This is a genomic window from Faecalibacterium sp. Marseille-Q3530 (assembly GCF_017377625.1).
GTDB classification, from domain to species: domain Bacteria; phylum Bacillota; class Clostridia; order Oscillospirales; family Ruminococcaceae; genus Faecalibacterium; species Faecalibacterium prausnitzii_E.
Map to the genome: position 1 here is coordinate 57,672 of NZ_JAFREH010000005.1, position 49,831 is coordinate 107,502.

General features: G+C 59.4%; 40 protein-coding genes, 1 tRNA gene, 1 pseudogene and 1 other annotated feature. Of the genes and pseudogenes, 28 read left to right on the forward strand and 14 right to left on the reverse strand.

The window, feature by feature from the left end; translation table 11 throughout:
* Window positions 1-194 precede the first annotated feature (194 nt).
* Entirely contained in the window at window positions 195-1,781 is a 1,587-nt protein-coding gene (asnB, locus tag J3350_RS06130) for an asparagine synthase B (protein ID WP_207653471.1), read from the reverse strand.
* A 104-nt stretch (window positions 1,782-1,885) separates the two neighbouring features.
* Window positions 1,886-2,149, reverse strand: a binding site (T-box leader).
* A 13-nt stretch (window positions 2,150-2,162) separates the two neighbouring features.
* The gene (locus J3350_RS06135) at window positions 2,163-2,639 is read right to left on the reverse strand and encodes a Fur family transcriptional regulator (protein WP_097793557.1); all 477 of its coding nucleotides are present in this window, start codon (window positions 2,637-2,639) and stop codon (window positions 2,163-2,165) included.
* A gap of 310 nt (window positions 2,640-2,949) precedes the next feature.
* Here J3350_RS06135 and J3350_RS06140 point away from each other — a divergent pair, with 310 nt between their 5' ends.
* The 3 genes from J3350_RS06140 (at window position 2,950) to J3350_RS06150 (ending at window position 6,686) form a co-directional block, all read left to right on the forward strand.
* On the forward strand, window positions 2,950-3,609 hold the full coding sequence (locus tag J3350_RS06140) for a GntR family transcriptional regulator (RefSeq protein WP_118553820.1): 660 nt from the start codon (window positions 2,950-2,952) through the stop codon (window positions 3,607-3,609).
* Window positions 3,610-4,082: 473 nt separating this feature from the next.
* On the forward strand, window positions 4,083-5,231 hold the full coding sequence (fucO, locus tag J3350_RS06145; RefSeq protein ID WP_097793555.1) for a lactaldehyde reductase: 1,149 nt from the start codon (window positions 4,083-4,085) through the stop codon (window positions 5,229-5,231).
* A gap of 153 nt (window positions 5,232-5,384) precedes the next feature.
* On the forward strand, window positions 5,385-6,686 hold the full coding sequence (locus J3350_RS06150; RefSeq protein ID WP_207686050.1) for a putative ABC transporter permease: 1,302 nt from the start codon (window positions 5,385-5,387) through the stop codon (window positions 6,684-6,686).
* Window positions 6,687-6,836: 150 nt separating this feature from the next.
* On the opposite strand, the gene hisS is transcribed toward J3350_RS06150, so the two are convergent.
* Complete coding sequence (hisS, locus tag J3350_RS06155; protein ID WP_207686051.1) at window positions 6,837-8,078, reverse strand: histidine--tRNA ligase; 1,242 nt, start codon at window positions 8,076-8,078, stop codon at window positions 6,837-6,839.
* 354 nt (window positions 8,079-8,432) lie between these two features.
* Between hisS and J3350_RS06160 the strand changes: the two genes are divergently transcribed.
* The 9 genes from J3350_RS06160 to J3350_RS06200 all read left to right on the forward strand — a co-directional run bounded on the left by J3350_RS06160 (window position 8,433) and on the right by J3350_RS06200 (window position 18,579).
* A complete protein-coding gene (locus J3350_RS06160) occupies window positions 8,433-9,653 on the forward strand; it encodes an MFS transporter (RefSeq protein WP_207686052.1) in 1,221 nt (406 codons plus the stop codon).
* Between the two features lie 259 nt (window positions 9,654-9,912).
* A complete protein-coding gene (locus J3350_RS06165; protein WP_097793551.1) occupies window positions 9,913-10,614 on the forward strand; it encodes an iron-sulfur cluster assembly scaffold protein in 702 nt (233 codons plus the stop codon).
* Between the two features lie 17 nt (window positions 10,615-10,631).
* The gene (locus J3350_RS06170; RefSeq protein ID WP_097793550.1) at window positions 10,632-11,630 is read left to right on the forward strand and encodes a GGGtGRT protein; all 999 of its coding nucleotides are present in this window, start codon (window positions 10,632-10,634) and stop codon (window positions 11,628-11,630) included.
* Between the two features lie 225 nt (window positions 11,631-11,855).
* Window positions 11,856-13,487, forward strand: coding sequence for an efflux RND transporter periplasmic adaptor subunit (locus J3350_RS06175; protein ID WP_097793549.1), 1,632 nt, complete (start codon window positions 11,856-11,858; stop codon window positions 13,485-13,487).
* Between the two features lie 11 nt (window positions 13,488-13,498).
* Entirely contained in the window at window positions 13,499-14,260 is a 762-nt protein-coding gene (locus tag J3350_RS06180) for an ABC transporter ATP-binding protein (RefSeq protein WP_207686053.1), read from the forward strand.
* Window positions 14,257-15,462: an ABC transporter permease gene (locus tag J3350_RS06185; protein WP_207686054.1), complete on the forward strand. Its 1,206-nt coding sequence runs from the start codon at window positions 14,257-14,259 to the stop codon at window positions 15,460-15,462. The genes J3350_RS06180 and J3350_RS06185 overlap by 4 nt, the downstream gene beginning before the upstream one ends.
* A gap of 13 nt (window positions 15,463-15,475) precedes the next feature.
* On the forward strand, window positions 15,476-17,644 hold the full coding sequence (locus J3350_RS06190; RefSeq protein ID WP_207686055.1) for an S-layer homology domain-containing protein: 2,169 nt from the start codon (window positions 15,476-15,478) through the stop codon (window positions 17,642-17,644).
* Window positions 17,644-18,429, forward strand: a complete 786-nt coding sequence (locus J3350_RS06195; RefSeq protein WP_207686056.1) for a ComF family protein — start codon at window positions 17,644-17,646, stop codon at window positions 18,427-18,429. Before J3350_RS06190 ends, J3350_RS06195 begins: the two co-directional genes overlap by 1 nt.
* 72 nt (window positions 18,430-18,501) lie before the next feature.
* Window positions 18,502-18,579 (forward strand) — tRNA-Pro (locus J3350_RS06200).
* 159 nt (window positions 18,580-18,738) lie between these two features.
* Here J3350_RS06200 and J3350_RS06205 read toward each other — a convergent pair.
* Window positions 18,739-19,608: a patatin family protein gene (locus tag J3350_RS06205; RefSeq protein ID WP_207686057.1), complete on the reverse strand. Its 870-nt coding sequence runs from the start codon at window positions 19,606-19,608 to the stop codon at window positions 18,739-18,741.
* A gap of 223 nt (window positions 19,609-19,831) precedes the next feature.
* Between J3350_RS06205 and J3350_RS06210 the strand changes: the two genes are divergently transcribed.
* Window positions 19,832-20,425, forward strand: coding sequence for a xanthine phosphoribosyltransferase (locus J3350_RS06210; RefSeq protein WP_207686058.1), 594 nt, complete (start codon window positions 19,832-19,834; stop codon window positions 20,423-20,425).
* Between the two features lie 202 nt (window positions 20,426-20,627).
* Here the strand turns inward: J3350_RS06210 and J3350_RS06215 are convergent, their stop codons facing one another.
* A complete protein-coding gene (locus tag J3350_RS06215) occupies window positions 20,628-22,493 on the reverse strand; it encodes a penicillin-binding protein 2 (RefSeq protein WP_207686059.1) in 1,866 nt (621 codons plus the stop codon).
* A 98-nt stretch (window positions 22,494-22,591) separates the two neighbouring features.
* Between J3350_RS06215 and J3350_RS06220 the strand changes: the two genes are divergently transcribed.
* The 4 genes from J3350_RS06220 to J3350_RS06235 all read left to right on the forward strand — a co-directional run bounded on the left by J3350_RS06220 (window position 22,592) and on the right by J3350_RS06235 (window position 27,228).
* Window positions 22,592-23,740: an FtsW/RodA/SpoVE family cell cycle protein gene (locus J3350_RS06220; protein ID WP_207686060.1), complete on the forward strand. Its 1,149-nt coding sequence runs from the start codon at window positions 22,592-22,594 to the stop codon at window positions 23,738-23,740.
* A 188-nt stretch (window positions 23,741-23,928) separates the two neighbouring features.
* A complete protein-coding gene (locus J3350_RS06225; RefSeq protein ID WP_242700165.1) occupies window positions 23,929-25,275 on the forward strand; it encodes a UDP-N-acetylglucosamine 1-carboxyvinyltransferase in 1,347 nt (448 codons plus the stop codon).
* Between the two features lie 71 nt (window positions 25,276-25,346).
* Window positions 25,347-26,519, forward strand: coding sequence for a cell division protein FtsZ (gene ftsZ / locus J3350_RS06230; protein WP_207686061.1), 1,173 nt, complete (start codon window positions 25,347-25,349; stop codon window positions 26,517-26,519).
* Window positions 26,520-26,571: 52 nt separating this feature from the next.
* The gene (locus tag J3350_RS06235) at window positions 26,572-27,228 is read left to right on the forward strand and encodes a hypothetical protein (RefSeq protein WP_207686062.1); all 657 of its coding nucleotides are present in this window, start codon (window positions 26,572-26,574) and stop codon (window positions 27,226-27,228) included.
* Between the two features lie 60 nt (window positions 27,229-27,288).
* Here J3350_RS06235 and J3350_RS06240 read toward each other — a convergent pair whose 3' ends face one another.
* The 4 genes from J3350_RS06240 to malQ all read right to left on the reverse strand — a co-directional run bounded on the left by J3350_RS06240 (window position 27,289) and on the right by malQ (window position 30,298).
* Window positions 27,289-27,870, reverse strand: coding sequence for a hydrolase (locus J3350_RS06240; protein ID WP_097793527.1), 582 nt, complete (start codon window positions 27,868-27,870; stop codon window positions 27,289-27,291).
* Between the two features lies 1 nt (window position 27,871).
* On the reverse strand, window positions 27,872-28,093 hold the full coding sequence (locus tag J3350_RS06245) for a YdbC family protein (RefSeq protein WP_055189971.1): 222 nt from the start codon (window positions 28,091-28,093) through the stop codon (window positions 27,872-27,874).
* 100 nt (window positions 28,094-28,193) lie between these two features.
* Window positions 28,194-28,595, reverse strand: coding sequence for a hypothetical protein (locus J3350_RS06250; RefSeq protein WP_207686063.1), 402 nt, complete (start codon window positions 28,593-28,595; stop codon window positions 28,194-28,196).
* A gap of 200 nt (window positions 28,596-28,795) precedes the next feature.
* A complete protein-coding gene (gene malQ / locus J3350_RS06255) occupies window positions 28,796-30,298 on the reverse strand; it encodes a 4-alpha-glucanotransferase (RefSeq protein WP_207686064.1) in 1,503 nt (500 codons plus the stop codon).
* Window positions 30,299-30,373: 75 nt separating this feature from the next.
* Between malQ and J3350_RS06260 the strand changes: the two genes are divergently transcribed.
* Complete coding sequence (locus tag J3350_RS06260; RefSeq protein ID WP_242700172.1) at window positions 30,374-30,817, forward strand: substrate-binding domain-containing protein; 444 nt, start codon at window positions 30,374-30,376, stop codon at window positions 30,815-30,817.
* Between the two features lie 60 nt (window positions 30,818-30,877).
* On the opposite strand, the gene J3350_RS06265 is transcribed toward J3350_RS06260, so the two are convergent.
* Complete coding sequence (locus J3350_RS06265; protein WP_207686065.1) at window positions 30,878-31,735, reverse strand: AraC family transcriptional regulator; 858 nt, start codon at window positions 31,733-31,735, stop codon at window positions 30,878-30,880.
* A gap of 129 nt (window positions 31,736-31,864) precedes the next feature.
* Here J3350_RS06265 and glgP point away from each other — a divergent pair, with 129 nt between their 5' ends.
* From glgP to J3350_RS06305, 8 genes are all read left to right on the forward strand, one after another.
* Window positions 31,865-34,126: a glycogen/starch/alpha-glucan family phosphorylase gene (gene glgP / locus J3350_RS06270; protein WP_207686066.1), complete on the forward strand. Its 2,262-nt coding sequence runs from the start codon at window positions 31,865-31,867 to the stop codon at window positions 34,124-34,126.
* Window positions 34,127-34,420: 294 nt separating this feature from the next.
* Window positions 34,421-35,485: a LacI family DNA-binding transcriptional regulator gene (locus J3350_RS06275; protein WP_207686067.1), complete on the forward strand. Its 1,065-nt coding sequence runs from the start codon at window positions 34,421-34,423 to the stop codon at window positions 35,483-35,485.
* A gap of 273 nt (window positions 35,486-35,758) precedes the next feature.
* Window positions 35,759-37,438 carry a substrate-binding domain-containing protein gene (locus tag J3350_RS06280; RefSeq protein WP_207686068.1) on the forward strand — a complete coding sequence of 560 codons (1,680 nt, stop codon included), beginning with the start codon at window positions 35,759-35,761 and terminating at the stop codon, window positions 37,436-37,438.
* A gap of 18 nt (window positions 37,439-37,456) precedes the next feature.
* The gene (locus J3350_RS06285; protein ID WP_097793518.1) at window positions 37,457-38,359 is read left to right on the forward strand and encodes a sugar ABC transporter permease; all 903 of its coding nucleotides are present in this window, start codon (window positions 37,457-37,459) and stop codon (window positions 38,357-38,359) included.
* Between the two features lie 16 nt (window positions 38,360-38,375).
* On the forward strand, window positions 38,376-39,251 hold the full coding sequence (locus tag J3350_RS06290) for a carbohydrate ABC transporter permease (RefSeq protein ID WP_015564190.1): 876 nt from the start codon (window positions 38,376-38,378) through the stop codon (window positions 39,249-39,251).
* A gap of 96 nt (window positions 39,252-39,347) precedes the next feature.
* Entirely contained in the window at window positions 39,348-41,309 is a 1,962-nt protein-coding gene (locus J3350_RS06295) for a TIM-barrel domain-containing protein (protein WP_207686069.1), read from the forward strand.
* A gap of 12 nt (window positions 41,310-41,321) precedes the next feature.
* The gene (locus J3350_RS06300) at window positions 41,322-42,980 is read left to right on the forward strand and encodes an alpha-glucosidase (protein WP_207686070.1); all 1,659 of its coding nucleotides are present in this window, start codon (window positions 41,322-41,324) and stop codon (window positions 42,978-42,980) included.
* Window positions 42,981-42,995: 15 nt separating this feature from the next.
* Window positions 42,996-43,655 (forward strand): YesL family protein, encoded by a 660-nt coding sequence (locus J3350_RS06305; protein WP_117477021.1) that lies wholly within the window; start codon window positions 42,996-42,998, stop codon window positions 43,653-43,655.
* A gap of 436 nt (window positions 43,656-44,091) precedes the next feature.
* Here J3350_RS06305 and J3350_RS06310 read toward each other — a convergent pair whose 3' ends face one another.
* Entirely contained in the window at window positions 44,092-44,730 is a 639-nt protein-coding gene (locus J3350_RS06310; RefSeq protein WP_097771470.1) for a YitT family protein, read from the reverse strand.
* 199 nt (window positions 44,731-44,929) lie between these two features.
* Between J3350_RS06310 and J3350_RS06315 the strand changes: the two are divergent.
* Window positions 44,930-45,718 (forward strand): annotated as a pseudogene (locus tag J3350_RS06315) (PTS transporter subunit EIIC); the annotation flags it as partial.
* Between the two features lie 18 nt (window positions 45,719-45,736).
* Window positions 45,737-47,362: an alpha,alpha-phosphotrehalase gene (gene treC / locus J3350_RS06320; protein ID WP_207686071.1), complete on the forward strand. Its 1,626-nt coding sequence runs from the start codon at window positions 45,737-45,739 to the stop codon at window positions 47,360-47,362.
* Between the two features lie 583 nt (window positions 47,363-47,945).
* On the opposite strand, the gene J3350_RS06325 is transcribed toward treC, so the two are convergent.
* Genes J3350_RS06325 through J3350_RS06335 form a run of 3 tightly spaced genes read right to left on the reverse strand, consistent with a single transcriptional unit; the run spans window position 47,946 to window position 49,391 of the window.
* Entirely contained in the window at window positions 47,946-48,776 is an 831-nt protein-coding gene (locus J3350_RS06325; protein ID WP_207686072.1) for a hypothetical protein, read from the reverse strand.
* On the reverse strand, window positions 48,758-49,081 hold the full coding sequence (locus J3350_RS06330; RefSeq protein ID WP_207686073.1) for a hypothetical protein: 324 nt from the start codon (window positions 49,079-49,081) through the stop codon (window positions 48,758-48,760). Before J3350_RS06330 ends, J3350_RS06325 begins: the two co-directional genes overlap by 19 nt.
* A gap of 28 nt (window positions 49,082-49,109) precedes the next feature.
* The gene (locus J3350_RS06335) at window positions 49,110-49,391 is read right to left on the reverse strand and encodes a hypothetical protein (protein WP_207686074.1); all 282 of its coding nucleotides are present in this window, start codon (window positions 49,389-49,391) and stop codon (window positions 49,110-49,112) included.
* Between the last annotated feature and the right edge of the window lie 440 nt (window positions 49,392-49,831).

The following is a 49,831-nucleotide window of genomic DNA, read 5'->3' on the forward strand; positions in this document are numbered from 1 at the left end:
GCAGAAAAAGCAAAACAGCGGCAGTTTTCCAAATTGGAAAGCGGCCGCTTTTTTGTGCAGATTTAAAGGCCTGTACAGGCTGACTAGTTTTTTGAAATCAATCTTGTTAGAATTTGCTAAAATTCTTTGAACTTATTTGTTTGCACAAAAAAACTCTAGATGCAAAATTGTTGCATCTAGAGCAAAAATAAAAATCACACCCCCGATGCGCCGTAGTTTGCAAGCACACGGGCGGAGGGGTCGTTGACGTTGCAGCCGGGCCATGCCTTGTTGGGCATCCAGAAATCGACGATGGTGCGGCTCTGGTCGTGGTAGTATTTCTCGAAGATCTCGCGGTAGAACAGGCTCTCCTTGGTGAACGGCATGCAGTGGGCCGAATAGTTTGCCCGGCGGAGCTGGAACTCCTCGTCGGTGTAAAGGCTCTCGGTATACTCCTTGATGTCGTCTACCATGCTGTGGCCCACGGCGTCGGAGAAGGCGGCCTTTTCACGCCACAGGATCTCCGGCGGCAGCCAGTCGCCCTCGAAGGCTTTGCGCAGCAGATACTTGCCCTTGCCGTAGCTGTTCAGCTTCTTTTCGGGGTCAATGGCCATCACGTAGCGGACGAAGTCCAGATCGCCGAAGGGCACACGGGCCTCGATGCTGTTGGAGGAGATGCAGCGGTCGGCGCGGAGGACATCGTACATATAAAGCTCGCGGATGCGCTTCTGGCTCTCCTGCTGGAAGGCGTCGGCGGTGGGGGCATAGTCGGTGTACTTGTAGCCGAACAGCTCATCGGAGATCTCGCCCGTCAGAAGGACGCGGACATCGGTCTGCTCGTGGATGGCCTTGCACAGCAGATACATGCCCATGCTGGCGCGGATGGTGGTGATATCCCAGGTGCCCAGCAGGCGGATGACTTCTTCCAGGCTCTGGAGGACCATCTCCCGGTTGATGATGACCTCGTGATGCTCGCTGCCCAGATAGTCGGCGGTCTGGCGGGCATACTTCAGGTCGATGGCGTCGGTGTCCATGCCGATGGCAAAGGTGCGGATGGGCTTGCCCAGCTTTTTGGCTGCGATGGAGCAGACCAGCGAGGAGTCCAGACCGCCCGAAAGCAGGAAGCCGACCGGTGCGTCGGCGTCCAGACGCTTTTCCACACCGGCAATGAGCTTTTCGCGGATGTTGGTCAAGGTGGTCTCCATGTCGTCTTCCATGGGGGCGGGCACGTCGGCGATGTCCTCATAGCGGACGAAGCGGCCGTCGCAGTAGTAGCTGCCAATGGGGAAGGGCCGGATGTCGTCGCACCAGCCGATGAGGTTCTGCATCTCGGACGCGAAGGCGATCTGGTGGCTGGACTTGGAGTAGCCGTAGAACAGCGGGCGGATGCCGATGGGGTCGCGGGCCGCGATGAGGCGGTCCTTGCGGGAATCGTAGAGGATGAGGGCGAACTCGGCGTCCAGATGGCGGAACATGTCGAGGCCGTACTCATAATAAAGCGGCAGCAGGATCTCGCAGTCGCAGTCGGACTGGAACTTGTAGCCCCGGCGCTTCAAAATCTCTTTTTCAAAGCGGAAGCCGTACAGCTCGCCGTTGCAGACCACACAGTCGGCTCCGCGGTAGAACGGCTGCATCCCTTCGGGCGTCAGGCCCATGATGGCCAGCCGGCCAAAGCCCATCAGGCCGAACGGCCCTTCCACGACCCGCTGGTCGTCCGGGCCGCGCATCACGGTGCGCAGCAGATAATCCTTGAACTTGGCGGCACTCAGATCGTGCCCGGTGTAACCCATTACACAACACATATTTCTTACCCCTCTCAAGTGACCTCTCCGTCATTGCTTGGCAATGCCGCCTCTCCGGATCGGAGCGGTCTCAAATAAAAAATACGGCAGCTTTCATCCCATTTTGCTAGGACGAATGCTGCCGTATCCGTGGTGCCACCTAAATTACCGACACGCTGGGCATGTCAGTCACTTTTGTGCGCTCTCCCCGTTGAAAGCACTGCCGCGATAACGAGCGGCGCACGTCTGCCCTTACTTGCCGCCTTGCGCGGGTTCAGGGGGAAGCTCACGGGGGTTTGTTCGGGTCCGGCTCTCTGCGCGGCTCACACCTGCCCGCGCTCTCTGAAAAAGAGCGGTTGGACCTTACTTTTCCCGGTCAACGCTTTTCTTGCCTGAATTGTATCACGGCTTTTTGTCCGTGTCAACAGCCGAATTTGAATTTTCTGCGGTTTGTTCAGCCTGCTCATTTTGCTGCGCACAGCGGCGGCAAAGTCCGTACAAAACGCTTCCCTCGCACTGGAGCGTAAAGCCGTGTTCGGCCATCAGATGGGCGCGCACCTCGTCCATGAAGTGGCAGTCCAGGTGGTAGATTCGCCCGCACTGCACACATTTGAGGTGCAGATGCTCCCGGCAGTGCCGCCCTTCGTCCACATACTGGAACACAGCTTTTTCACCCTTGTCGGCGACGTATTTCATGATGCGCTGTTCGCCCGCCAGCTTGTCGAGATAGCGGTAGACGGTGGTGGGGTTGGGGCTGGCGCCCTCGGCCTCCAGATGTTCCAGAATATTCGACGCACTGACCGCATGCTGCCGGTTGTTGATGAGATAATCCAGGATGAGCTGCCGGGTTTTGGTGTTGTATCCGCCGCGACCTGCCATGATATCCGCCTTCCTTTCTGCATCAAGTGTATCACAATTTATCCTTCGATGCAAAACAAGATGGGAGAGTTGGCGACAAGCACAAAAAACTTTGTGAATAATGCAAGAAAATACGGCAGAATATCTGTGCAAAACGGAAAAGCTCCCAATCTTTTGGAAAAACTCTTGTAAAGATTGACAAGTTGTGTGATAATATTCGTATGAGATGAGTTGGATTATTTCAGGGATACAAGCTGCCTTTTGGGCGGCTTTGTGTTGTTTGAGACGAACATCGGAATGAAATGATCTGTTCGGTTAGGAGATTGGAAAGATGAAAGAGATGGAACAGCAGGCAAAGCAGAGCTTGAAGCTCCAGGCCTACCAGTACCTGAAAACAAAGATCCTGAACTGTGAGTACCGTCCCAATGAGTTTCTCAACGAGCAGAAGCTCTGTGCGGAGATGGGAAATATCAGCCGCACCCCCATGCGGGATGCGTTGGGCCGGTTGGAGCAGGAGGGCCTCATCACCATCCTGCCCAAAAAGGGCCTGATGGTCTCCGGCATCACGGAGGACGATGTGCACAGCATGTTCGAGATGCGCCTTCTGGTGGAGCCGTATGCGCTGCGCAATTACGGCAACCTGATCCCCCGGCAGGCACTGGAAGACTATAAGGAACTGATGCACCACCCGGACCGCATCGACGACTTCTGCAAGTCGGACGATGACTTCCACGAGCTGCTGATGAGCAGCCTGCCCAACAAGTACCTGCGCTCGGCCTATGACCGCATCACCGGCCTGAACACCCGGTTCCGCATCATGACCGGCAAAGTGAGCATGATCAATCAGGACCAGACCTGCGAGGAGCATCTGCACATCCTGGATGCGGCCCTGAACGACAACTGGGACACCGCCGCCGATGCGCTGCAGCACCATCTGGAGCTGGCCCGCGATAAGGCCGAAGGCGTCATCAAGGTCATCCGGTTGTGGTAAGACCTGCCCTCTCAGGCGCTCCGCGCCAGCTCTCCCAGAGGGCGAGCCACTGGCGAGCCGGTTCTGGTCGTGCTGGATGAGCAACGTTTCTTGGAATCATAGAATAGAGTGCTCCGCTGTTTCGATTTACAGCATCCGTACAAACGCTCTTTTGTCAGAGCCATTGTATCGATGCCGTTGGTCTTGACGACGGAGCACTTTTGTTTCCAATTCAAACTGCTTTCAGCATCCAGCAGAGCCTGTCCGGCCTGCCAAGGGCTCCCCCATCGGGGGAGCTGTCAAACCCACAGGGTTTGACTGAGAGGGTGCTTTTTTGCACAAAAACAGCACATTTATCCAGAAACAGTTGAATATGTATAAAAAAATCATAAAAATCATAGAATTTGACATTGCATAGTTTTTAACAATGTGGTAAAGTAAAAGGCAGAGAGACCCGGCTGAAAACGGGTACAAAGATTTGGAGGATCGTAATTATGGCTGATCGTATCGTACTGAATACCATTTCCTACCATGGCCACGGTGCCATCGAGAACATCGTTCCCGAACTGACCGCCCGCGGCTACAAGAAGGCGTTCGTCTGCTCCGACCCCGACCTCATCAAGTTCGGCGTGACCAAGAAAGTCACCGACCTGCTGGATGCGGCAAACTTTGCCTACGCTGTGTACAGCGAGATCAAGCCCAACCCCACCATCGCCAATGTGCAGGACGGCGTGGCGGCCTTCAAGGCTGCTGAGGCAGACTGCATCGTGACCATCGGCGGCGGCTCCTCCATGGATACCGCAAAGGCGATCGGCATCATCATCAACAACCCGGAGTTCGCGGATGTCCGCTCTCTGGAAGGTGTCGCGCCCACCAAGAAGCACGCCGTCTTCACCATCGCCGTGCCCACCACCGCCGGTACGGCGGCCGAAGTCACCATCAATTACGTCATCACCGATGTCGAGAAGAAGCGCAAGTTCGTCTGCGTCGATACCAACGACATCCCGGAGATCGCCGTCGTGGACCCCGATATGATGTCCTCCATGCCCAAGGGCCTGACCGCTGCCACCGGTATGGACGCTCTGACCCACGCCATTGAAGGCTACATCACCAAGGGCCACTGCACCATCTCCGATATGTTCCATCTGGAAGCCATCAAGCTCATCAGCGAGAACCTGCGCGGTGCCGTCCAGAACACCCCGGAAGGCCGTGAGGGCATGGCGCTGGGCCAGTACATCGCCGGCATGGGCTTCTCCAACGTCGGTCTGGGCATCGTCCACTCCATGGCACACGGCCTGTCCGCTCTGTATGACACCCCGCACGGTGTGGCCTGCGCCATTCTGCTGCCGGTCGGTCTGGAATACAACAAGAGCGTGGCCGGTGAGCGCTACCGTGCTGTCGGCAAGGCCATGGGCGTCCAGGGCATCGACGAGATGAATGACGCCGAGGCAGCCGATGCCACCATCGCCGCCGTCAAGCAGCTGAGTGCAGATGTGGGCATCCCCGCCAACCTGCACGGCATCCTGAAGGAAGAGGACATCCAGTTCCTGGCAGAGTCCGCTTACGCCGACGCCTGCCGCCCCGGCAACCCGCGTGACACCAGCGTGGAAGAGATCGTGGAGCTGTACAAGAGCCAGCTGTAACCCGCTTCGGTCCGGCCCGCAGTAACATCCAAAACCTGAACATGCCATCTTCGGCCGCAGCGCCGGAGGTGGCATTTTTGCAGTTCGGGCTTGTCAAGCGCCCCGAAACCGGGTACAATTAGAATATACTTTGTTTCAGGAGGACAGCAGCCGATGGAATTGAATTTCTATACCCTCAGCGTCATCTATCTGGTCTACTCGTTTTTGGGCTGGGTGGGGGAAACGGTCGTAGCCACCGCCAAAGGCCGCCGGTTCACCAACCGCGGTGTGGCATCCGGCCCGTTCTGCTTCGTCTACGGCACAGCTGGCGTTCTGCTGGCCGTGGGTCTGGCCGACCTGCGCAACAACTGGTTCGCGCTGTTCGCGGGCAGTTTTCTGATTGCGACCGTGGTCGAGTGGATCACGGCGAAGCTGCTGGAACGGGTGCACCACCGCCGCTGGTGGGATTATTCCGATAAAAAATTCAACCTGGACGGCTACGTCTGCCTGCAATATTCTGCCCTGTGGGGCGTGCTGGGCGCAGCGGCAGTCCGCTGGGGCAATGACCTGCTGCTGCGGTTCTGTGCCTGGCTGCCGCCGCTGCTGCTCCACATCGCGGTATGGGTCAGCATGACGGTCGCCGTGCTGGACCAGATCGGTGCGGTGGTGGTCGTGGGGCAGTATGTCGCCAGACACCCCCGGCTGGAACAGCTGGGGCAGGAGCTGGGCAAGGGCACCGACCGGCTGCAGCAGAAGATCGCCGCCCGCGTCGAGCGCCGCATCCAGCGGGCCTACCCCGCAACGGCCCGCCCGGAGCCGGCCACCAGCGCCGAAAAGGCGATGAGTGTATCCGACCTGGTCTGGCTGTTCGTGGTGGGGGCCTTCCTCGGCGATGTGGTGGAGACCCTGTTCTGCCGCATCACGGCCGGTGTCTGGATGAGCCGGTCGAGCCTGGTGTGGGGCCCGTTCAGCGTGGTGTGGGGGCTGGCTCTGGTGCTGGCCGCCGTCCTTCTGCGGGGCAGCGAGCACCAGAGTGAGAGCCGCATCTTCTGGTTCGGCGTCATCCTCGGCGGTGCGTATGAGTATGTGTGCAGCGCCGTCACCGAGCTGCTGTTCGGCACCGTGTTCTGGGATTACAGCGGCTTCAAGTTCAACCTCGGCGGGCGCATCAACCTGCTGTATTGCTTCTTCTGGGGCATTGCGGCGGTGACCTGGATGCGGTACGGCTACCCGCTGGTGGCAAAGTGCATGGGAAAGCTGAAATCCCGCATCCGCCCCTGGATGACGGCGGCGCTGGCTGTCTTTATGGCAGTGAACATGCTGGTGTCAGCGCTTGCGCTGGCCCGGTATGATGCCCGCACCAGCGGCGTGGAGGCGGCGAACCCCGTCGATGTGGTTCTGGATGCGCACTTTGACAATGCCCGGATGGAGCGCATCTATCCCAATGCGAAAAAAGTCTCTTCTCATGCCCGGTGAGAGACTGCACAGCAAGAAATACCGGACTGTTCGAAAAAGGAGAAAACGATGCTGATCCCTGTTTTGTTGTTCGCGATGGGCTGACCGCTGCCCGATAACATGAAAGCCCCCGCCGTTCGTCGGCGGGGGCTTTCTGTGTCGCAGGGAAAGTTACTGCTGTGCGAAGATCTTTACGTCGTCCTTGTCCATGAAGGCGGCACCGGCGAAACCGGCAGCTTCGAGCTGGCCCAGCTGTTTGCCGAGCTTCTTGCCCTGGGGCAGGATGGTGACTTCGTAGTTGTCGCGCAGGGCGGCGGCTTTGGCGAGGACGGCGGGGAAATCTGCCTCCTTGCCGTAGAGCAGGGCGATCTTCTGCTTGGCACCGGGGATCTGATACCCCTGCTCCAGCAGGATGCCGCAGACGCGCTCGAAGCCGATGGAGAAGCCGACAGCGGGCACCTTGGTGCCCAGGAACTTGCCGATCATGTTGTCGTAACGGCCGCCGCCCGCCACGGCACCGCTGAACTGCGGGCAGGTGATCTCGAACACCATGCCGGTGTAGTAGCCCTGACCGCGGACGAGGCTGGGGCAGTAGGCCACGGCGAAGCGGCCGTCGGCGATGGCGTTGGCCGTGGCGAGAACATACTTCAGATCGTCGGCGATAGTGGGGTCGGCGCAGCGGGAAGCGACGGCGTCCAGCGTGACGTCACCGGCGGCGATGAAGTCAGCCAGTGCCTGGATAGCGTTCTCCGGCAGCTGCTTTTCGGTCAGCTCGGCCTTGACGCCCTCGGCACCGATCTTGTCCATCTTGTCGAAGGTGATGCAGACGGAATCCAGCGTATCGGCGGCAAAGCCCATGCTCTCCAGCATCCCGCGCAGGATGCGGCGGTCGTTGATGTTGACCGTGAAGCCGGTGAAGCCGATGCGCAGCAGGGCGCGGGCCGTCACGTCGATGAGCTCGACCTCAGCGTTGGGGGACTCGTCGCCCAGAATGTCGATGTCGCACTGGACGAACTCGCGCAGACGGCCCTTCTGGGGGCGCTCCGCGCGGAAGACGCGGTCGGTCTGGATGACTTTGAAGGGGTGGGGGAGCTTGTCCTTGTTGGCCGCATAGAAGCGGCTCAGGGGCAGGGTCAGGTCGTAGCGCAGACCCATGTCGGACAGCTGCTTCGGGTCGCCGGAGTCCAGCGCGCTGGTCAGCTTATCGCCGCGCTTGAGCACCTTGAAGATGAGGTTCAGATTGTCGCCGCCGTCGGATTTGTCCAGATTCTCCATATCCTCCAGCATGGGGGTGGAAATGCGCTCGAAGCCGGAGGCGCGGTAGGTCTCCAGAATTTTGCCCTGAATGTAGTCGCGCAGGGCCTGCTCGGCGGGAAGAAGGTCCCGCATACCCTTTAATGCCTGTGTTTTCATGGATGATCCTCTCTCTATACCCTCTCAGTCACGCTTCGCGTGCCAGCTCCCCCAAAGGGGGAGCCATTGGCATGTCGGGCAGGTCTGCACGTTGTCGCCTTCGGCTCTTATGCGGCTGAGCCTTGTCCTCATGGGCAGCATCTGCCTGCCCTTTGCCGCAAGGCCCACGGCTTTTCGGAAGGATGGGCCTGAGCAGCCAGCAGGGCCAGAACCGGCCCGCCAGAGGCTCTCCCTTTGGGAGAGCTGGCGCGAAGCGCCTGAGAGGGTTATTCTTTTCATAGTACCTACAATTATAAAAGAATCTGCTCGTTTGTCAATCAAAAAGGGCAGACTAAGGGCAGAGGTGATGCAAAAATGCAGCAGTTTTCTGCAAAACATCCGTGGGCTATCCTGGCGGCGGGGGCCGCCATTCAGGTGTTGACAGGCCTGCCCGCCGCGTGGGGCGTATTCCAGCAGCCGGTGATGGACGAGTACGGCCTGAGCGAGCAGGGGGCCGGGTATGCGTTCGGCCTTCTGATCGCGGCGTTCGGCGTCGGGTGCGTGATCGGCGGCTTTTTGCAGGACCGGAAAGGCCCCCGGTGCGCTGCGCTCTGGGGCACGGCCCTGCTCTGCGGCGGCTTCTTTGCGGCGGCGCTGCTGCCGGGGGAGAAGGGCGGTTTTTTCTTTGGGGCATTCAGCATCCCGGCGGGGCTGGGCACGGCGTTTCTGTATCCGTCCATCCAGTCCTGCGCCCAGAAATGGTACAAGGGCCGCAAGGGGCTGGCCACCGGCGTCATTGGGGGCGCGGTGGGCCTGTCCGGCGCATTCCTCACCGTCTTCGTCCGGACGGCGCTGAAGGGCTTCGGGCCGGTGCAGGGCATCCGGGGCGCGTTCTGGGCGCTGGGGGCATTGACCCTTCCGGTCTGTCTGGCGGGCAGTCTGCTGCTCATCGACCCGCCGCCCGAAAAGCAGCGGCCGGAAGAGCAGGGCCGGGGCAGGAACGCCCCGCCGCTCGACCTGGCCCCCTTACAGATGCTGGGCACGAAGCAATACTGGCTCTGCGCGGGGGCGGTCTGCTGCTCCACCCCGGCGGTGCTGCTGTTCAGCCCCATCATCCTGAAGCTGGGCATGGAGCGGGGGCTGGATGAGCGCGCGGCGCTGTGGAGCGTGGTGCTGGGCAGCGTGGGCAGTGCGGCCGGGCGGCTGCTGATGCCCCTGCTCAGCGATAAAATTGGCCGCCGCCCGACCGATCTGCTCCTGTTCGCGGCGTCATTCGTGCTGTCCGGCGTGTTTCTGTTTGCGCAGGGGTGGGCCGTGGCGGCAGTGTATGCCAGCCTGACCTTCTGCTACTCGGCGCTGGCGGCGGTGCTGCCTGCCCTTTCCACCGACCTGTTCGGTCTGCCCCACGCGGGGGTGAACTACGGTTTTCTGGCCCTGGGGCAGAGCGTGGGCAGTCTGGCGTTCCCCTTTGCGGCCAACCTCTGGGGGCTGGAGACCGGGCGGCACTGGCTGGCCATCGGCGGGGCGGCGGCAGGCTTTGCAGCCATCTGGGCCTTGCAGCCGGTCCAGCGGCAAAAACAACCAAAGAAAAACTGAACCTTTTGGCAGACCTGACAAAAAAATATCAAACGAAACGGGAAAAGCATAAAATGTGGCGGTTAGCTACAAATAACCGTCAAAAACTTTGTAGAAAAATTGTCGGAAACGTCTTGAAAATTGCGAAAAGGTCCTCTATAATGAAGCTATGCGTGGTAGTACTGGGCGTACCGATGAGAGCGGCGGGCCCGGTCGAATGCAAACGGCAGGGGAGCCCCCCTGCTGCGTGGCATCAATTTGTCAAAAGGAGAGTATGATTATGACCTATTCGCAGCAAGTACAGAATATGTGCCCGATCACCAAAGGTCCTAAGCATGGTCCGGCTCCCATCCCCGAAGAGGGCGCATGGGTCAAGGCCTATGAAGTGAAGGACATCAGCGGCTACACCCACGGTGTGGGCTGGTGCGCACCTCAGCAGGGCACCTGCAAGCTGTCCCTGAACATCAAGAACGGCGTCATCGAAGAGGCTCTGGTGGAGACCATCGGCTGCTCCGGCATGACCCACTCTGCTGCTATGGCTGGCGAGATCCTGCCCGGCAAGACCATCCTGGAAGCTCTGAACACCGACCTGGTGTGCGACGCCATCAACGTGGCCATGCGCGAGCTGTTCCTGCAGATCGTCTACGGCCGCAGCCAGACCGCTTTCTCTGAGGACGGTCTGCCCATCGGCGCAGGTCTGGACGACCTGGGCAAGGGCCTGCGTTCCATGACCGGCACCATCTTCTCCACCAAGGAGAAGGGCGTCCGTTACCTGGAGCTGACCGAGGGCTACATCAACAAGCTGGCTCTGGACGAGAACAACGAAGTCATCGGCTACCAGTTCGTCAAGCTGGGCAAGATGATGGAGGACATCCGTCACGGCAAGACCCCCAATGAGGCATACGAGAAGAACGTGGGCACCTACGGCCGCTTCAGCGCTGAGCAGGGCGCGGTCAAGTACATCGACCCGCGTGAGGAATAAGAGAGGAGGAACAACGCATGGCAACTTTTGAATCTATGGATCGCCGCATGCCGAAGATCGAGGCATGCCTGAAGGCCAACGGCCTGGAGTCTCTGGACGCTTGCAACGAGATGCTCCTCGCAAAGGGCATCGACTGCGACAAGATCGTCCGCGGTGTGCAGCCCATCTGCTTTGATAACGCTGTCTGGGCATACACCCTGGGCACCGCCATCGCTGTGAAGCGCGGCCTGACCGACGCTGCCGAGTGCGCAGCTGCCATCGGCGAGGGCCTGGAGGCCTTCACCATCCCCGGTTCTGTCGCAGAGCAGCGCCAGGTCGGCCTGGGCCACGGCAACCTGGGCGCTCGTCTGCTGAGCGAGGACACCACCTGCTTCGCTTTCCTGGCAGGCCACGAGTCCTTCGCTGCTGCTGAGGGTGCCATCGGCATCGCCCGCACCGCAAACAAGGTCCGCAAGACCCCCCTGCGCGTCATCCTGAACGGCCTGGGCAAGGATGCTGCTTACATCATCTCCCGTATCAACGGCTTCACCTATGTGCAGACCGAGTACGACATCCCCTCTCAGACCCTGACCGTCGTCAAGGAGATCCCCTTCTCCAACGGCGAGCGTGCAGCCGTCAAGTGCTATGGCGCAAACGACGTCATGGAGGGTGTTGCCATCATGAAGAAGGAGGACGTTCAGTGCTCCATCACCGGCAACTCCACCAACCCCGTCCGCTTCCAGCACCTGGTCGCCGGCACCTACAAGAAGTGGGCCATTGAGAATGGCAAGAAGTACTTCTCCGTCGCTTCCGGCGGCGGCACGGGCCGTACCCTGCACCCCGATAACGTCGCAGCCGGCCCTGCCAGCTACGGCCTGACCGACTCTCTGGGCCGCGTCCATGGCGATGCGCAGTTTGCAGGTTCTTCTTCTGTGCCTGCACACGTTGAGATGATGGGTCTGATCGGCATGGGCAACAACCCCATGGTCGGTGCTACCGTCGCCTGCGCTGTTGCTGCTGCTCAGGCAAACGCATAAGTTCGTTTTTGAAATAAGCGTTTCTGCGGTCTCCCGGAACACTCCGGGAGACCGTTTTTGCGTTTTCAGGGGCCAAAACTCCACAAAATCTTCCCTTTTTGTTAAAAATGTGGGGAAATGAAATTTGGACGCTTGTGCAAGCTGGGAAAATGCGATACACTACACTTATACAAGTCTGCAACCTGCCGGGCGGTCTGCCCGGACATATAGGAGGAGCATAGCAACATGAACTGGAAAAAGAAGAAGGACACCCCGGAAGCGCAGACGCCCGAAGCGGCTGCCGCAGGGAAGGGCCCGGTCCCGTTCCTGAAAAAGAACTGGAAGTGGCTGGTGCCGGTGCTCTGCGTGGCAGTGGCAGGCGGCGTGTTCCTGCTCCGGCCCCAGCAGGCCAAGCCTGCGAGTGTGGATGCCAGCTACACGGAGGCCGCCCCGGAGCGCCGGGATGTGACCAACACCCTGAGCGGCACCGGTACGCTGAACCCCGCCAACACCTACACCGTCAAGAGCCTGGTGGATGGCAAGGTGCTGACCGGCACCATTGAGGAAGGCGACATCGTGGAGGAGAGCAATGTGCTCTACACCATCGACAGCTCGGACGCTTCCACCAACTTTGAAAAGGCCGAGATCGCCATGCAGCAGGCGCAGCGCAGCTACGATAAGGTCGTGGACCGCCAGTATGTCCGCGCCGAGGTGGCGGGCGTGGTGAGCAGCCTGAAGGTGACGAAGGGCGATGAAGTGACCAGCGGCCAGGAGGTGGCCGTCATCCGCGACAGCTCCAGAATGCTGCTGACGCTGGAGTTCCCCGCAGCCGATGCGGCGAACTTCTCGGTGGGCCAGAGCGCCGCTGTGACGCTGGACGGCACCTTTGAGCAGCTGGACGGCACCGTGACTTCTGTGAGCGGCACCGATGCGCTGAGTGCGGGCAACCTGCTGACCCGCACCGTGACCATCACGGTGAAGAACGCAGGCGGCCTGACCACGGCGCAGGCGGCCACCGCCTCCATCAACGGGGTCAGCTCCATCGGCTCGGCCACCTTTGCCTATCAGGCTGAGCGCACTCTGACGGCGCAGGCGGCCGGCACGGTGACGTCCATCAATGTGCAGGAAGGCTCGGACGTGGCGAAGGATGACATCATCCTCGGCCTGTCCGGCGACGACCTGACCGAGTCCATCCAGTCGGCATCCGAATCCCTGCGCAGCGCGGAGATCTCGATGCAGAACCTGCAGGACGCCATGAACAACTACACCATCACTGCCCCCATCAGCGGCACCATCATCGAAAAGGACGCCAAGGCGGGCGACGCCGTCAAGGCCGGCGACACCCTCTGCATCGTCTATGACCTGAGCTATCTGGAAATGAACATCAACGTGGATGAGCTGCAGATCAGCTCCATCTCGGTGGGCCAGAAGGTCCAGATCACCGCCGACGCGGTGCCGGATAAGACCTATGTGGGCACCGTGACCCGCGTTTCGATGAAGGGCGCCTCCAACGGCGGCACCACGACCTACCCCGTCAGCATCCGCATCGACGACACCGACGGCCTGCGCCCTGGCATGAACGCCAACGCGGAGATCGTGGTGGCCAAGGCGGACAACGCCCTCGTCGTGCCCAACGCGGCGGTGGTGCGCGGAAGCTATGTGCTCGTTACAAAGGATTCCCCCAGCGCCGCCAACGCAGACACGGCGATGGAGGCCCCGGAGGGCTTCGTCTATGTGCCGGTCAAGACCGGTGTCAGCGACGACGACTATACCCAGATCGTCAGCGGCATCCAGGAGGGCGACACCATCGGCTACGACCCCAGCTCCGTCAGCAGCGACAGCTACTATGACGACGGCGGATATATCATGCCATTCTGATAGGAGGAACGATGAGCGCTCTGATCGAGTTTGATGAGGTCTGCAAGTATTACCAGATGGGTGATACCACGGTCAAGGCCGCAGACCACATCACCATGAAAATAGACAAGGGCGAGTTCGTCGCCATTGTCGGCCAGTCGGGCTCCGGCAAATCCACCTGCATGAACATCATCGGCTGCCTGGATGTGCCCACCCATGGCACCTACCGGCTCAACGGCAGGGATGTGGGCCGGATGAATCGCAACGAGCTGGCCTCCGTCCGGAACGAGATGCTGGGCTTTATCTTCCAGCAGTACAACCTGCTGCCCCGGCTGAACCTGCTGGAAAACGTGGAGGTGCCGCTGGTGTATGCAGGCATCCCCCGCGCCGAGCGCCACCGCCGCGCCCGCGCCGTGCTGGAGCAGGTGGGCCTGGGCGACAAGATCCGGAACAAGCCCAATCAGCTCTCCGGCGGCCAGCAGCAGCGCGTTTCCATCGCGCGGGCGCTGGTGCGCAACCCGGCGGTCATCCTGGCCGACGAACCCACCGGCGCGCTGGATTCGCACACCGGCCGCGAAGTGCTGGGGATGCTGCAGCAGCTGCATGAGGAGGGCCACACCGTCGTCCTCATCACCCACGACAATTCCATCGCTGTACAGGCCGACCGCATCATCCGTCTGGAGGATGGCCGGGTCGTCTACGACGGCGATTCCCATGCGCCGGAGGCCATCGTGCAGCCCACCCTGCTGCCGGAGACCCCGGAAAAAACGGCGGAACAGGAGGTGCAGGCATGATCATCGAGACCTTCCGGCAGGCCATCCAGAACGTCTGGAGCAACAAGCTCCGCACCTTCCTGACCATGCTGGGCATCATCATCGGCGTTATGGCGGTCATCGTCATCGTCGGCCTGGGCAACGGCATGACCAAGAGCATGCGGGACAGCTTTTCCGCCATGGGAACCAACACCCTGAACATCAACGTCTGGGGCTATGGCTCCCGCACCATCTCGGTGGACGACGTCTATGCCATTGCCGAAAAGAACCCGGAGCTTATCCAGTCCGTCTCGCCCCAGATCGACTTCAGCGGCAGCGGCGACCTGAAGATCGGCACCAGTACCTACCGCTGGCTCAGCATCTACGGCGTGGATGAAGACTACACCACCCTGAAAAACTACACCATTGCCAAGGGGCGCGGCCTGCAGTACATGGACATCAAGGACAACAAGCAGGTCTGCATCATCGGCGACTACCTCAACCGTGTGGCCTTCGGCGGCAACGGCGTGGGCCAGACGCTGAAGATCGGTGCCAACAAGTTCCGCATCGTGGGTGTGCTGGCCGCCAAGGTCAGCGACCCCAGCCTGCAGGAGGGCTCGGATGACGCCTGCGTCTACCTGCCCTACACCACGGTGATGCGCCTGTCCAAAACGTCCACGAATCAGAGCTACATCGCCATCATGACCGACGAGAGCAAGGCCAACGATGCCAAGGCCGTGATGGAGGCAGGCCTGTACAACGTACTCAAGAGCGAGAACGCCTACTATGTGTACAGCGCCAGCGAGTTCCTGGAAGAGATGAACAAGATGATCCACATGGTCATCGTCATCCTCACCGGCATCGCCAGCATCTCGCTGCTGGTGGGCGGCATCGGCATCATGAACATCATGCTGGTGTCCGTCACCGAGCGCACCCGCGAGATCGGCATCCGCAAGGCACTGGGTGCCAAGGAGCGGGTCATCCTGGCGCAGTTCGTGGTGGAGGCTGCTACCACCTCGGCGCTGGGCGGTTTCCTCGGCATCGTGCTGGGCTACGTCGTCTCGATGGCGGCCAACCGCATCCTGCCCATGGTCGCATCCGGCGTGGATGTCACCGTCAGCCCGTCGTTCAACTCCATCGCAGTGGCATTCGGCATCTCGGTGGGCATCGGTGTGCTGTTCGGCTACCTGCCCGCCAAGCGCGCCGCACGGCTCAACCCCATCGAAGCCCTGCGGTATGATTAAGGAGGTTCCCCAGATGAAAAAACGTCTTCTCGCATTCCTTCTCGCGGTCAGCATGGCCGTGTCGATGCTGGCGCTCCCGGCCGCAGCGGCGGGCAATGCCAACACCGCCGTGCAGCTGTCCATCACGCTGGACGGCATGGACTCCACCCAGACGGCGGCGCTGAACGCCGTGGTCACCCGCGGGGCCTTTGCCCGGATGCTGGTGGCCTATTCCACCTTCCGGGAGAGCGTAGGCTCGCAGGGAGCCGTGGGCACCCTGTACAAGGACCTGCCCGGCAGTTCGGCGTATGCGCCCTATGTCCGCATTGCAGTGCAGCAGGGCTGGATGAGCGGCTACACCGACGGCACCTTCCGCCCGGACAACGCCGTGACGCTGGAAGAGGCTGTCACGGCAGTGCTCAAGCTGCTGGGCTATAAGATGACCGACCTGAGCGGCTCCTTCCCGCTGGCGCAGCTGAACAAGGCCAGCGAGCTGGGCCTGCGCAATCAGCTGGAGCGTCAGCAGGGCGAGGCACTGAATTATGAGGAGTGCGCCATCCTGTTCTACAATGCCCTCACGGCCAACGCCGCCAGCGGCAGTGCCTACGGCACTTCGCTGGGCTTCACGGTCTCGAACGGTCAGGTGGATACGTCCAGCGTCATGCTGAGCAGCCTGAAAGGCCCCTTCATCGCGGACGGCACCACGCAGCTGCCCTTTGCCCCTGTGAGCGTCTACCGCAACGACAAAGTCTCTTCTTCCGCTGAACTGACGAAGTACGATGTGTATTACTACAGCGAAAGTTTACAGACTGTCTGGATCTATACCCGCCGCGCAGCAGGCCGCATCACGGCAGTCTCGCCCAGCGCCAGCGCCCCGACATCCGTGACCGTGGCGGGCAGCACCTACACCCTCGGTTCCGCGGCCGTGGCCTCGCAGGTGTCCTCCCTGAACGGCGGCGGCGTGGGTCAGGTCGTGACCCTGCTGTTGGGCATGAACAATGAGGCTGCCGGTATCGTGACCGGCGAGGAGGCCGACAGCGTCTTCTACGGCGTCGTCCAGTCCTCCGCCCGTAGCCTCATCGAGGAAAACGGTGCAGACGTGCTGCAAAAAGTGGCCGTCCTCTGCACCGATGGCATCACCCGCACCGTGAATGTGGATAAGAGCCTGAATTTCCCGGCGGGCTGGCTGGTGGAGATCACCGTAGGCCCGGACGGCGAGAATGTGGAGCATGTCAGCGGCCGCTCGACCAGCGGCACCATCAACGAGAACGCCACGGCCCTGGGCGATGCCGCTCTGGCCGACGATGTAGAGATTCTGGATACGACTTCGGAGGGTGTGGCTGGGACGGTTCGTCCCAGCCGCCTATCGGGGGTCACACTGAGCAGTTCGGACGTCCGCTACTACACCGTCAATGAGGCTGGCCAGATCGACCGCCTCATCCTGAACGATGTGACCGGCGACCTGTGGAAGTACGGTGTGCTGGATGATGTGAAGAACCTCGCAGCCAATTACACCGACCTCAAGAGTTTCATCACCAGCTTCAACCCCGATGCAAATTCGTCCGGCGGTTCGTCCGCGGCGGGCGGAACCACCACCGGTAACAAGAACGGGACAACGGGGTCTGCCGATTCCACGACGCAGGGGACCGTGACCGACCAGGTCACGAGCCTTCTGGTGCCCACGACGAGCGAGATCCTGTGGGGCATCGTCTCCGGCGATATCCTCTCCACGGCCTGGCAGAAGCTGACCAGCAACACCGGTTCGCTGCTGAGCATCGGCTTCAAGCAGGTGGCCGAGATCACCGGCACCCCCTTCAAGCAGATCCTTCAGTTCATCGGCGGCGGCGCGACCTATGTGTGCTACGTGAACGGCTCGCCCGCCAGCTTCAGCACCGCCATCAAGTACCCGGTCATCGCAGGCGGCGTTGCAGTGCGGCAGGAGACCACCGGCTCGGTCAAGAGCATGGTCCAGCTGATGCCGCTGAAGATCGACCGCGTGGGTGCAGCGTCGGTGCTGTCGGGCAATACCCGCTATGAGATGGCCGATGATGCCCAGGTCTACCTGTGGTACAAGGGCCAGTATTACCCCACCAGACTGGCCTCCGTGAACACCGACGAGTACAAGCTCACCGGCTGGTACGACAACTTCGGCTGCACGGCAGGCAAAAAGGTGCGGGTCATCATCGCGGTCAAGAACGATTGATGCAAATCGAAAACAGCGGCGTTGGCCGCATTCTGCGGCAGCTGCGCTGGGTGCTTTACCCGCGCCGCTGCCCTTTTTGTGACCGGGTGCTGGGATCGGTGAGCGCCTGCCCCGATTGCAAAGAGGAACTGGAAACGCTGCGCCGCCGCCCGACCTTTCGTCTGGCCAGGGAGCGGCACTACATCAAAAATCTGGAAGGTGCCGCCGCGCCCTACCGCTATGCGGGCTGCGTCCGGCGGGGTGTGCTGCGGGCGAAGTTCCAGGCTGCCCCGTGGGCTGCCGATGAGCTGGGCGTGGAGATGGCACGGCTTCTGTTCGGGAGCAAAGTCCGGATGCGCGGCTTCGGGCCGGAGGTGGAGACCGTACCCGGCCTTGCCATCGGCTACAACTGCGTGGTGCCGGTGCCGGCTTCCAGCCGGGTGCGCGGGTACAACGTGCCGGAGCGGATGGCCCGGTCCGTGGCCCGCGCAGTGGGCGTCCCGCTGGAGCCGAGGCTGCTGGTCCGCGCCCGCTCCGGCAAGCGGCAGGAGGGCCTCTCCTTCGATGAGCGGCTGGTGAATGTATCTGGCGCGTTCCGTGTGACAGACCCGGAACGAGTGGCAGGGAAGCGCATCCTTCTCGTGGACGATGTCATCACCACCGGTGCCACCGTGACCGCCTGCACCCAGGCCCTGCTGGCCGCCGGTGCCGAGAGCGTTTTCGCCGTGGCGCTGGCGACCGTGGAACTCGACACCCCGCGAAGCCCGACCGAAGCCATCTTGGAAAATTCTGAGGAGGATTTTTGAGAAAAGTGCTTGACAAAACCGCCCTTGTCGGGTATACTAAATGAGCTGTGAGCGACAGCCGCTTACAGATATCCGGGTGTAGCGCAGTTTTGGTAGCGCGCTTGAATGGGGTTCAAGAGGCCGTGAGTTCGATTCTCGCCACTCGGACCAAACAAAAATGATCCGAACTTGTTTCCGATAGGAGATGGGGTCGGATTATTTGTTTTCTACCTTGATTTCATTTGGCTTATAATGCCCGCCGATCACGAACAAAGCCCCGCCCTGCGCCGCACGGGAATGTGTGCGATGCAGGGCGGGGCTTGCTGCTTGTTAAGTTTCCGGTTCCGCCTTGGCGGCGTCGAGGAAGGCTTTGATCTTGTCAATCTGGATCTGTGCCACGGCGCGGCCGGTCTCGTAGACGCGGCGGAGCTGATCGGGGTCACGCTCCATGGCGCCGATCTCCAGCGGGATGGGCGGGCGGATGACGTAATCGGCACCGGCCTGTTCCAGCATGGAGATGTAGCTCAGCGTCTCGTTGTAGCGCTCGTGGCGGTCGGCCACGGCCTCCACAAAGGCCGGATAGCGCAGATACCGCGCCCGGATGGCGGGCAGCAGGGGGTTCTTCTTCTTGACGAAGCTCTTGGGCTGGGTCAGGATGATGAGGTTGCGCTTGTAGCCGATGGATTCGAAAAAGCGGATGGGGATGGAGTCGGCGACGCCGCCGTCCAGCAGGCCGTAGTGGCCGATCTGGACGATCTTGGCGGCCAGCGGCATGGAGGCCGATGCCTCCATCCAGCGGACATCCTCGGCGTCACCCTTGCGGCATTTGTGGTAAATGGGTTCGCCGGTCTTCACGTCCGTGCAGACGACGAAGAAATCCATGGGCGAGGCCGCAAAGGCCGTTTCGTCGAACGGGTCCAGTTTTTCGGGGACATCGTGATAGCAGAACTGTTCGCTGTACAGATTGCCGGTGCGCAGCAGATTCTTGAAGCTGGCATAGCGCCGGTCGTTGCAGTACTGGGTGTTGTAGCGGATGGTGCGGCCAATCTGATGCGACTTGTAATTGCAGCCGAACACGGCACCGGCCGACACGCCGATGGCACCGTCTACCGTGATGTCATGTTCCATCAGCACATCCAGAACGCCTGCGGTGAACATACCCCGCATCGCGCCGCCTTCCAAGACCAATCCTGTTTTCATATGGTGTTGCTCCTTCTTGTCCTTCGTATCCCACAGTGCGGGAGGCTCTCCACAACCTCCGCAGCTCCTCGGCCTCGTATTCCGAGGATTACCTTCAGTATACTCGAATTTTTGGAGAAAACAAGAGAGAAATTGCCCAAAAGACCTTGAAATCCGGTAGGGGAATCCGGTATACTAGGTGAAATCGAAATGCTGTATCAAAAGCTTGGAGGAAGAGACTGAAATGAAACTGCTGGAAGATCGGATTCGCAAGGACGGCATCGTGCGCGAGGGCAACGTGCTGAAGGTGGACAGCTTCATCAACCACCAGATGGACATCCCGCTGTTCCGCGAGATGGCAAAAGAGTGGAAGCGCCTGTTTGCAGGCAAGCCCATCAACAAAGTGCTGACCATTGAAGCCAGCGGCATCGGCATTGCAGCAGTGGTCGCCAGCGAGTTCAATGTGCCGGTGGTCTTTGCCAAAAAGTCCATGAGCATCAATCTGGACTACAACAATTACGAGACCAAGATCCAGTCCTTCACCCACAAAAAGATCTATAACGTCATCGTCTCCAAAAAGTTCCTCACCCCGGAAGACCATGTCCTCATCATCGACGATTTCCTGGCCAACGGCTGCGCCTTGATGGGCCTGCTGGAACTGGCCAATGAGGCCGGGGCCACCGTCGAGGGCATCGGCATCGCCGTCGAGAAGGGCTTCCAGCAGGGCGGCGAGCTGATCCGCAGCAAGGGCATCCAGCTGGAGAGCCTCGCCATCGTCGAGTCCATGGATGCGGCCACCGGTGAGATCCGGTTCCGCGAGCAGCCGCAGCAGAATTAACCACGAACCTTTCAGACCGCTTCGGCGGTCTTTTTTTGTTAGGGTGTATCTGAAAAGTCGAAAATATAGTCTATTTCTACAAACGCAGCCGGATTTTGCGTTAAAAAGCCTTGAAATCCACAAAGGATTCCTGCGGCTCTTTGCCTTAAATCCTGCTTGTGTTTGCGAAATATCCGTCATTTTCTTTGTTTTCAGACACACCTTAGGCACCATCGAAGCTGTCGCCGTCTGCGGGGAGGTCGGCGGCGGTGGGCTCGGAGGCAGCTGCATCCGGCACAGCGGCGCGGGGGATGCCCTTATAAACGAGAGTCTGTTCCAGCACCTCGGCGCAGACGGGGGCCGAGAGGCTGCCGCCGGCGGTGGTCCAGCTGTGGGGCTCATCCAGGCAGACGAGGCAGAGGAACTGCGGGTCGTCGATGGGTGCTACGGCCACAAAGCTGGCGATGCGGGCTTTTTCGTCGGCGCTGTCCAGCTTCTGGCTGGTGCCGCTCTTGCCGCCCACCCGGTAGCCTGCGATCTGTGCGTTCCGTCCGCCGCCGTAGAGAACGACGGCCTCCATCATCTCCCGCATGACGGCGCTGGTCTCGGCCTTGAGCACCTGCCGGGTGCAGGCGGGGCCGATGTGTTCAATGAGGCTCCCATCCGGTGCGAGGATGTCGGAGACCACGTAGGGCCGCATCAGCTTTCCGCCGTTGACCACGGTACAGACGGCCGCTGCCATTTCGAGGTAGGAGATCTTGCTGCTCTGCCCGAAGGCGCAGGAGGCCAGCTCCACCGGGCCCATCCGGTCGGCGGTGTAGTACAGGCTCTTCTTCGGCTCCGCGGGCAGGTCGATGCCGGTGGGCTCCCGGAGGCCGAAGGCGGCGAAGTAGCTGCAGAAAGCCTCCCTGCCCAGCCGGGCACCGATCTGGATGAAGCTCTGGTTGCAGGAGTTTTCGAGCGCCTGGGTCACGGTCTGGGCCCCGTGGCGCTTGTGGTTGGCACAGTGGAACCGCGTCCCGGCCACCGAGATGGACTCGCCGCAGTAGAAACTGGAATGCCGGGTGATGGCCCCGGCATCCAGCGCGGCGGCGCAGGTGATGAGCTTGAAGACGCTGCCCGGCTCGTAGAGGTCGCTGACGGCCTTGTTCCGCCACTGGGTCTGCTGGGCCAGCTGCAGGGCGGCACGGCGCACCTCGCCGGAAAGGCTCTCCACCTGATTCCGGGCGGCTTCGTCTGCGATGACGCGGGGCTCGTTGGGGTCGTAGGAGGGGGTGGTGGACATAGCCAGCACGGCCCCGGTGTTCACGTCCATCACGATGCCCACAGCCCGCGCGGCCACATGGTGCTCCTGCACCGCGTACCCCAGCGCGTTTTCCAGATAGTGCTGGATCTGGGTGTCGATGGTCAGCCGCAGGCCGTCGCCCTCGGTGGGAAAACGCTCGGTCTCGTAGCTCTGTTCCAGCGTGTAGCCCCAGGCGTTGACCGCGGTCAGCACCACGCCGTTCTCGCCGGTGAGCAGGCCGTCATACTGCAGCTCCAGCCCGGAGACCCCGGCGTTGTCCACATTGGTGAACCCCAGCACCGACGCGAGGAACTGCCCCTGCGGATACCACCGTTTGGAGTCCTGATTGATGCGGATGCCGGTGATGCCGTTGGCCTCACAGAACGCCCGCACCCGGTCGGCGGTGGTGCGGTCCACCCGGTAGCGGAGCAGGCAGTCGTTGGAGCGGCGGTCGCGGAACGATTCCAGCAAGTTGGCCGCGTCGAGGTCCAGGATGTCTGCAAGGCCTTCGGCGGCAAGGGAAAGCTTGTCGTCTGGCATCTCGCGGGGCGAGGCGCGGAGGGTCCAGCAGCTGCTGTTCGCCGCCAGAAGAACGCCGTCGGCGCTGTAGATTTTGCCCCGGTCGGCGGGCACGACGGTGTCCCGCAATTGCTGGCCGAGGGCACGGTCGGTGTACCAGTGGCTGGTGCGCAGCTGCAAATAAAACAGCCGCGCCGCCAGCCCCAGGCAGACGGCGCAGAATACCACGGCCACCATCCGCGCCCGGCGGCGGAAGGCCTGCTCCGGGAGGGTGCGGAGAGGCATGACATCATCTCCCTTCGCCGCTATTTTATGTACCGGCGGCTCCAAAAAGACTAACGCCCCGGCCTCCGGCGTACAATAAGAGGACAGGGGGTGAACGGATGAAAGAAACTGCTGCGGCCCGGCCCGGCGGGCGGCACCGGATCGGGCTGCGGGCGTTGCCTGCGCCGGACCTGCCGTTTCTGGTGCTGGTGCTCACGCTGGTGGGCTTTGGGCTGGTGATGCTGGGCAGCGCATCGGGGGCCGTGGCGCTCTATCGGCGGGGCGATGCCTTCGCCTACCTCCGCCCACAGCTGCTCTATGCGGCGCTGGGCATCGCCGGGATGGGCCTTGCCAGCCGGGTGGATTACCACATCTTCCACAAACTGGCGTGGCCGCTTCTGGGCGTTTCGCTGCTCTTGTTGACGGCGGTGCTGTTCATGCCGGAGTACAACGGCTGCAAGCGATGGCTGGTGCTGCCGGGGCTGGGCACCCTGCAGCCCAGCGAGATCGCAAAATTTGCGGTGGTGCTGGTGTTTGCCCACATCATCTCGCTCAACTACGACCGGATGCAGAGCTTTGCCGTGGGGGTGCTGCCTTTTGCGCTGGTGCTGGGCGTGGTAGCGGCGCTGATGCTGCTGGAGCCGCATCTTTCGGGCACGATGCTCATTCTGGGCATCGGTGCCGTGCTGATGTTCGTGGGCGGCACCGGGCTGCGGTGGTTCGTGCTGGCGGGCGTGGGCGGCGCCGGAGCCATCGCGGCGGCGGTGGTCATCATGCCGGATCTGGTGCCCTATGCGGCAGATCGCCTCCGCTCCTGGCAGGACCCCTTTGCAGACCCGCTGGGCGACGGGCACCAGACCATCCAGAGCCTGTATGCCATCGGGTCGGGCGGGGCAGCCGGGCTGGGGCTGGGCAACAGCCGCCAGAAGCACCTTTTCGTGCCCGAACCGCAGAACGACTTCATCTTTTCCATCGTCTGCGAGGAGCTGGGCTTCATCGGGGCCTGTGCAGTGGTGGGGCTGTTCGTGCTGCTGCTGTGGCGGGGCATCACCATCGCAGCCAGAGCCCCCGACCGATTCGGGGCGCTGCTGGTGGTGGGCTTCGTGGTGCAGGTGGCGCTGCAGGCCGTGCTGAACGTGGCCGTCGTCACCAACACCATCCCAAACACCGGCATCAGCCTGCCCTTCTTTTCCTCCGGCGGCACCAGCCTGATGATGCTTCTGGGCGAAATGGGAATTGTTTTGTCCGTTTCGAGGGGCGAGACGTAAAAAGAGTGCGGGGCCCGCCTGTTTCCGGAAAACACGCTGCGCTTCCGGTCTGCCAAAGGCTCCCCCTTTGGGGACGCTGGCACGCGAAGCGGGACGGAGAAGGACAAACAAAACGACAAATTCCAATGCACATGCAGCCCTCATTTCGCATACCGTGGGGTATCTTTTGCGAAATGGGGGCTGCATTTATGGAAAACCGGATTGTGGTGATGGGCGGCCGCCCGCTGAACGGTGCAGTGCGCATCCCGGCGGCGAAAAACAGCGTGCTGCCGCTGCTTGCGGCGTCGATGCTCTGCGGCGATGTGCGTCTGCGGGCCGTGCCGCGCCTTTCGGATGTGGCGGCGAGCCTGGCGCTTTTGCGGGGCGCAGGCTGTGCGGCCCGGTGGGAAGGGGAGGATATCCTTGTCTCTGGTACCCCGCAGAACAGCAGCCTTCCGGGGCAAACTGCCGAACAAATGCGGGCGTCCATCCTCTTCTGTGCGCCGCTGCTGGCAAAGCTGGGCCGTGCCGAGACGAGTCTGCCCGGCGGGTGCAACATCGGGGCGCGGCCCATCGACCTGCATCTGGCCGGGCTGCGCCAGATGGGGGCGGTGGAGTGGGAGGCAGGCCCCGGCCGGCTGGTGCTGACGGCTCCGTCCGGCCTGCATGGGGCAGAGATCACCCTGCGTTTCCCCAGCGTGGGGGCCACGGAGACGCTCGTGCTGGCAGCGGCCTGCGCCAGAGGCACCACCGTGCTGCGGGGTGCGGCGCGGGAGCCGGAGATCGCAGACCTGGCCGCATTTCTGAACCGCTGCGGTGCACACATCCAGGGGGCGGGAAGTTCCACCCTCTACATCGAGGGGCGGCGGAACCTTTCCGGCTGCGTGTTTTCGCCGCTGCCGGACCGCATTTTTGCCTCTACGCTGGCCTGCGCGGTGGCGGCAGCGGGCGGGCGCGCTGAACTGAGCGGCTGCCCGGCTTCACTCTATGCGCCGGTGCTGGAAATTCTGGAACAAATGGGGTGCCGGGTGGAGAAGGGCGGCGACAGCGTCCGGCTCTCCCGCTTCGGGCGGCTGTATGGGGCCGGGCGGGTGTTCACGGGCGTTTACCCGGCCCTTGCCACGGATGCGGCCCCGCTGCTGGCGGCGGCTATGCTCTGCGCCGAGGGGGAGAGCAGCATCGAAGACGTCATCTTTGAGCGGCGGTTCGGCTGCGCGGCCGGTTTTGAACGTCTTGGCGCGAAGGTTCAGGTCAATGGACGAACGCTGTGTATCCGGCCGGGCGGGGTGCTGCGGGGCACGGAGCTGGCTGCGCCGGACCTGCGGGGCGGGGCTGCGCTGGTGGTGGCGGCACTGGCCGCGTCCGGGACCAGCGTGATCGGCCACCCGGAACATATCGACCGGGGGTATGCTGCTTTTACGGAGATTTTGTCATCTTTGGGGGCACAAATTCGACGCGAAGAGCGCTCCCGAAACCCATCTGCGAAAAAAACCTCTTCAAAAAAGCAAAATCATCTTGCAATCGGAACAAAAAGATGGTACGATACAGTTATATAAATGTAGGTTTGATATAATTCTGTGCGAAATGCTCAGGTCTACGATAACATCCGCAATGGAGGACAAAAGTTATGGCACTCATGCTCGACGAAGAAATGGACGAAAACGTTACGACGATCAAGGTCATCGGCGTAGGCGGCGGCGGCGGCAACGCAGTCAACCGCATGGTGAGCGACGGCCTGCAGGGCGTCGAATTCATCGCAATGAACACCGACCAGCAGGCGCTGGCCAAGAACCATGCTGCCACCAAGGTGCAGCTGGGCTCCAAGCTCACCAAGGGCCGCGGCGCAGGTGCAGACCCGGAGATCGGCCAGCGTGCGGCCGAGGAGAGCAAGGACGAGATCGCAAATGCCCTCAAGGGCTCGCAGATGGTCTTCATCACCGCCGGTATGGGCGGCGGCACCGGCACCGGTGCGGCTCCCGTTGTGGCGGAGGTCGCCCATGACCTGGGCATCCTGACCGTCGGCATCGTCACCAAGCCCTTCTCGTTTGAGGGCAAGCGGAAGATGGGCCTGGCCGAGCAGGGCATCGCAAACCTGCTGATGCACGTGGACAGCCTGATCGTCATCCCCAATGAGCGCCTGAAGATGATCAGCCAGGAGAAGATCACCCTGATGAATGCCTTCCAGGCCGCCGACAACGTGCTGCGCCAGGGCGTGGAATCCATCTCCGCCCTGATCAATGTGCCCGCCTTCATCAACCTGGACTTCGCCGACGTGCGCTCCATCATGAAGGATGCAGGTTACGCACACATGGGCGTGGGCAGCGCAAAGGGTGCCGGCAAGGCAGAGAACGCCGCCAAGGCTGCCATTTCCTCTCCGCTGCTGGAGACCAGCATCGCCGGTGCACACGGCGTTATCATCAACATCACTTCCAGCCCGGACATCGGCCTGGAGGATGTCGAGACTGCTGCCGGTCTCATCACCCAGAGCGCACACCCCGATGCGAACATCATCTGGGGTACTGCGTTCGACGAGAACCTGTCCGATGAGATGCGCGTGACTGTCGTTGCCACCGGCTTCGACAACAAGATCCCCGAAGGCCTGCGCAGCACCCTGAACGGTGCCGCCGCTTCCGTCAGCTCTGCTCCGTCGGCTGTGTTCAGCTCGGATGTGGCGGCAGCCAAGAACAGCGCAGCTGCCGCTTCGGCTCCCGCTGCCGGTGCTGCAAAGCCCGTGGAAGAGGAGAGCAGCGACAACCGTTATTATGACGAGCTGCTGGCGATCCTGAACAAGCGCAAGTAAAAACAGCAAATGGCGTGAGCTCTTTGCACGGAGGTGTGAGGAGGGCAGGAGGATGCTACCGCAGGACGTATGGCTGCACACCGAATGGCTGAGCTGCCGCAGGAACAGCGTGTTGCGCTGTGTGGAGCGGTACAGTGCCGCTGCGGCCAGCGAATACCGCCGCGCTCTGCGCAAGGTGCAGGAAGTGGAGGAAACTATGGCGCAGGTTGGAACAGAGACCGGGCCCCATGGCACGGCCTCTCAGCCCGCTGCACGGCTGCAGTCGGGTGAAGTGGAAGCCTTGAACCGCCGCCTGTCGGCAGCAAATGCCGAGATCCGGCGTTATCAGACCCGCCTTTTTGCCTGTGAGCGCGAAGTGGTCGCGCTGCGGCAGGAGAATGCGGAACTGGAAGCACTCTGTGATCAGGCGCGCAAAAATGAGCTGCTGCCGCCCAAGACGCCTCAGCCCCCGGTGCTGGACCAGCCCGGCCTGCCGGTGATCGTGTTCCCCGGCCAGGCAGAGCAGGAAACGGCTCTCCCGGAAGCGGTTCCGCAGAGCACCCCCGCCCCGCAGGCGGCAGAGCCTGCACCGGCTCCCAAAGCCGCCGAAGTGCCCGAACCGGAAGAAGGGCGGAAATCCCCCTTTGCACAGAAGGACTGGAAACCCACCACCCGGCTGGACTACCTTTCGGTGGACATCGTGCATCAGCTGGAAGCGCTGATGGGATAATACAAAACACAAAGACGACCGGAAACGCATTGCGCTTCCGGTCGTCTTTTGTTGTGTCTGTTATCTTACGCTGCTGGTCCGGTGTTCCATGAGATAGGTGGCCTCCAGGTCTGCGATGTGCAGTTTGACGGCCAGCGGATATTTGTCGTAGGCTTCCGAGATGGCGAAGCAGCCGCCCTTGGCCGCATCGTCGAAGCCGCCCATGTGCCAGCGGATGGCTACGGCCTCCTCAACCTTCAGCTTCATGAACCGCTCGATGAGGAAGACGCTCTTCTCGCCGTGGCCGTAGGGAAACAGGTCCTCGACGCTGTAGAAGGGGACTTTTTCCCACTGGCCGGTGGCGTCGTTTTTCACGTTGCGGGTGCCGACCTTGTAGTAGTTGGCCTTGCATAGGTCGTGCAGGAGTGCGCAAATGGCAAAGGTCTCCTCGCTGTCGCCCTCGGTGAAAAAGGTGTCGTGCAGCGCATGGTAGACGTTGAGGCTGTGCATGCACAGCCCGCCCTCGCAGGCCCCGTGGAAGCGGGTGGAAGCCGGTGCGGTGAAGAAATCCGTCTTCTTGTCCAGCCATTCCAGCAGCTTTTCGCTGCCGGGGCGGGTGACGTGCTGGTGCCAGAGGGCCAAAAACTCTTCGCGGTCGCCCATCTTACAGCTCCAGATCGTCCAGGATGCCCTTGAGGATGGCCAGCTCGTCGTGGCTCAGGGAGATGCCCTTGCCCATGCGGGTGCCGTCCGGAGACCAGTCGCGGATGTCGTACTTGGGGTCGCCGTCGTTCCAGCTGATGAGGTTGAGCTGACGCTCCCAGCCGCGGGGCCGCTGAGAAAGCACCGCGATGCGCTGAACGACTTCGTATTTGATTTCTGCCATAGTTCCTTTACCTGCCTTTGCTTTGTTTGCTACCATAATAAAAGAACACGGCGCAGATTTCAACCACTAATTGAAAATTCTTTGAAAAATTTACAGTCGCTTAACCGTAGGGGGCGTCTTCCCGCCAGTCGACAAGGTCCTGAACGCCCTCGGAGTCGTCCGGGGCGGGCTGGCGGCTGTGGAGCCGCTGCTCGGTGGAGAACAGCCCCGGCGCGTATTCGGCCATCACGCCGGGCACCTGCCCTTTGAGGAATGCCGCCGCATTCTTCTGGCGGCAGGCCATGGGGGTGCCGTCGGTCATGGGCACTCCGGACGGCTCGTTGGGCGGGATCTCCGGCGGCGGGAGCTGTACGTCCGGGCCGTCGGGCGGGCTGGGCGGCTGGACCGGGCCCGGCTCTTTGCCCAGCGGCGGGGAACACCGGCTGCACGCGGCCTCCGGGGCCGCCGAAACGCCGGGCCTGTCTTCCAGCTCGTGCCGGATGAAGGGCGTCAGAGAATCCATAAAAAACACCTCCAACGGTAGGGTGCCCGTTGGAGGTGCAGATATGCGCGGAACCTCCGCGCGGCTCTCTTCTTCCATGTGCGCGAAATCCAGCAGGCGAGAGTTCTCGGCCTCTTCCAGAACGCGCTCATTGAACCGCAGCCGCCACGCCGCAGATATGCTGGGCGCGTGATTTGTCGCCTGCCTGTTGGCTTTTCCCCTTACGCCCAGTTCATCCGGCCGTAGCGGGCGGTCAGCTGGCAGATCTCCTTTTGGAGCTTTTTGGTCAGCTGGGTCTTTTTCAGCCGCCAGCGCCAGTTCTGGCCCACGGTGGAGGGCTTGTTGATGCGGGCGGAGTTGTCCAGCCCCAGCCAGTCCTGCATGGGGATGATGCAGGTCGCTGCCGCACTGCGTAAGATCAGCGCGATCATGCTCTGATAGAGCTGCTCTTCCGGGGTGGCGTAGTCGTACAGATAATCCCGCACCATGGCGCGTTCGGTGTCGGTGACGGTCTGGTACCACGAGACCAGCGTCTCGTTGTCGTGGGTGCCGGTATAGGCCACGCTGTTCACCGGGTAGTTGCGGGGCAGGTAGTCGCTGGCACTGCCGGTATCGCGGGAGTCAAAGGCAAATTCCAGCACTTTCATGCCGGGGAAGCCGCTGTCCTGCACCAGCTGGCGCACGGTGTCGCTCATGTAGCCAAGATCCTCTGCAATGATCTCCCGCTTGCCCAGCGCCTGCTCCACGGCACGGAACAATTCGATGCCGGGGCCTTTCTCCCAGTGGCCCTCCACCGCAGTCTCGCTGCCGTAGGGGATGGAGAAATACTCATCGAACCCACGGAAGTGGTCGATGCGCACCACGTCGTACAGCTCGAAGCAGTACCACAGGCGGGTGATCCACCACTGATACCCGGTCGCGCGGTGGGCTTCCCAGCGGTAGAGCGGGTTGCCCCAGAGCTGGCCGGTGGGGGAGAAGCCATCCGGGGGAACGCCCGCCACGGCCGTGGGCAGGTTCTCTTTGTCCAGCTGGAAAAGACCGGGGTTGGCCCATGCGTCGGCCGAATCCAGCGCCGCATAGATGGGGATATCGCCGATGATCCGGATGCCCTTGCTGTTGGCATAGGCTTTCAGCCTGCGCCACTGCTCGTCGAACTTGAACTGGAGATACTTGTGATACTCCACCTCAAAGTACAGCTCCCGGCGGTAGTAGTCCATGGCGGGCTGCCAGCGCAGGCGGATATCCTCCGCCCACTCGATCCACGGCTTGCCCTCAAAGCGGTCTTTTACCGCCATGAACAGGGCAAAATCGTCCAGCCACCACTTGTTTTTCTCGCAGAACGCCGCAAACGCTTCGTTGTGGCCGATGTCGCTGCGGGAGTAGGCCAGCCGCAACAGACGGCCGCGCTCGGTGTACAGGCGGCTGTAGTTGATGTCGTCTGCCTTGCGGCCAAAGTTTGCCTTTTTGCATTCGGCGGCGGTCAGAACGCCTTCTTCCACCAGTGCGTCCAGACTGATGAAATACGGGTTGCCCGCAAAGGCGGAAAAGCTCTGGTAGGGGCTGTCGCCGTAGCTGGTCACCCCCAGCGGCAGGATCTTCCAGTAGGTCTGTCCGGCCTCCTTGAGCCAATCCACAAAATCGTATGCTTCCTGCGAGAAGCAGCCGATGCCGTAAGGGGACGGCAGACTGCTGATGGGCAGCAAAATGCCTGCACTTCTCTGCATCTTCGTGTACCTTCCTTTTACCTCTATGAACTGGGCCACCGCCGCATTGCGTATTTCGGGGTCAGCAACGCCCTGCTGTTCTCGGCAGAGCGCAAGCGGGGCTACCGGATGTCCCTGCTCAAACACGGCATCACCCCCCGCGAAGAGGACTGCGTGGAGGTCAACACGCTGAACGATGCCTACGAGGAACCGCTGAAGGCTCTGCTCACCGCGCCGGACCACCCCACCGCCATGCTGGTCAGCGATGACATTCTGGCCGTGGTGCTGGAGCAGTTCTGCGGCAAGCTGGGGCTGCGCGTCCCGAAAGACCTGTCCATCGTGTCCTTCAACAACTCGCTGTTCTCCCGCATCACCAGCCCGCAGCTGACCACCGTGGACGTCAACCCCTACCAGCTGGGCATGGAAGCCGCCAGCCAGACCATCAACCACATCGAGAACCCGAACCTTCTGGCAACCAAGATCATCGTGCCGCACAAGCTCATCCCGCGCGAGAGCTGCTGCCCGCCGCCAGAGGTCTGATGCGCAAAAACCGAGGCCGTTCCCTCTCTTTTCCAGAGAAGCGGAACGGCCTCGGTTTGCTTATTTTTTTCGGTATTCCCGCGGGGTCATGCCGAAGTGTGCCTTGAACGCCCGGTTGAAATAGGAGAGGTTTTCGAAGCCGCACCGGGAAGCGATGGTCAGGACGGTCTCGTCTGTGGTCTGCAGTGCCTCGGCGGCAGCGTTCAGCCGGTATTCGTTCAGAAAGGCGATAAAGCTCTGCCCGGTCATCTGCCGGAACCAGCGCATGAAATGGCTGGCGCTGAAGGAGCAGACCCCGGCGGCATCGGCGACCCGGAGCGCCTCGGCATAATGGGCCGAGAGCCATTGCAGAACGGCTTTCAGCCGCTGGGTGTCGGCTGTTTCTGCGGGGAGCTGCTGCTTCCCCTGCGCAATGAGCAGGGAGAGGAAGCGCAGCAGCGCCCCCTTGACCAGCAGCTCGTAGCCGGGGAGCTTGGCGCGGTTGGCTTCCTCCACCTCCCGCAGGCAGGCAGCAGCCGGAAGATAGCACAGGTCGTTCGGGGTCAGACGTGCCGGCAGTGACAAGCGCCCGCTTTGGAGCGGCAGCAGATACTTCTCGGCGCAGAGGTCCTCTGTGCCGCCCAGAAGCTCCAGCTCAAAGATGAGGTTTTCGTATTCCATGCACTGCCCCTCGCTCTGCCGCAAGGCGTGGAGGGTGCCGGGCGTAAAAATAAAGATATCCCCCTGGTAGGCCGGGCAGGACGCAGCGCCCACCTGCACCAGCCCCGCGCCCCGCTTGACGAAGACCAGCTCCATGCTCTCCTGCCAGTGGAGCGCCACCTGCGGGAAGTCTCCCGGAATGGTGCAGGGATACAGATTGAAGGGGAACCGCACGGCACCGTGCTGCTTGGTCTCCTGCAAAGAAGCCTGATTTTGCATCGTCTCACCTCCTGATGATAGGATTGTACCACAGTCTGCACCTTTTGAGCAAGATTTTGATTGTTTTATGTGGTATATCTTAAATCATAGATGTCAAATCTGTTTTCTGTATCAAAGGAGGATGCGTTTATGAGCTTTACCGAAACGTTACAGAGCCTCACCGGAAAGCTGCTGGCGGACTGCACAGATCAGGAGCTGTACCTGGCACTGCTGGAGCTTGTGCGGCAGAAGAGCGCCGACCGCGTGCAGCCGGTCACCGGACGCAAGCTGTACTATATCAGCGCCGAATTTCTCATCGGCAAGCTGTTGTCCAACAACCTCATCAATCTGGGTCTGTACGAGGAAGCCCGCGATGCACTGGCGGCAGCCGGAAAGCGCCTGTCGGACATTGAAGAGGTCGAGCCGGAACCCTCTCTGGGCAACGGCGGTCTGGGCCGTCTGGCGGCCTGCTTCCTGGATTCGCTCGCAACGCTGAATCTGCCCGGCGATGGCGTTGGCCTGCGGTATCACTTTGGCCTGTTCCATCAGTCCTTTGAGGACGGCGTCCAGAACGAAAAGCCCGACCCGTGGCTCACTGCCCACAGCTGGGCCGAAAAGACCGACATCACCTACCCGGTGGAGCTGGCGGGCAAGGCGTACACCGCCCGGCTGTACAAGCTGGCCGTCACCGGCTACGAGGGCCGCACCAACACCCTGAACCTGTTCGATTTGGACACCATCGACGAGAGCATCGTCCATGACGGCATCGCGTTCGACAAGACCGCCATCGACAAGAACCTGACCCTCTTCCTCTACCCGGACGATTCCGATGAGGCTGGCCGCCGTCTGCGGGTATACCAGCAGTATCTGATGGTCTCTGCTGGTGCCCAGCTCATTCTGGCTGAGTGTGCGGCCCGCGGCTGCAATTACCACGATCTGGCTGACTACGCCGCCATCCAGATCAACGACACCCACCCCAGCATGGTCATCCCGGAACTCATCCGGCTGCTGGGGGAGCGGGGCATCGAATTTGAGGAAGCCGTGGAGATCGTGACCAGGACCTGTGCCTACACCAACCACACCATTCTGGCCGAGGCGCTGGAAAAGTGGCCCCGCGCCTATCTGGATGCCGTGGTGCCGCAGCTCATGCCCATCATCGAAAAGCTGGACGCTCTGGCCCGCACCCGCACCAAGGACGAGAGCCTTGCCATCATCGACAAGGACGACCGGGTGCACATGGCCCACATGGACATCCACTTCACCCACTCCACCAACGGCGTGGCAGCGTTGCACACCGAGATCCTGAAAAACTCCGAGCTGCACGGCTTCTATGAGCTGTACCCGGAAAAGTTCAACAACAAGACCAACGGCATCACCTTCCGCCGCTGGCTGCTGGAGTGCGATCCGCGCCTGACCGCTACGCTGGAACAGCACATCGGCTCCGGTTTCCGCAAGGACGCCGCCGAGCTGGAAAAGCTGCTGGCCTTTGCCGACGACGAGACCGTGCTGGACGAACTGACCGCCGTGAAAAAGACCAACAAGGCGGCGCTGGCGGAGTGGCTGCTGCGCACCCAGAAGGTAACGGTGAACCCCGATGCCGTGTTCGATATCCAGTCCAAGCGCCTGCACGAGTATAAGCGCCAGCAGCTGAATCTGCTGTACCTCATCCATCAGTACCACGAGATCAAGGCAGGGCATCTGCCTGCCGTCCCGCTGGTGAGCATCTTTGGTGCCAAGGCAGCACCGGCCTATACCATCGCAAAGGACATCATCCACGCCCTGCTGACTCTGTCCAAGGTCATCGCCGCAGACCCGGAGGTGTCCCAGTGGCTGCAGGTGGTCTTTGTGGAGAACTACAACGTCACCGCTGCTGAAAAACTCATCCCGGCCTGCGACCTGTCCGAGCAGATCAGCCTTGCCTCCAAGGAGGCTTCCGGCACCGGCAACATGAAGTTCATGCTGAACGGTGCGCTGACCCTGGGCACCATGGACGGTGCCAACGTGGAGATCAGCCAGCAGGTCGGGGAAGAGAACATCTATATCTTCGGCCAGACCTCCGATCAGGTCATCCACCGCTATGCCGTCGGCGACTACGACCCGGCCCAGTGGGTGGAGGGCGATGCCAACATCCGCCGCGCCATCGAGTTCCTCACCGGGCCGGAGATGCTGGCTGCGGGTCACGCCGAAAACCTGACCTGCCTGCACGACGAACTGATCCACAAGGACTGGTTCCAGACCCTGCCGGACTTCAACGCATACGTCGTGCGCAAGGGGCAGGCCCTCAGCGACTACGCCTGCGACCCCATGGGCTGGCGGCGCAAGTGCCTGGTGAACATCGCCAAAGCGGGCCTGTTCTCCTCCGACCGCACCATTGCCGAGTACGATCGCGACATCTGGCATCTTGGCAAGTGATGGAACCGGCCTGCTCTGCGGTTTCGCAGGATCCTGCTTTTTGAAGAAAACGAAAGATGGGGCTGTTGCACAAGGATAGAAGCCAGTGCAGCAGCCCTTTTTCTTGCTTTCATCATCCTGCAAACAGATGATGAAGTACTACTGGGTATTCATATCAAAAAAGTCTTTATTTGAGTTCAGAATTCATTGAAGATCAAAGGATCATTCGGATTGCAATTACTGTATGAATATGATATGATTACGTTGAAAACCATTCGTGTTTCAACTGATCAAACAGGGAGCGTATGAACAGCCATGAAGCGTTTGCAGGATATTGCAGATCAAGTTGGTGTAAGCCGGACAACAGTGTCCAATGTGCTGCACGGCAACACCAAAAAGGTTTCCAAGGAAATGATCCGGAAAATTTCGGAAATTCTGAACCAGGAGGGCTATGTCCCGAATACATCTTCCCGTGAGCTGACCCGCAAAGGGTCCTGCATCATTGGACTGGTGCTGGGCTACAACTGTGTCCACGGCATCCCTTCTCTGCGCGATACCTTTGTGGCAGAACTTCTGTCTGGTGTAGAAGAGACAGCCCATCGAAACGGATATTATGTCATGCTGATCAATGGCCAGGACCAAAATACGGACCGGGTGGCAGAGATTGCCTCCCGATGGAATGTGGATGGTCTGGTCGTCCTGGGACTGGACGAAAAGAAATACAAGCAGCTGCGCAGGCAACTCAACAAATATATGGTCCTGATTGACACCTATCCCGAGGCGGAGTACCACTACGTCAACGTGGGGACGGATGATTTCGGCGGCGGCGCCATGATTGCAAAGTATCTGCTGGACAACGGGTACACCCAGGCCATCTTTGTCGCCGAGTGTGATACCGGCGCAGACCATTACCGCTGGAAAGGATTTCAGCATCAGATGCGCTCTGCCGGGATTGACTGCGGAGAAGAGCGCCATATTCTTCTCCCCGAGGATCTTTCTCTGCGCCGTGTCATGTACGGCCACTATTTGGATCGCTTTGTCCAGGCCGGGGCTGTGGCCCTGGCCTCTGACTATGATGCGGCGGAAGTGATGAATTATCTGCAGGACCACGGCATACAGGTGCCGGAGCAGGTCTCCGTCACCGGGTTTGACGACTGCATCTATGCAGAACTCATGCATCCCCCTCTGACGACCGTGCGTCAGAACGTCCCGGCCAAAGCAGAGGCCGCCGTGGAACTGCTGGTGCGTCTGATTCGGCAGGAACCGGTGGAGTGTAAAAATTACGTTCAGCCTGTTGAACTGATCCGCCGCAACTCGGTGTGCGAATCAACCCCCAACGCCGCGCCCTGGTCAAAAGATCTGCACAAAACCCACAAATAATTCTTGTGGTATTTATCAGTTTCGTAGGAAACGTTGCGCAAAACCCACAAATAATTTTTGTGGTATTTATCAGTTTCGTAGGAAACGTTACGCAAAACCCTTTTCAAATCCTCTTCGGTATTGTACAATGAGCTCGTCAAAAAGACACGCTGCGCAGCCTGTCAGAACGAGACATATACAAACTGGAAGAGGATTTGTTTTTTTGTATCCTGGATGGAGCAGACAAAAAACGAATTCCGGAAAATCTGACTGAACATCGTGGAGGATTTTATCATGAGAAAGATTTCGCGCAGATCATTTTTGAAGGCCGCTACCGTTGCCTGCGCACTCACCGCACTGACCGCCTGCGGAGGCGGCGATGAATCTGCCGCCGTTTCTGTGGCTAAGGACGAAAACGGAGCCTATGTGGACACCCTGACCATCACCCTGGGCCGTTTTGCGGAACCTTCTGCCGCTGCCCTGTTCCCGGAAGGACAGACTTTTGAAGACAACGCCTACACCCGTTACATTGAATCCAAGCTCAACGTGGATCTGGTGGACAGCTTTGAAGCAGGCGGTGACGCTTTCACCAACCAGCTGGCCACCTGCGTCGCATCGGGCGAACTGCCCGACATCATGACCGTCATCAGCTACGACACCTTTGTCGAGATGGTGAACAACGGCCTGACCTATGACATGACCGATGTGTACGAGGAGTACGCCTCTGACTACATCAAGAGCCTCTACGATTCCTACGACGGCCGCTGCCTGAGCATGGCAACCTTTGACGGCCGGCTGATGGGTATTCCCGGTACGAACCCCGACAACAGCGTCCCTGTCCTGTGCTGGATGCGCAAGGACTGGCTGGACAAGCTGGGCATCAACCCCGACCCCGACGGCGACCTGTGCATCACGCTGGATGACATCGCCGCTGTGGCCAAGGCCTTTGTGGACGCCAATGTAGGCGGCGGCAACAGCACCGTGGGCATGGCTTTTTCCGGCAATGATATCGGCGATGCCATGTGCATCGCCAACGCCATGGGCGGCTACATCGACCGATGGATCGAAAACCCCGACGGCACCATGAGCTGGTCCACCCTGGCGCCCGAAGTCAAAGCTGCCTGGGCCAAGATGAACGAGTGGTACGAGGAGGGCATCCTGGATCCCCAGTTCGGCACCCGCACCACCGATGACATCAACGCCATGATGATCAACAACGAGCTGGGCATTGTCTTTGGCGCATGGCATATCCCCGACTGGCGTCTGAGCAGCGTCAAGGCCCTGGTGCCGGAGGCAGAGTACATCGCCTATACGGTGGCCGATGACAATGGCATCGTCCACGCCTACCACGAAAACGCCGCCGAGCGGTTCCTGGTGGTCAGCAAGGACTGCAAGTATCCCCAGGTGGCAGTGGAAATTCTGAACATCCTCTATGACGATCTGGCCCGCGCCACCGCGGAAACCGCGCCGGAGGTCATCGCCTACATCAACGCCGGCGGACACAACGAGGGCCGTCCCTATTACATGGAAGTCCTGCCCGCCAACAATCCCTCCATTTACTACACCGAGCACATGGCTGTCATCAACGGCGAGATGACCCCTGAGGAAACCACCATTGCCGAGAACAGAGGCTCTTCCCAGGCCATTCTGGACTACCTGAAGGATCCCCAGAACGTCACTGAGGAAACCCTGGGCGGTTGGCACTTCTATGAGTCCCGCATCATCGGCCTGGGCGCATCCATCGATGCGCTGGAAAAGAACGGCAACGCCGAATGGATCACCCCCAAGTATCCCCCCACCACCCCCACCAGCGAGCAGAAAAAGGCAACCCTGGACAAGACCGAGCTGGAGGCCTATGTGGCAATCGTGACCGGCGCACAGCCCATCGATTATTTCGATACCTTTGTCAGCGAATGGAAGCGTCTGGGCGGCGACGCAATCGCCCAGGAAGTCCAGGAATACTTTGCACAGTAACAAAGGGGGTGGAAACGGATGAAAAATCAGGTCAAAAAGAGCCACGCAAACCAGGCCTATCAACTGTATTACCACGGCATGATGCTCCCTGGTTTCATCTTCCTGATTCTGTTCAACTTTGTTCCGATGTTCGGCGCCATCATGGCCTTTCAGGACTACAGACCCGCCAAAGGGTTTTTCGGTTCTGACTTTGTGGGCCTCAAACATTTCAAATACCTGTTCGAAATGCCAGACAGCTTTGAGCTGTTCCGCAACACCCTGATCATCGCCCTGGGCAAAATCGTCTTGACCACCATCATGTCCATCGCCTTTGCGATTCTGCTCAATGAGGTCAAGAACAGGACCCTGAAAAAGTCGGTTCAGACGGTGGTTTACCTGCCTCACTTCCTGTCCTGGGTTGTGCTGGCTCTGGTCGTCAAGAATCTGTTCAACCTGGACGGCTCCGTCAACGCAATGCTGGGCACCTCGCTGAACTGGCTGGGCAGCAACTCCCTGTTCCAGCCCCTGCTGATCCTGACCGACACCTGGAAAGAGTTCGGTTATGGCTCCATCGTCTATCTGGCAGCCATCACTTCCATCGACTCGACCCTTTACGAGGCTGCTTCCATCGATGGCGCCACCTGGTGGAAAAAGGTCTGGCATGTCACCCTGCCCGGCATCCGCACCACCATCGTCCTGATGGCCGTCATGAATTTGGGCAACATCCTGAACGCCGGTTTCGACCAGGTCTATAACCTGTACAGCGCATCGGTCTATGCCACCGGTGATATTCTGGACACCTATGTGTACCGCGTCGGCCTGCAGGGCCTGCAGTACAGCTTCGGTACCGCCGTGGGCCTTTTGAAGTCCGTGATCGCCTTTGTTCTGATGATCGGCGCCAACAAGCTGGCTCAGAAGTACACCGACAGCAAAATTTTCTAAGGAGGTCCGTCTGGCAATGAAAGTTGATAAACTCCGCACTGTCATCATCTACATCATTATTATTCTGCTGGGCCTAGTCTGTCTGCTGCCGCTGCTGAACATTGTTGCCATCTCCTTCTCCTCCTCTGCAGCAGTGGAAGGCAACATGGTAGGGCTGATCCCGGTGGGATTCAGCACCGCAGCCTATAAGAAGATCCTGGAGGACTCCCAGTTCTGGCACTCCTTCCTGATCTCGGTGGAGCGGGTTGTGCTGGCCCTGATCATCAACTTTGTGCTGATCGTACTGATGGCTTATCCCCTCTCCAAAACTAACGCACAGTTCCGGGGCCGCAACATCTATGCAAACCTGATGATTTTTGCCATGCTTTTCAACGGCGGCATGATCCCCACCTTCCTGGTTGTCAAATCCTACGGCCTGCTCAATACCGTCTGGGCCCTGGTTTTGCCGGGAGCCGTGCCCATCTTCAATGTCATCCTGGTGATGAACTTCTTTGCTGCTGTTCCCAAAGAGCTTGAGGAAGCCGCCTTCATTGACGGCGCCAACCCGTTCCAGGTTCTGACCAAGATCTTCATCCCCATTTCCAAGCCGGTTCTGGCCACCGTATCCCTGTTCAGCATTGTGGGCAGCTGGAACGACTTCTACAGCGGCCTGATCTACATGTCCAAAGCCGCCTATTATCCCCTGATGACCTATATCCAGAGTCTGCAGATCAACGTGGAAGATCTGATCAAGCAGGGCAATCTGTCTGCCGTGGTGGATTCTGCCTCCCTGGGCAACACCAACCTCAATGCAGCCAAGATCGTTATTGCAGTTATCCCGCTGCTGCTGATCTATCCCCTGCTGCAGCGGTACTTCGTTTCCGGCATTGTGGTGGGCTCGGTTAAGGGCTAAGTTAAGGGCTAATTTATATTCTTTCAGAGCGCTCCGGAGACGGGGCGCTCTATCTGACAAAACAACCATTCAATCGCTTTTATTTGGGAGAACGGTATGATTCAAAAGTATCTCTATGGTGTCCCCTTTGACACCGAATCGGTGGTCGCACCAATCCCTGCAAGCCAAGGCGAACCCCCTGTGGGAACGGTCAAAACCAGCGAGTCCGGCTTCTGCTTTGCCTGCCCCCTGGCGGAGGGCGACCGGGTCTACGGCCTGGGCGAAGCCAACCGCGGCATCAACAAGCGGGGCTTTGTCTACGTCAGCGACAATGTGGACGACGGCCTCCACACCGAAAACAAGCAGCGAATGTACGCCGCCCACAACTTCATCGTGATATCGGGCCAGCAGAATCTGGGGCTGTTCTTCGACTATCCCGCCCGGATTCGGTTTGACATCGGCTTCACCCGCAGGGATTGGCTGGAAGTCACCTGTGAGCGGGCCGACCTGGCCCTTTACGTCATCACCGGCGACAGCGCCTGCGATGTGGTCAAGCAGTTCCGGGCCATCATCGGCCGCAGCTACATCCCGCCCAAATTTGCCTTTGGCTTTGGCCAGAGCCGCTACGGCTACAAGACCCAGGCCGACTTTGAAGAGGTGGTTGCCAAACACCGCCAGGCCCACATTCCCCTGGACATGGTGTACATGGACATCGACTACATGGACCACTACAAGGACTTCACCGTCAACCCGGAGAATTTCCCCGATTTTTCCGGCTTTGTATCCAAGATGAAAGAGCAGGGCGTCCGGCTGGTGCCCATCGTCGACGCCGGCGTCAAGGAGGAAGCAGGCTATTCGCTCTGCGACGAGGGCAAGGAAAAGGGCTACTTCTGCAAGCGGGCCGACGGAACCGATTTTGAGGGAACCGTCTGGCCGGGGTGGAGCCACTTCCCCGACGTGCTGAACCCCGAGGCGCGGGCCTGGTTCGGCAGCCAGTACAAGGCTCTGACCGACTGCGGCATCGAGGGCTTCTGGAACGACATGAACGAGCCCGCCATCTTCTACTCCCGGGAGGGGCTGGCCGAGCGGCTGGATCATCCGCCGGTTCCCCATGAAGACGGCACCATCGATCATTTTGGCCAGGCCATCGGCTGGCTCAATCTGTCCAATGCGCCGGAAGACTACGCCCGCTTTTATCACAAGGTGGACGGCAAAATGGTCCGCCACGACCAGGTCCACAACCTCTACGGCTACAACATGACCCGGGCCGCCTCGGAGGGGCTGGCCAGCATTGCCCCGGGCAAACGGTTTCTGCTGTTCTCCCGGTCTTCCTGCATCGGGATGCACCGGTACGGCGGCGTCTGGACCGGCGACAACCACTCCTGGTGGAGCCACCTGCTGCTGAACCTCAAGATGCTGCCCTCCCTCAATATGTGCGGTTTCCTGTATGTGGGAGCCGACCTGGGTGGCTTCAACGCCGACACCAGCCGGGATCTGCTGCTGCGGTGGCTGGCGCTGGGGGTGTTCACCCCCCTGATGCGCAACCACTCGGGCTGCGACACCCGCCGGCAGGAGTTCTACCAGTTTGAGGGCCCAGAGGACTTCCGTAGCGTCATTGAGACCCGCTACCGGCTGATCCCCTACCTCTACAGCGAATACATGAAGGCAGCGCTGAACGGCGATATGCTGTTCAAGCCCCTGGCCTTCGTCTACCCCGAAGACGAGATCGCCCTTCAGACCGAGGACCAGCTGATGCTGGGCAATGAGGTGATGATTGCCCCGGTCTACACCCAGAACGCCACCGGACGGATGGTGTATCTGCCCGAGGAGATGCTGTTTGTCAAGTTCGGCCCCGATGGCCGCATCACACAGGAAGTCCTCCCCGCCGGCACCCACTTTGTGAAGGTGGCCCTCAACGAGGTGCCCCTGTTCATCCGCAAAGGCGCCTGCATCCCGGTGGCGGCCCCTGCCCAGACGGTGGCCGGCATCGACCCCGCCACCATCCGGATGATCGGCTGGCCCGGAGCCAGCTATGACCGCTACGACGACGACGGGGTCACAATCCCCGCAGAAGAATAAGGAGGCATTGCCATGGACCGCAAATGGTGGAAAGAAAGCATCGTATACCAAATCTACCCCAGCAGCTTCCAGGACTCGGACGGGGACGGCATCGGGGACCTGAACGGCATCCGTTCCCGGCTGGATTACCTGAAGGATCTGGGGGTCAATGTGCTGTGGCTGTGCCCCGTCATGGACTCCCCCATGGATGACAACGGCTACGACATCTCCAACTACCAGGCCATCAACCCCCGGTTTGGCACCATGGAGGACTTCGACGCCCTGCTGGCCGAGGCCCATCAGCGGGGCATCCGCATTGTGATGGACCTGGTGGTCAACCACAGCTCGGACGAGCACCCCTGGTTCATCGAGAGCCGCAAGTCGGTGGATAACCCCTACCGAGACTACTATATCTGGAAGCCGGGCAAAGACGGCCACGAGCCCAACAACTGGGGCGCCAGCTTCGGCGGCTCGGCCTGGAAATACGACCCCCAGACCGATATGTATTACCTGCACCTGTTCTCCCCCAAGCAGCCCGACCTGAACTGGGAGAACCCCAAAGTCCGGGACGAAGTGTTCAACATGATGACCTGGTGGTTTGACAAGGGCATCGACGGGTTCCGGATGGACGTCATCAGTATGATTTCCAAGGACCAGCGCTTTCCGGATGGCGAGAAACACGGACTGTATGGCAATGGCGGTCCCTACTATGTCAATGGGCCCCGCATCCATGAATTTTTGCAGGAGATGAACCGGCGGGTCCTCTCGAAATACGACATTATGACGGTGGGCGAGACCCCCGGTGCCACGGTGGAAAACGCCCCCCAGTATGCGGGGCTGGACGGCAAGGAGCTGAACATGGTCTTCCAATTTGATCACGTCGGCATTGGGGACGGACCCCTGGGCAAGTGGACCACCCAGCGCTACGATTTTATGCAGCTCAAGAAAATTCTCAGTCACTGGCAGACCGGCCTGGACGGCAAAGCCTGGAATAGCCTGTTCTGGGACAACCACGATCAGCCCCGGGCTGCATCCCGCTGGGGCGATGACTCGCCCCTCTCCGCCAAGATGCTGGCCACCTGCCTGCTGAGCCTGCAGGGTACTCCCTACATCTATGAGGGCGATGAACTGGGGATGACCAACGCCTATTTCAAAGATCTCAGCCAGTACCGGGATATCGAAAGTCTCAACGCCTTCAAGGAGCTGACCGGCGCAGGCTTGATTTCTGCAGACGAAATGATGGAGTGCCTGGCCCTCCGCAGCCGGGACAACGCCCGCACCCCGGTCCAGTGGGACGACTCCCCGAACGCCGGTTTTACCACCGGTACCCCCTGGATTGAGGTCAACCCCAACTATACCGCCATCAACGCCGCCGCCGAGGAAAAAGACCCGGACTCGGTGCTCAACTACTACAAGCAGATGATCACCCTGCGCAAGAGCCATTTGGGGCTGATTTACGGCTCCTTCCAGCATCTGGCCGAGGAGAACCCCCAGGTTTTTGCCTACCGGCGTACCCTGGCCGAGACCGGCGAGAACTACCTGATCGCTTGCAACTTCTCAGACCAGGACGCGGCCTTCACAATTCCCGCTGATTTTGCGAGAGCCCGGCGCCTGATCGGCAATTATCCTGACACCGCTCCCACCGGCGCTGTGACCCTGCGCCCCTATGAGGCCTTTGTGCTCCAGAAGTAAACCAGGTGATACCCTATGAATGACTTTTTCGACCTGGATGCCCCTCTGTTCCGTTTCTTAACCCGGGTTGCGGATATGGTGATTCTCAGCCTGCTGTGGCTCATAGGAAGCCTGCCGCTGTTTACCTTGGGCATTTCCAGCACAGCCCTCTATTATGCAGTGAACAAGTCCCTAATTGAGGACCGGGGAACGGTCAGCGAGGAATTTTTCCGGGCCTACCGCCGGAGCTTCCGACAGGCAACTTTGAGCTTTCTTGCTCTGGCAGTGCCGGAGAGCATTCTGCTGGCTGACTGCTTTATGACCCATTACCTCAAGGGGCAACAGGCAGCGACGGGTAATCTCTGGATCATTTTTACGGTGCTGAGTACCTGTGGGCTGGCCTGGATGATCTACAACGCAGCCTATGCGGCAAGATTCGACGACCCGGTCAAAAAGACGGTGTTGCAGTCCGGTGCCATGGCATTGCTCCATTTTGACAAAAGTCTGCTGCTTTTGGTGGTGCTGGCTGCGTTCGGCCTGCTGACAGCATTCTGCCCGCCGCTGATCCTTCTGGCACCTGCCGGATATGCGCTGTTTGCCCGGTGGGTCCTTGAGAAAAAGGTGTTCTATCAATATCTTCCCGATCTAGACGATGGCATAGACAAGGAGAATAAAGACTGTTCCCATCAGGATTGACCTTTCCTCCAATTTGACCATTCTTTTCTAGAAACCATCGAAAGAATCTGTCTGGGCTTGGGAATCACCTTAAAAGACTTCTTTGATTCCTCATACTTGTAGTAAAAAGCCGCTCACCATGCTGGAAACCTGCACGGTGAGCGGCTTTCATACTGCTTCTATTTTATCCTTGGGCCATCTCCAGATAAATGTTAAGCTGCATCTGTCTGGCAATCCTATTCGTGATCCTTGGAATCGGCATCAACCTTTGACAGTGCATTTCTCACATCCCTATTTACTTCTTCCAAAGCCTGTCTGATGGGTTTGTTATGGCTCCCCATCGCCGCAGCAGTCCACAGGCGGTTTTGAAAGATAAATCTCCTTCATTTTCATTTTCTGCTTAACGGCAGCAATAAAAAAGACCCCCGCAGCGTATGATTTGACGCCGCGGGGTTTCTCAATTGTTCGGTTTGTATTGCAGCACCTTCTGGGAGAACGTCCGATCGAAGAACTGGATGAAGGGCCCAAGGCAGAACGCACAGATCAAGGTGCCAAGGCCCACAAGGCCACCCAGCAGCCAGCACAGCAGGGCGCTGAGCGCATCGGTGAAGATGCGGCACCCGAAGTACGGGCAGGGTGTGTAGTCCCGCAGACCGAGGGAAAGGTAATCGTATGGCGCGATGCCGAGGTCGGCGGTCTGGTAGAGCGAAGCGCCCAGCGCCGTGACCAGCACCGCCGCGATGACCCACGCCAACTGCACCGCCAGCGACGGCGCGTCGCCGAAGTGGGCGTGAATGGGGTCATAGAACGCCGTGACGATGTACCCGATGCAGATGCCGTTGACGAAGGTGCCAAGGCCGATGTACTTGCGCCCGAACCAGAATTCCAGCAGGAAAAACAGGATGTTCGTGCACAGGTTCTGGGTGCCCAGCGAGATGCCGAGCAGCTCCGCCAGCCGCATGTTCAGGGCGCTGATGGAGTCGTTGCCGAGGTGGGACTGCTTGAAAAGCGCAATGCCAAGGGCGATGATGACGATGCCCGCCACCATGCCCACCACCCGCCGGGCAGTCGGTTTGCGCAATGCGGTGCCGTTCATAGGGGATTCTCCTTTAGCGTTTCTTTTCCCCTATTATACGCCTACTTTGGACGGGAGACAAACTATTTATGGAAAGATACAACGATATACGGGGGATCCGCCTTACCCCTTTAATCTCACCTCAATCCGTTCTTTCTCCAGCCCCTCCCCGATCACGATGAGCACTTCCTGCCCCTTGGGGATAGCGTTTGCTGTCAGGCCGTCGGCGGTGGCGGACATCCCGAAATGGGATTTTGGCTTCTTCACCATCAACATGATTGGCTATCAGGCGCAGGTCATTCCCGCCATGCTGGCCGCGTTCACGCTGGTCTATCTAGAAAAATTCTTCCGCAAGATCTGCCCGCCGGTCATCTCGATGATCGTTGTGCCCTTCTGCTCGCTGGTGCTGTCCGTCATCATCGCCCACACTGTCCTTGGCCCCATCGGCTGGAAGATCGGCACCTTCATTTCTGACATCGTCTACGCCGGCATTTCCGGCTCCTTCCGCGTGGTCTTTGGCGCAATCTTCGGTTTTGTTTATGCCCCGCTGGTCATCACCGGCCTGCATCACATGTCCAACGCCATCGATATGCAGCTGATCGCCGACTTCGGCGGTACGATGCTGTGGCCCATGATCGCGCTGTCCAACATTGCACAGGGCTCCGCCGTCCTCGGTATGATCTATCTGCAGCGCAAGAATGCTGCCGCACAGGAAGTCAACGTTCCCTCCTGCATCTCCTGCTACCTCGGCGTTACCGAGCCTGCCATGTTCGGTGTCAACCTGAAATTCCACTTCCCGTTTATCTGCGGCATGATTGGATCTGCCATCGCAGCGGTCGTCTGTGTGGCAACTTCCACCACGGCCAACGCCATCGCTGTCGGCGGCATCCCTGGTATTTTGTCGATCCAGCCCGCCTATATGCTCAGCTTTGCGCTGTGCATGGCCATTGCCATCGTCGTCCCCTTTGTGCTGACCGTCATCGTCGGCAAGAAAAAAGGCGTTGCCTGATTTTGTGAGGTGTGTACCATGAATGATTTTAAAGATAAAGTTGTCTACCAAATTTACCCGAAATCCTTCATGGACTCGAACGGTGACGGCTTCGGCGATTTGAAGGGCGTCACCGCGAAACTGGACTACCTCGCCGACCTGGGCGTTGACTATCTCTGGCTGACGCCGTTCTTCCCCTCGCCCCAGCGCGACAACGGCTATGATGTGGCCGACTACCGTGCCGTTGACCCGCGCTACGGCACGATGGAGGATCTGGAGGAGCTTATCCGCGAGGCGGACAGGCGCGGCATCGGCCTGATGCTGGACATGGTGTTCAACCACACCTCCACCGAGCATGAGTGGTTCAAAAAAGCACTGGCGGGCGACAAAAAGTACCAGGACTATTACATCTTCAAGGACGGCACGCCCGACTGCTACCCGACGAACTGGGTGTCGAAATTCGGCGGCCCTGCATGGGAATATGTACCATGGCTCGGCAAGTGGTATCTGCACCTGTACGATGTTATGCAAGCCGACCTGAACTGGGAGAACCCCGCCGTGCGGGAGGAAATGGCCGACATCCTGCGCTTCTGGAAGGCGAAAGGCATCAAGGGTTTCCGTTTTGACGTCATCAATGTCATCTCCAAGCCGGAATTTTATGAGGACGACTACGAGGGCGACGGCCGCCGCTTCTACACCGATGGCCGCAACGTCCACAAGTACCTGAAGGAGCTGGTCGCCGCGGGCGGCATCGACGGCATGATCACGGTGGGGGAGATGTCCTCCACCACGCTGGAAAACTGCATCGGCTACACCGCTGAGGGCAACCACGAGCTGACGATGTGCTTCAATTTCCACCACCTGAAGGTCGACTACAAGGACGGGCAAAAGTGGGAATTGAGGGAGCCTGATTACCTCGCCATGAAGAAACTGTTCCAGACCTGGCAGGAGGGGATGCAGGCCCACGGCGGCTGGAATGCGCTGTTCTGGTGCAACCACGACCAGCCCCGTGTGGTCAGCCGCTTTGGCAGCGACACGACCTACTGGAAGGAAAGCGCCGAGATGCTGGCGGTGGCCATCCACTTTATGCGCGGCACACCGTACATTTATCAGGGTGAGGAGCTGGGCATGACGAACCCGCACTTCACGAAAATCGAGCAGTGCCGCGACGTCGAGAGCCTCAACTACTACAGGATCCTGCGAGAGCAGGACAAGACCGAGGCCGAGACGCTGGACATTATCGCCCAGCGCAGCCGCGACGACAGCCGCACCCCGATGCAGTGGGACGCGAGCGAGAACGCCGGGTTTACCACCGGTACGCCGTGGATCGGCATTGCCGACAACTACAAGGCCATCAACGCTACTGCCCAAATGGACGCCCCGGATTCCATCCGCAGCTTTTACAAAACGCTGGTGGCCCTGCGCAAGAAAATGCCGGTCATCAGTGCGGGAAAAATCGAGTTCTTGTACCCCGACAACGCGGATTTGTTAGCCTATCGCCGGTACGACGGCGAGACGGAGCTGCTGGTTCTCTGCAACCTGCGGGAGCGGGAAATTGCCAAGCCCCTGCCCGTAGGCTGGACCGATGCCGAGAAACTGCTGGGTAACTACCCCGACACCGCCGACACGCTGCGCCCCTATGAGTGCGTAGTGCTGAAAAAGTGAAGGCTGCCGTATTATCTTTTCGCTATTGGGAGTTGATCGTATCCTTTGCGATCGTAACCTCATAGTGAGCAAGACAAAAGCACTTTCCCTTATTTGCAATGCAAATATAAGGGAAAGTGCTTTTTTGTAAGGGCAAAATTCCGCGTTTATGGGGCTTCATTAGCTGGGAACCTGATTTTATTAGCTGAAACCGAAAATTCTGCTAATGGAATTCGCTGGCTGATTTTGGTGATCGGTTCAAAATGAAAAATGCGAAGATCGTCTTTTCCATGGGAAAAATGACCTTCGCATTTCGTAACAGGATGTCCCTACCCGGATTCGAACCGGGGGCGTTTCGCTTAGGAGTAGACCGTGCATCTGTAAACCCATTACAAAATAGGGTAATATATTCTACGCTATATCAACGAATTTTTTTGTTGTGATGTCAACGTATGTAAATGGATTCGAACCTTTTTTATTCCGTGTAAACAGATGTTTATTAGCTGGAAATTAGCTGAGCTAATGAAAAGTGGCCGCTCTATTGTACAACGCTCACCTTTCATTAGCTGGGAGGTGTGCGGTTGACCCTACACCTATGGTTCAATCAAAACAACTTTTTCTTCTGTGCCAGCAGCACGGTCAGCACACGCTCTTTCAGCAGATAACGGAACTGCTTTGGATAGTAGTCGAGGTAGGCATCCAGAAGCGGCTCAATGTCACTTCTTGCAAAATCAACCTCCAACTGCTTTCCGTAAAGGCTTTGTGCTGTATGGACTGTCCGGGTAAAAGAGGACTTGAATGGTAAGCACTGTGCTTTAGAAAGGAACGCCCGTGTTTCAATATCAGGGCGATACAGATTGAAATCCAGCAGGAACGAAGCCCCACAATCAAAAATGGGGCAGGGCTTACAGCCGAAATCTGTGTGTAAAAGGGCAATGTTGTTCAAATGCCGGTCTTGATTCAGAAACAGGGCATCCAGTTCCAGCAGCGTGGTGAAGTATGAACCAAAACCGGAAAAGCCGGTAGCAGCTTCCACGGAATCGACCAGAAAAACAATACGGTCTTTTAGACTGTTGCGATCATTGAACTCCTGAATATACCCACGACCAAGGCTGTTCCGCAAAATAGTGTTGGCGGTGATCAGGCTTTCGTTGCCTGCCTTGAAGTTCTCACTTACCGAAAGCACCTGCGGCAGGCCATGCACGTTGGCGGTATCGACCCAATAATGAGCAACCGAAATCCCCGGAAGAGCGGCTGCATTGGTGAAACGGCGCAGCACTTCGCTGGCCATTGCTTCCGCAAGGGCTTCAAAATGACCAGTGTCCACCTTATACCAGAGATTCTTCTCTACATCGAACCACTTCTCCTGATTGCCCAGCGAAGTGCTGGTCACAACGCGGTCATTGGTATGTAAAATCAAATGATCTTGAGCCATTTGTGATCCTCCGCCATCCGTCCCTGCGTCTTTTCCACCAGCTGCACCGGGTCATATTCCGGTACGCCAACTGCATCAAGGTAGTAGCCAAGGCCGCAGCGAGTTTTCGGAATGCAGCGGCTTGCCAGAAATTCCAGAAAATCGTCCCAAGTGGGTTCCGTGTTGACCCCAAAGGCAGTGTCCAGAATGGAATCCACCTTGTTTTCCACACGAACCTGCTTTGTGGTGAAATCTGCGTCAATGATACTGCAAAGGGTATCTTTGTCGTAATACTGGTATTCCCGCAGCGTATGCGCCTGTTTCATGCTGACCACTCCTTTCTGTAAAAGTGTATCATGTCAGGAGCCGATGTGCAAGACGCGAAAAATGTAAAACAGCGGCAGTTTTCCAAATCGGAAAGCTATCGCTGTTTATGTATAGAGGATTATAAGTTCTTTGCAAGATTTTTGATGAGTTCGGCCATAGAGGGGTTAGCCAGCAATTTGGTAAGTGCTGCTGCCGCGTCGGCATCGACCGCACTGTTTTCAGGGATGGACTGCGCTGTTTGATGGGGTATTTCAGGCTCTGTGTCATGATGCTGGTACCGTCCATCGTGACGGTCAGAACTTCTTTCATTGGTAAACCCTCCTTTGATGGATTCGGGAAGTTCAGCCCGAAAACAAAAAAGCGTGTTCCTCTTTCTGTTCCGAGAGAACAGCGAGTGAACGCGCTATGTATGGAGAAAAGTGTTTTACACGGTTTTGGGCAGGAATGTGGAAAATAGATTTACACAAATTACCGTGTATTTACATGGATTTACAGAAAAGCGACTACCAATTTTAGCAGAGAGCCGGAAATAGAGTCCCAAAGGTGTTTTAGGGGCTTCATTAGCTGGAAGCCTGATTTTATTAGCTGGAACCGAAAATTCTGCGAATGGCATTCACCGGCTGATTTTGGTGATCGGTTCAAAATGAAAAATGCGAAGATCGTCTTTTCCATGGGAAAAATGACCTTCGCATTTCGTAACAGGATGTCCCTACCCGGATTCGAACCGGGGGCGTTTCGCTTAGGAGTAG

Excerpts from the sequence above, each read along its gene's own strand:
- asnB (WP_207653471.1), bottom strand. The coding sequence starts at position 1,781 with ATGTGTTGTGTAATGGGTTACACCGGGCACGATCTGAGTGCCGCCAAG.
- J3350_RS06135 (WP_097793557.1), bottom strand. The coding sequence starts at position 2,639 with ATGGCAGGTCGCGGCGGATACAACACCAAAACCCGGCAGCTCATCCTG.
- J3350_RS06140 (WP_118553820.1), top strand. The coding sequence starts at position 2,950 with ATGAAAGAGATGGAACAGCAGGCAAAGCAGAGCTTGAAGCTCCAGGCC.
- fucO (WP_097793555.1), top strand. The coding sequence starts at position 4,083 with ATGGCTGATCGTATCGTACTGAATACCATTTCCTACCATGGCCACGGT.
- J3350_RS06150 (WP_207686050.1), top strand. The coding sequence starts at position 5,385 with ATGGAATTGAATTTCTATACCCTCAGCGTCATCTATCTGGTCTACTCG.
- hisS (WP_207686051.1), bottom strand. The coding sequence starts at position 8,078 with ATGAAAACACAGGCATTAAAGGGTATGCGGGACCTTCTTCCCGCCGAG.
- J3350_RS06160 (WP_207686052.1), top strand. The coding sequence starts at position 8,433 with ATGCAGCAGTTTTCTGCAAAACATCCGTGGGCTATCCTGGCGGCGGGG.
- J3350_RS06165 (WP_097793551.1), top strand. The coding sequence starts at position 9,913 with ATGACCTATTCGCAGCAAGTACAGAATATGTGCCCGATCACCAAAGGT.
- J3350_RS06170 (WP_097793550.1), top strand. The coding sequence starts at position 10,632 with ATGGCAACTTTTGAATCTATGGATCGCCGCATGCCGAAGATCGAGGCA.
- J3350_RS06175 (WP_097793549.1), top strand. The coding sequence starts at position 11,856 with ATGAACTGGAAAAAGAAGAAGGACACCCCGGAAGCGCAGACGCCCGAA.
- J3350_RS06180 (WP_207686053.1), top strand. The coding sequence starts at position 13,499 with ATGAGCGCTCTGATCGAGTTTGATGAGGTCTGCAAGTATTACCAGATG.
- J3350_RS06185 (WP_207686054.1), top strand. The coding sequence starts at position 14,257 with ATGATCATCGAGACCTTCCGGCAGGCCATCCAGAACGTCTGGAGCAAC.
- J3350_RS06190 (WP_207686055.1), top strand. The coding sequence starts at position 15,476 with ATGAAAAAACGTCTTCTCGCATTCCTTCTCGCGGTCAGCATGGCCGTG.
- J3350_RS06195 (WP_207686056.1), top strand. The coding sequence starts at position 17,644 with ATGCAAATCGAAAACAGCGGCGTTGGCCGCATTCTGCGGCAGCTGCGC.
- J3350_RS06205 (WP_207686057.1), bottom strand. The coding sequence starts at position 19,608 with ATGAAAACAGGATTGGTCTTGGAAGGCGGCGCGATGCGGGGTATGTTC.
- J3350_RS06210 (WP_207686058.1), top strand. The coding sequence starts at position 19,832 with ATGAAACTGCTGGAAGATCGGATTCGCAAGGACGGCATCGTGCGCGAG.
- J3350_RS06215 (WP_207686059.1), bottom strand. The coding sequence starts at position 22,493 with ATGCCTCTCCGCACCCTCCCGGAGCAGGCCTTCCGCCGCCGGGCGCGG.
- J3350_RS06220 (WP_207686060.1), top strand. The coding sequence starts at position 22,592 with ATGAAAGAAACTGCTGCGGCCCGGCCCGGCGGGCGGCACCGGATCGGG.
- J3350_RS06225 (WP_242700165.1), top strand. The coding sequence starts at position 23,929 with ATGGAAAACCGGATTGTGGTGATGGGCGGCCGCCCGCTGAACGGTGCA.
- ftsZ (WP_207686061.1), top strand. The coding sequence starts at position 25,347 with ATGGCACTCATGCTCGACGAAGAAATGGACGAAAACGTTACGACGATC.
- J3350_RS06235 (WP_207686062.1), top strand. The coding sequence starts at position 26,572 with ATGCTACCGCAGGACGTATGGCTGCACACCGAATGGCTGAGCTGCCGC.
- J3350_RS06240 (WP_097793527.1), bottom strand. The coding sequence starts at position 27,870 with ATGGGCGACCGCGAAGAGTTTTTGGCCCTCTGGCACCAGCACGTCACC.
- J3350_RS06245 (WP_055189971.1), bottom strand. The coding sequence starts at position 28,093 with ATGGCAGAAATCAAATACGAAGTCGTTCAGCGCATCGCGGTGCTTTCT.
- J3350_RS06250 (WP_207686063.1), bottom strand. The coding sequence starts at position 28,595 with ATGGATTCTCTGACGCCCTTCATCCGGCACGAGCTGGAAGACAGGCCC.
- malQ (WP_207686064.1), bottom strand. The coding sequence starts at position 30,298 with ATGCAGAGAAGTGCAGGCATTTTGCTGCCCATCAGCAGTCTGCCGTCC.
- J3350_RS06265 (WP_207686065.1), bottom strand. The coding sequence starts at position 31,735 with ATGCAAAATCAGGCTTCTTTGCAGGAGACCAAGCAGCACGGTGCCGTG.
- glgP (WP_207686066.1), top strand. The coding sequence starts at position 31,865 with ATGAGCTTTACCGAAACGTTACAGAGCCTCACCGGAAAGCTGCTGGCG.
- J3350_RS06275 (WP_207686067.1), top strand. The coding sequence starts at position 34,421 with ATGAAGCGTTTGCAGGATATTGCAGATCAAGTTGGTGTAAGCCGGACA.
- J3350_RS06280 (WP_207686068.1), top strand. The coding sequence starts at position 35,759 with ATGAGAAAGATTTCGCGCAGATCATTTTTGAAGGCCGCTACCGTTGCC.
- J3350_RS06285 (WP_097793518.1), top strand. The coding sequence starts at position 37,457 with ATGAAAAATCAGGTCAAAAAGAGCCACGCAAACCAGGCCTATCAACTG.
- J3350_RS06290 (WP_015564190.1), top strand. The coding sequence starts at position 38,376 with ATGAAAGTTGATAAACTCCGCACTGTCATCATCTACATCATTATTATT.
- J3350_RS06295 (WP_207686069.1), top strand. The coding sequence starts at position 39,348 with ATGATTCAAAAGTATCTCTATGGTGTCCCCTTTGACACCGAATCGGTG.
- J3350_RS06300 (WP_207686070.1), top strand. The coding sequence starts at position 41,322 with ATGGACCGCAAATGGTGGAAAGAAAGCATCGTATACCAAATCTACCCC.
- J3350_RS06305 (WP_117477021.1), top strand. The coding sequence starts at position 42,996 with ATGAATGACTTTTTCGACCTGGATGCCCCTCTGTTCCGTTTCTTAACC.
- J3350_RS06310 (WP_097771470.1), bottom strand. The coding sequence starts at position 44,730 with ATGAACGGCACCGCATTGCGCAAACCGACTGCCCGGCGGGTGGTGGGC.
- treC (WP_207686071.1), top strand. The coding sequence starts at position 45,737 with ATGAATGATTTTAAAGATAAAGTTGTCTACCAAATTTACCCGAAATCC.
- J3350_RS06325 (WP_207686072.1), bottom strand. The coding sequence starts at position 48,776 with ATGGCTCAAGATCATTTGATTTTACATACCAATGACCGCGTTGTGACC.
- J3350_RS06330 (WP_207686073.1), bottom strand. The coding sequence starts at position 49,081 with ATGAAACAGGCGCATACGCTGCGGGAATACCAGTATTACGACAAAGAT.
- J3350_RS06335 (WP_207686074.1), bottom strand. The coding sequence starts at position 49,391 with ATGAAAGAAGTTCTGACCGTCACGATGGACGGTACCAGCATCATGACA.